Raw genomic sequence first — 42,912 nt, 5'->3', positions numbered from 1 at the left:
ACTATCCCCGCGGACCAAGATATCAGCGTTCGGTTTGACTTGATGATAGTGCTGTAGTAGTGGTGTGATAAAGGGGGCAATATCCGTACTGGTATAAACATTACCTGGGCGCAATTGAGCCTTTAAACAGTGGCCCGTTTGCCCGTCAAAAGCGACCAGCGGATGGTAACCCGTGGTACCGTAATGCGCATTAAAGGCCGTTTTTTCCTGATGACCATGAGTATCGGCGTGAGTCGAGTCAATATCGAGGATCAGCTGTTGTTGCTTGGCGCCAGTCCACGCTTGGTCAAGCAATGCTTGATTCAACGTTTGTAATGAGGTGATGGTCTGCTCGTCACAGCGTTGCCAAAAACGGGATAATGACGGTTGTGAGGCCAATTGCGGTTGTGCCAATAGTAATTTAAATGTGGGGTCATTGCGCAAACTGGTGGCAGCTAGATCGGCCGGGTAACCGGCGATCAACTGCAGCACGACCTGTTCTAGTAGACTAACGTTGCTGTAACGAGCGTAATGGCGCTGGTCATCAAAATGGACTAATTGATACGCTAAGGTCGTGAAATTGAGTTGCGCCATTAATTCTTTGACCAACACTAGCCCAGCATCAGTGGAAAGTTCACCACCAGTGTGCGAAATATGTAATTTAGGATTGAAATTAACTCGTTTTTCCGGTAAAGTTGCCATGAGAAGGACCTCTTTCTTTTGGTGGATAGCTGACTTGTGGTGAATCAACTATACCAAATCGGAGGTTCTTTTTCTGCACTAAAAAGGTGAAAAATAAAAAACACAGTACCGCCCATGATAACGGGGTGACACTGTACTTGGAGAACTTATGGTGAGTAATTCAGGGTTGATGTAATAATTTTAAATCCAACATTAATCCCTCAATCTTCTTGTCTACTCTTACTACTTTATTTTATATTTTAGCACCAAACAGTACGTTCGGCTACACATTGTAGTCGAACAAGACCGATATATTCTTATTTTATATTTATCTGAAAAATAAAGGGTTTACAATCCAGTATTGCGTTAAACTATTTAATGAAATTAAGTACACAAGGGGAGTATCCGTAAATAGTTATGTAAATTATTCGACCATAAAATAAAGGAAAAAGCCGGGACAAAAGTCCTAGCCTCTTATTGTTTCCGAACGTTATTCTAGAACGTGCGCCAAAAGTCTGAGTTCACATGCCTAACTACTACCGCCAATCCAATAACCATAGTACGGGTATTGGATTGGCTTGCGTTACACAGTGAACCCCAAAACAGACTTTTGTCCACTCCCTTCTTCCTTTATTCTTTCCCAAATATTTCCTAGTTAAATTCGTTAACTAACAACGATTGGGTATGATTAATGTTGTTTAGTAGTTGAATAGTTGATGTTTGCCATTCTTGAGCGGTGGGGATGTCCTGCGTAAATAAAAACCGCAGCGGCATAACGAGCTGATTGGCAAAAATATAGGCAGTAACGTGGTCAGTTAAGTGTTTGGCCAAAATAGTATCAGCGATAGTTTGTTCATAAGCTGACCACATTTTAAGTAGGCGTCCTTGCAAGGTTTCATTGGTTACCACTAATTTAATTAGTTGGTTCATATCACGCCAAAGATCACCTTGAGATGCTAGATGGATCAGCGTCGTTTGGTAGGCCGGCCAAATATTACCAATTGAGGTTTGCTGCTGAATAAGGTGTCTGATTAGTGAAAGCAATTCGTCCTCATTATAAAAAACGATGTCGTCCTTGGTCTTAAAATAGGTAAAAAGTGTTTTTGGTGCAATACTAGCCGTTGCAGCAATTTGCGCCACTGTAACGTTGGCAAAGCCGTTTTCTTTAAATAATTTTAGGCCATTCTCTGCGATTTCTTGTCGCTTTTCTGCCTTTTTCCGTTCACGTAAACCCATTTGTTTCCCCCATAATTATTTTTATTCGAAACCCAACTGCTAAAATAGTAAGCTGATGACATTTTTAAGTCAAATTTAAATGAGAGTTGTTTCATTTAGTGTTCATACGGACCTTGTTCTGCAGGCCAGATTGCCAGGAGCACGAACAAACTATTTAAGGTTATATCGCTTATTTGTTGTTGAGAAATAACCAGCGGGTCAGGCCGGTATCGTTTTTATTTATCCTGAAGTAAAATTATAATGTCGGCTTGGCACAATAATTAGGGCCACTTTCAAAATAAGTTATTTAATGAAAAATTAAAAACAAACTTACCGAAATCTATTGCTTTTTAGTAAGTAAATGTTATACTTACATATAGTAAGCAGGCTAAAACAGGCTTTATCTAATTCATAAAGTAGTTTTAGTTTGTTAATCTAAACTGACAAAGGGGCGTTTAAAATGACTGTTCAACTTTATACGTCATCAAGCAATGCATCTAGCCGTAAAGCGCGTGCATGGTTTACTGATCACAAGATTCCTTTTACGGAACGTAATATTATTGCGCAACCGTTAACTCAGGATGAAGTGAAACGTCTGCTGCGTCTGACCGAAAATGGGTCGGAAGATATTGTATCAACACGTGCTAAGATCTTCAAGAAACTTAACGTTGATCTAGATGAGATCTCAACTAGTAAGTTGATTGAGCTCATTTCGCAGCACCCGGATTTACTCAAACGGCCGATTATGTTTGATGAGAAACGATTGCAAGTTGGCTATAATGATGAAGAAATTCGTCGGTTCTTACCGCGGGAAACCCGAAAAATGGAAATGTTAAAAGTACGTTCACGCTTGGCGATTTAAAACAAACCAAAAGCGGGCTAAAAGGTAGACTTTATGAATGACACACTGACCAGATCGTTGATTGATTTGGTGAGCGGAGTGCTTCTGACAAGTTGCTACCTTTTAGCCCACTTTTTTTATTGGAATATTAAGTCGTTAACGTGCCGAGATTCGTTGGGTAAGTGCTTAATGTTAGTTACTTAATTTTTTTGCAATTTCCGTATAATATTTTGCAAAATAGCTCTCTTTTAAAAAGATTAAATTAATTGGATGAGTAATTTTAAAACCGTCTAGGGGTAATTCCACCAGTGTGCTTTTATCTAATTCTGACTTGATAAGCGATTTGTACATAAAACTAATCCCAACGTCACTTTTTAGTAACTCAATGATTGTTGTTGGATTGGCAATCTCAATCTGTTGATTAAACTCATTAATTTGATAATTTTGGGTTGCCAGCCAATTAGCAAAAATGGCTCTTGTGCCGGAACCACTTTCTCTAATTAAAAGTACTTCAGGTAATAAGTCGGCGATTGTGATTGTCGTTTTATCCAAGAGTGGATTCTTTTGACTGGTAACACCGATAAATTCTTCGTTTTGAATAGTAATTGCATCAAACTCGTTTTTATCAAAATTACCCTCAACAAGACCCAACTCAACCTCACCTTGGCGCAAGGCAGTTAGAATTTCAGCAGTATTATCAATCAGTGTGTGAATTTTTGTCGTTGTGGGCAGTAAATTTTTAATCAGTCGTGGCAACAAGAACGTGCTGAGGGAATACGTCGCGCCAATTTTGATTATTGGTTCTTCAGAGTTAGTCCTAATCTGCTGCAAGACGTGTTCATTTTCCAGCAAAATTCTATCAACATATTGAACTAATTGTTCACCGGCGCTGGTTAAATGAATATGGACGCCATTTTTGGCAACCAATTTAACTTCTAATTCTTGTTCTAAATTGCTGATTTGCTGTGAGACGGCCGGTTGGGTAATAAATAGGTGTTGTGCTGTTTTAGTATAGGAAAGCGTTTTGGCCAAAACGGCCAGTGTTTTATAACGGCGATCAAGCATATTAAAATTCCCCCTGCGTTTATTATAAGTAAAATTTATCTAACAACAATAAATACTAATTTTTACTTATCTGATTAGCATGATACGCTAATAACGCACAAACGACGACATCAGGGGGAGAGAAAAATGACTATATTGAAAACACGTAGTTTTTATTTAGCGGCGTTATTAACGTTGATCTGTTCAATTTTGGGAACGCTATTAGGTGGATTGCCTTACTTAAATGTGATTGGTGCGTTAGTGATCGCATTAATTTTGGGAATGTTAATGCAGCTTCATCAACCGACGATCATCCGGGCCAAGTCGGGAATTGGTTTTATTTCAAATAAATTTTTACGACTTGGTATTATTTTGTTAGGGTTTAAATTAAACCTAATTGACTTGGCACATGCAGGAGTCAAAACTATTTTATTAGCAGCCATTATTGTGACTTGTACCATCACCATCGGTTATAATATTGCTCGTAAGATGGGCGTTGAACCGCAACTTGCAATCTTAGCGGCCAGTGGGACTGGCATCTGTGGAGCGGCCGCAATAATGGGAATCTCACCACAAATTCAAGTTCCGGCCGGTCAAGAAGAAAAGAAACGAGAAGATGAAGTTTTAGCAGTAGCGATCGTTGCTATCTTGGGAACAGTCTTCACTTTAATTGAAATCGGTATTCGACCATTGCTCCAGATGACGCCAACTCAATTTGGTGTGTTGACAGGCGGTTCACTACATGAGATTGCCCATGCAGTTGCAGCGGGTGGGTCTAATGGTCCAGTTAGTTTGGACACGGCAATTATTACCAAGTTATCACGGGTGCTAATGTTAGCTCCAGCGGCATTAATTATCGGAATTTGGTATCAAAAAAAGATTAATCGGCGCCAAAATTCGGGCTCTCAAAAATTACCTATTCCGTGGTTTATGCTTGGTTTTATTATCGCTAGTGTGCTTGGAACTTTCGTACCACTTGGTGCAACTGCATTGGCCTGGTTGGTTAAACTGGCCTATCTAGTTTTAGGAATGGCAATGGCTGCTCTGGGAATGAGTGTTAATTTCAACGTCATCTTACATCGTGGTCGCAACGCACTAATTTCGGCTACGTGCACTTCCGTTATTTTGTTAACCCTCATGATTGTTGTCAGTAAGTCACTATTTTAAATAATATTATTTAAAGCCGTAACGTAGGTAATTTATGTTGCGGCCTTTATTTGTCTTTCGAATACTGTTGCTATGCCCAGGGCCGAGTAGCTTATTTTTTATACCTATTTTTCGGCTACGCTACCTATGACTATCTGTCGCGGCCAATAGTTGGTATGATAAGGGTGATCGTGATTTGTTCGTTAATAGTTAGGTTGACTGGTAAAAGTGAGAAAGGATCTGAGCAAGATCGAACAAGAATCATTATTTAATCAAAATGAAAAAAATCAACCGCTAGCTAATCGTGTCCGACCGACTAATTTAGATAACTTTGTTGGTCAGCAGCAATTGCTTGGCCCAGGGAAGGTTCTTCGCCAGTTGATTGACCATGATCAAGTGACCTCAATGATTTTTTGGGGACCACCAGGTGTTGGAAAAACGACGTTGGCACGAATTATTGCGCGGCGGACCAAAGCCACTTTTATTACTTTTAGTGCAGTGACAACCGGCATTAAGGATATAAAAAAAGTGATGAAACAGGCAGACGAAAACCAGCAATACGGCGAAAAGACAATCTTATTCTTAGATGAAATTCACCGTTTTAATAAGGCGCAGCAGGACGCTTTTTTACCTTACGTTGAAAAGGGGAGCATCACTTTAATTGGTGCCACAACAGAAAATCCGTCATTTGAAATTAATTCGGCCTTGCTGTCGCGCACGAAAGTTTTTGTGCTAAAAGCTTTGACGACAGCCGATATTAAGCAGCTATTGCAAAATGCACTTAATGATCCTCGTGGTTTTGGCAAACAGCAGATTGAACTTAGTGATGAAGTGCTGACAATGATTGCGGATTTTGCTAACGGCGATGCCCGAATGGCACTGAATACTTTGGAAATGGCCGTTCTAAACGGTGAGCAAACTGATGATAAAATTGTACTGACTAAAGAGGCCGTTGTGCAGATTACTGCCAAAAAATCGTTACTTTACGATAAACATGGCGAGGAACACTATAATTTAATTTCAGCCTTGCATAAGTCAATGCGCAATAGTGATGTTGACGCAGCAATTTACTGGCTGGCTCGAATGTTGGAAGCCGGTGAAGATCCATTATACGTTGCAAGACGGCTAGTTCGGTTTGCTAGTGAAGATGTAGGGATGGCTGATAGTCGGGCCTTAGAGATCACTGTTGCGGCCTTTCAGGCGTGCCAGTTTATTGGAATGCCTGAATGTACAGTTCATTTAACCCATGCTGTTACTTATTTAGCACTAGCGCCGAAATCGAATGCACTGTACACGGCGTATGAGGCCGCAAAGGACGATGCTTTACATCATTTAAGTGAGCCGGTGCCGCTACAAATTCGGAATGCACCAACGAAGCTCATGAAAGACCTGGATTATGGCGCCGGTTATCAGTACGCCCATGATGCCAAGGATAAATTAACCACTATGCGTACAATGCCTGATTCATTGCGTGATCGCCATTATTATCAGCCGACGACCGAGGGTTCTGAGGCAAAAGTAAAACAGCGCCTAGAACAAATTAAGGCTTGGCACGCCGAACATGATGAATAAAGCGTAATTTAATATTGAATGGCAGTGGCTAGGCGCGTTTACATTAAATTAGTAATACTACTAAAAGTATTTCCCAAACACGGCCTAGTTATGTCATTCATTGTTACTAAATATCTATTTAGAATAGGCCAACTACTGGAGACAGAATTTTTTGTTTCCAGTTTTTTGTGTTTTAAAGTGGACTCATTTTAGTGATCTAGTTTAATGGCCTACATAATTTACCCTTTAGTGATCAGTTAAGAACACTGTTATAACAGGAAACGCAACTAATAATTGCGCAATTTCCAGTTTCTAGTTGCCCTAAAGCACGGAATATTTTCTTGTTATTGGTGAATTCTGTTGGCATACTAAATGTAATTCAAAGAAGGCAGGGAGGATCTTATGACAACAGTCGTATTTGCGCAACAGCTTAGAAAGTTACGGAAAGAAAAGGGACTATCACAGGATAATATTGCGGCAAAGCTCTATATTTCTCGGCAAGCAGTTTCACGCTGGGAGAGTAAGGATGCCACACCTGATTTAACCAATTTAGTTTTGTTGGCCGATATCTTAGATGTTGGATTAGATGAATTAATTTTGGGACAAGAACAATCCAAAAAGAACGTGAATTCAGAGAAAGTTGAGGCCAGTAATAATGATTACGTTGTTAATCCGACTACTGGTGTTTATAAACATAAGCGACCAACTAATTTTTGGGAATTTATGGCCAGTTATTGGTGGGTGATTTTTGCGATTGGTGGTTGGTTAACTTGGTTTCTCCCGATAATTGTGCGCGAAGTTTTCAAGGCCATGCGGTAAGTTGAGCGAGATTCGATGGGTATTCAACACCTTTCGAAATAATTACGCTGGTGAATCCAATTATTTTGAAGATAAATAATCCTTCAGCACGTTAGTTTAATTGGTCTTTCAGTACCAGAAAAAATAAAAGTTTTTGGCCACTCTTTATAGGTGGTGGAATTTATCGCTATATAAAAAGTTAAATTAACAATGTTTTGAAAAATATTAGAACAAAAAAAGGCTGGGACAAAAATCCTAGCCTCTTTTGTTTCCGAACATTACTCTAGAACGTGCGTCAAAAGTCTGGGCTTACATTACGCACGTGAACCCAAAACTGACTTTTGTCCCACTCCCACTAGATGTGTTTAAAGATAGGTTAATTATCGTTGCGGTTACCGCCAAACAATAGAACCAAACGTAATAATTGGAGGAAGGTCGATAGTGCAGCCGCCACATAAGTCAATGCTGCAGCTGTAAGGACCTTCCGAACCATTGGGACTTCCTCACTGGATAGAACGCCACCTTCAGAAAGAATGGTCAAAGCACGATGGGAAGCGTTAAATTCAACTGGTAACGTCACTAATTGAAAGAGCAATGCTAAAGAAAAAGCTGCAATACCTAGATTAATCAGTGTTTGGTTCCAACTCAGTAAAACGCCAATTAAAATAATTGGGAATGCAGCCGTTGAACCAATATTGGCCAACGGGACAATTGCAGTTCTAATGCGCATTGGCCAATAATTTTTCTTATCTTGGACAGCATGACCACATTCATGGGCCGCAACGCCAATCGCGGCGACTGAGGTTGAATCGGCGGTTGCTTCGGAAAGGCTGAGTACCTTAGTTTTACCATTATAATTATCGGTTAAATTACCACTGATTTTTTGGACACCGACGTCACTAATACCTGATTGTTGTAGGATATAGTTAGCGGCATCAGTACCGGTAACGCCACTTTGACTGCGATATTGATCATAATGTTTAAAGGTTCGGTTAACGTAGCTCGAAGCGACCATTGAAATGATAAGGCCAATAATTACTAAAAAGTAGGTTGGGTCCCAAAAAAAGGAAACATCTAATCAGCTCCATTCGTTAATCAGTTATTAGGGTGTGTTTGAAAAAGCGTTCAGCCTCTACTTTGCAATTGCGGATAATTACTAGCTTCGCTGCCGCTGTCGATTGAACTAGGATAATCCGAAGTAATTGCAACCTAGACCGCTAAGTATCCTGATGCACCATCCGGTTTCCATTTGACTACGGCAAAATTAGCAAGGGAGCACAGGGACAAGTTTCATAACTGCCCGTGACTAAGTCCGTCTTGGTCACCGCAGAAAACTGCTTTTTCAAGCACGTTTACACTAAATTACTCAAGAAAATACTAGTAAAAGTATTTTCTAAATATAATCTAGTTTACGTTCGCGCGCGAAACTGGTTGCGACACTTGGGACAAGTTATCTTAATTTTACCTTTGCCCCGGGGAACGCGAATTCTCTGGTGGCAATTTTTACAAGTGAAAAAGCGGTATTGCTTGCGTTGTTGCCATTCGTGGTAGCGCCGGCGAGTTGGTTTGGTTAACCAAGCCGTTCGTTGTTGAAATTTAGTGTTTTCATGAGCGCGCTTATAAATATTGCGTGAGAAAATCCGCCAATAGGCGACAATCAGCACTAAAAGGCCAAGCAAGTTCAGCCAAATTGTGTGAACAAACATGGTCAATAGAATTAATATCAGACCACAAGCAATTAAAAATTTATTCAAACTATCCATAATACCGTAACGACCGCGCATAAATTGAGCGACTTTGTAGAGCCATTTTGGTGGTTGTTTCAATATAATCAGCCTCCCCTTTTTGCTTAATAGTGACACTATGCCAAATAAAAATTGAAAAGTCATCGGGCGAAAGAAGGAGAGTGGGAAAAATGGTAACTGGGATTATTTTGTAACAACCTTAAAAGCTGATGAAGATAGTGATCAGTTTTCGCACCGTTAGCATAGATAGTTAACTCAATGTTTCATTGAACACTATTATTCAGTCATTGTTACTTGTGTTCTTGCTTGATAATTCTGAATAATCATTTTAGCGATTGCGTCAGCAACATTGATATTTTTTAAAATTGGGCCGTGAGAGTAACTGCCAATCGTATTTTTATACCGCATTCCCTCAACGTGATCTTCTGGATTGTTACCAAAGCCTTCGATCATTTTACCAAGTGGCTTTAACTTATTTTTATCGTCAAAGTAAGTTCGGCCGCTGTGATTTTCAAAGGCCGCAACGGTTCCCCACTCAGTCTCGTATTTAGTGTCACCAATCATGCGTGCATCGGCCTTGAAAACAGTATGCAGCGGTAGGATACCTAACCCCTTGATGGTCGTTCCATCACTGGTTTTATAGTAGTCACCGAGTAGCTGGTAGCCGCCACAAATAGCCAACATTGGTTTGCCGGCTTCAATGTAATTACGAATTGTTTCACCGTGGCGAGGTAAGTCCTTAGCAACAACGGTTTGTTCAAAGTCCTGACCGCCGCCAAAAAACAGAAAATCATAATTTTTGGCGTCAAAGGTCTTGGTATCGATACTAACATTATCTACTTGGACATTAAAACCTTGTTGATTGAGTAAGTAACGTAAGACCTTAACATCACCAGAATCACCATACGTATTCATGAGATCTTCATAAAGATAGGCAATTTTAATTGCTTCTTTATTAATATTTTCAGTCATTTTTTCACCTTATTCCAATTATCTAACCTGCTAAAATCATAGCACATAGGGCCGCTCCTAGTCACGTGATTAGTGAAGTGATGACCATAATCTGAACGTGCTTTTTATCAGTGGCACAGTCTTAACGTGTTTTAAATGGTGGATTTTTGAATGTCACTTTGAGGGTGTTTGCAAATTACTTCTTTCTAGAAGCGTTATAGTGCACCTCACGTTGTTAATTGAACTATTATTTTATGTTAGTTGTGAATTATTTGTAAGACGCACAAATAACCTTTCTAGTTGCACCACGAGCCTACAAATTTTGGTCTAGTACGTAGCTGGCAATAACTCTCAATCGCAGAGTAGAAGCTAAGTGCTTTTTCAGGCACTAATTAATTTGTCCGAAAGCTTTTTCCTGTTTAACTGCTAAGTGGGGTAAAATGAATCTAAATAAGCGAGTTAGTTTGGAGAAAATTAATGTATTATTTTATCAACACAAGCTTTAATCAAAAAAATCAGGAATTGAACACGCACAAATGAAGCGATTGGCCTTGTTTAAGAATCATGGTGCCGCCGCGCAAATTGTTACGCGTTTTTTTTCGTTGACCCTCCACAAAACACTGCAAGATGCTGGATTAGTAGATACAGACATGGTTAACTTGTTTGATTTTTTTCAGGATAGCTTAACTTTTAAAAAGCGTTCGTTTAAGCTTGCCGACCTTGCACTTAATGCTAATTTACAGGTTATACCTAATGATGATGGTCATAGTTACCTCGTCAAGGATGGCGCCCGGCTTGTGCAGCGTATTCGGCTGCGGGCCCCAGAGTACACGGACGTTGAAACCATTTGGACCTTTGACCGCTACAATAAATTGGTTAAATCACAGTGGTGGGATTGGCGTGGTTTTATGGCGTTAGAACAATGGTATGACGTTGATGGTCAAGTTACGGTTGAGCTGGTATTTGCGCCTAGTGGTAAGCAAATTTACCAAACATTTCACACTAAGGATCAGCACGGTAAACTGGTAAATTCGTTATACCGGATTAATGATTGGCACGGTCATGAGTATTCCTTCACTGGAGAACAGGCGCTAATGCGTTTTTTCTTGGACGAGTTGAATAAAGCCAACCGGCAGAAAAACGTTTTTGTGGCCGACCGTGCCTTTGAGCTATCTTGGTCACTGCTAAATATGAAAACGCGGGCCTTTAAACTATTACATTTACACGCTAATCACTTAAATAACCCCAATAATCCCGTGACTGCTAATCTAAATTATAATTACGAGTACGCGATTAAAAATCGACATAGTTGGCAGGGAATCATTGTGCCCACGCAACAGCAACGGGAGGATCTCATCACACGTTGGGGTGACCAAGTGCCAATTTACACTTTGCCGGTTGGCGTTGTTAGTCGGCAAACGTTAGCGGCACCACCAGTACCTTGGAACACACGCCACGTTGGCCAAATTATTATGGTAGCGCGACTATCACCGGAAAAACAGCAAGAAAAGGTTATTGCGGCCTTTGAACAGATTCACCAGCGCGCACCTCAAGCGCGCTTAGCATTTTGGGGATACGCCAACGGCCAAGAAGGAACACGTTTAAAAAAATTAGTGACGAAAAAAAAGCTTCGTAATTTAGTAACCTTCCACGATTATACGCGTGATATTGCTGCGGTTTATAATCAAGCGCAGATTTTAGTTTTAGCATCCCGTTCGGAAGGCTTTTCATTGGCAATATTAGAGGCACAGTCCCACGGCTTACCTTGCGTTTCTTTTGCTGCAAAGTATGGACCGCAGGATTTAATTAGCGATGGGGTTGATGGCTATTTAGTGCCAGTTAATGACATTAGCGCGCTGGCGAATACCGTGGTTAGATTACTTAATGACGATGATAAAATGCAACAATTTAGTCATAACGCCTATTTGGCAGCAAAACGTTTTTCTGAAGATACCGTTTGGACAAAATGGCAGGTTGTTTTTCAAGCGGTTCAACGATTCTACAAGGAGGCGTGAGTGTGCTTTATTTTGTTAATGATTATTTTGTTGCTCTAAATTCAGGAATTGAGCACGCAGAAATCAAGCGCGCTCAATTATTTAAACACCAAGGGATCGCGGCCAAAATTGTTACCCAAAGTTATAATTCAATGCAGTACGCCAATAAAATGCGCTTTGGACTAAGTCAAGATCAAGTCATTAATATGTATGATTATTTTCAAGGAATAGTTGATTTAATACCTAAGGCCAATAAACGACCAACGATTGCAACGCTGAATTTGGCCGCCGATTACAATGTTCTACCAGGCAATAATGTGAGCCGTGTTTATGATGGTGATCGCTTGGTGATGGACGTTCACTTTATAGACGGAACGGTTGGTCAATTGGGGTACGTGGATCATTTTGATCAGTTTGGGAAAAAAGTATTGCGGGTACTTTGGGATTATCGCGGTTTTAAATCACGGGAAGAATTCTATAGTGGAAATGGTGATCTAGTTGGCCGAATTACGTATAATCCGGCTGGAAAACGAATAGTTGAAGAGTATTTTGCGCTTAATAAAGATAATCAACTTTATCTAAGTTCACTTCAGTTAGTGAATTATCGGCAGCAGACGCTTTATTTTACTAGCCATACTTCGTTATTTAGTTTCTTTTTGGACGAGCTTAATCGTCAAGGTGGTGATCAGGCAGCATTTATTGCGGATCGGCCAGGGATTGCTTACGATGCTGTTTTGGCGATGCAAACTAAGGCGCCCAAGTACGTTAGTATTCCAACCACCCACACGGTCAATCCAAAGGACCAAGTCAGTGCTGATTTGGCCGGAATTTATGCCAATGCACTAGTTAAACAGGTTAATCAGCTAACTGGGATAATTGTAGCCACGGAGGCGCAAAAACAAGATTTACTCAGTTGGTTTGGGGGCAAACATTCACCGGTGTCGGTGTTTGTTATTTCGCAAATTGTGGTGCCGGATCAGATTGCGCAGGCAGCACCGGTACTACTGGCTAAGCGGCACTACCATGAGGTTATTGTTGTTGGCCATTTAACTAAAGAACGGCAAACTGATCAGGTTATAACGGCATTTCAACAAATTTATGAGCTAGTACCTGACGCACGATTATTGATTTACGGTTATGGTGATCAGCAAAAAGCACTAACTGAACAAATTAAACAGGCTGGTCTGGAAGATGTTGTTTTTTTAAAGGGCTATCAACCAGATTTACGGCAAGTTTATGACCAGGCCTGGCTTTATATCAATACTTCTAGTGGTGACTCGCAACCACTAGCATTGGGTGAGGCTTTAAGTCACGGCGTACCGGCAATTGCTTATCGATTTAATTATGGGCCCGCGGATTTAATTCAAAATGGTGTTAATGGTTATTTAATCGAAAATGATGATATTTCTAAGTTGGCCCAGCAGATGTTACATGTATTAACGGATGATTCACGTTGGCAAACACTGAGTCATAATGCTTATATTAGCATGGCTGCCTATACTGAAACTAACGTCATGGCCAAGTGGCAATTTATTTCTAAATAATAAGTAAAAATTGTTGCATTTTTTGTGTTTTGAAAGCATGATAACTGTGAAATTAGGATTAACCAATCAACTGGAGGTGCTTGTTATGCAGATTAAGTTTGACGAAGCTTCATTGACTAAACTTCAACCACATTTGGGAACAGGGAAGAAGTTATTATTAACTTTTGAAGATGGTGTCGGGCCCTATTCACAGCACGCGATGATTCATATGCAGGTTCAGTTCACGTTAAACGTTATTAGTGAGGGTATGGCGACAGAGGGCTATGACCAAACGATTAGTAGCAATTTAGGCGACATTTTAGTTAAAGGCTATTCAATGGATAGTTTGGATGAAAATATGGCGGTACATTTGAATCAAACGCTGGATACCATGTTATTGTCTGGCGATATTGGTTCAATCGATGATAATATGGGCTTTATTGATTTTACAACTGCTGATGGGGTAAAAAAGAATCCAGCACGTTAATTACTATAATTTAAACAGTGAAAGCCAGTTTGTCGTTGAAAGCTTTAATTATGAAGCCAACGGTAAACTGTTTTTTTATTAACTGCTGGTGTATTCACCTTTTAAAATACTATAATAGAGTCACTAAAAAAATTTGAAAAGGTGACAAAATGAAGCGAATGCCAGCAAACGTAACCGTTAATGAAACCGATGCACAATTGAATCAGATAGAACCAGAAGAGGCCTTCAGTCAAAATCAATGCTTTGATACGCAGCAATTAGAGCAAGAAGAATTTGTAGGAAGTTACTTTAAGGAAGTTATTTTTAAAAATTGTGTTTTTAACGAAATCAATTTTGTTCGCTTGAGTTTGCACAACGTTATCTTTGATCACTGTGAGCTACTGAATAGTGAATTGATTGGTGCAGGAATGCAGCGGGTTGAGTTTCAAAACTGTAAATTAACGGGCAGTAATTTTGCCGACAGTGTTTTGCAGGATTGCCTTTTCGATAACTGTAAGGCCGACTACACAAGCTTTTCTGGTGCAAAGTTTAAACGACTAAACTTCCTGAGCAGTAATTTGATGAGTGCTGATTTTAGTTTTCTAAATTGGCAGCAGCTAGAATTTACTGACTGTCAGTTAATGGCGGCTAATTTTTTATCAACGCGACTTACTAAACTGAAGCTCAAATCGAATCAAATTGATAGCGTTAAGGTAACGGCGCAGTCGTTGGCGGGTCTGATTGTGGCGCCAGAACAAGCAGTTGATTTGTTGCTGGCGATTGGAGTTAAAGTGGATTGAATTCCGCAGGCAACTAGTTTTTAACTAGGAGTTAATGATGAGCTTACGTTGGTCCGAATAGCAAAGAATAGCTTTTTTGAAAACATAGCAAAAAACGATCAATTAAAGAATATATTAATATAACGATCCGGATAATCCGAACTTAAATTAAGTAACATTCACTTTTGTTTATGAAAATTCGCTAAAAAGCAATTGACGGATCAACTTTTATCTGTTAAGTTAGTCGGTAATAAAATTATAAGGAGTGGATAACCATTATGTCTAATTGGGACACAAAGTTTGCTAAACAGGGCTACACATTTGATGATGTACTATTAATTCCAGCTGAAAGTCACGTTTTACCACACGATGTCGATGTGAGCGTTCAATTAGCAAAGAATTTGAAGCTTAATGTACCAATTATGAGTGCCAGTATGGATACTGTTACAGAATCTAAAATGGCAATTGCCATGGCACGTCAAGGTGGACTTGGGGTTATTCATAAAAATATGACAATTGAGCGTCAGGCGGATGAGGTTCGGAAGGTTAAGCGATCCGAGAGTGGGGTTATTGTTGATCCGTTCTTCTTAACGCCTGATCGGCCCATTCAAGATGCCGAAAACCTGATGCAACGTTATCATATTAGTGGGGTGCCGATTGTTGATTCGATGGAAGCGCGGCATTTAGTTGGTATTATTACTTTCCGGGATATTCGTTTTGTGACGGATTATACTGGACGGATTGACAGTGTTATGACCAAGCAACAGTTAGTGACTGCACCAGAAGGAACGCCACTAGCTGCAGCGGAACAAATTTTACAAGAACATAAAGTTGAAAAATTACCATTAGTTGACGAAGATGGTCGTCTAAGTGGTTTGATTACGATTAAAGATATTGAAAAAGTAGTGGAGTTTCCTAACGCAGCAAAGGATAAACAAGGTCGTTTGCTAGTCGCTGCAGCAGTAGGTGTAACTAGTGATACCTTTGACCGTGCTCAGGCCTTATTAGATGCAGGGGTTGATGCGATTATCATTGATACAGCCCACGGTCATTCTGCTGGTGTTATTCGTAAGATTAAAGAGATTCGTGAACAATTTCCTGATGTAACTTTGATTGCTGGAAATGTCGCCACTGCAGAAGCTACACGAGCACTTTATGACGTTGGTGTCGATGTCGTTAAAGTAGGAATTGGCCCAGGATCGATTTGTACAACGCGAATCGTTGCTGGCGTCGGTGTTCCACAATTAACTGCCATTTATGATGCTGCAAGTGTTGCTCGTGAGTATGGAAAGACAATCATCGCGGATGGTGGAATTAAATATTCCGGTGACATCGTTAAGGCCTTGGCGGCAGGCGGTAATGCGGTTATGTTAGGTTCAATGTTAGCCGGCACTGATGAAGCACCCGGCGAATTTGAAATTTATCAGGGTCGCCGCTTTAAAACTTATCGTGGCATGGGTAGTATGGCCGCAATGGACAGTACTCATGGGTCATCTGACCGCTATTTCCAAGGGGACGTTAATGAGGCCAATAAGTTAGTCCCTGAGGGTATTGAGGGTCGGGTTGCCTATAAAGGTAGTTTGGCCGATATTGTTTACCAAATGGTTGGTGGCTTACGTGCTGGGATGGGCTACGTTGGTGCGTCCAATTTACAGCATTTGGCTGATGACGCCCAATTTGTTCGAATCTCTGGTGCTGGTTTACGGGAATCACACCCCCATGATGTTCAAATTACTAAAGAGGCGCCGAATTATTCAGTCCAATAATTGAAATGATAATTAAGCGTGGGACAAAAGTCGGTTTTTGGCGTACGTTCTAGAGTAATGATCAGAAATAGTAAGAGGCTGGGACTTTTGTCCCGGCCTTTTTTGAATTAAATGGCATAGAAATTCAGTGATTAAAAAAACTATAATTGATCAGGAATGTACATTTTTGAAGCAAAAATGTACACTTTAGATGACAATTCTTATTAGAGAGAAAAATAAATGCCACTAGGGTGTTTTTCAGGTATGTAAAAAATAAATAAATAGAAGAAGGTGAGCCTATTGGCAAAACGACCTAATCGACAAAAATTGTTAAAAAATAAATTAAAACATTTGCAGCAGGTTAGTGAACACAAGCAACAGGCCAAAGCTAAAGCACAGATTGAAGAGCAACAACAGGCGATGGCAAAGAATCTTGCATTGCTGTCAGATGAGGATGAGCCTAGCCAGCCAATAGACTCACACACCACAACAAACACTAGTTTAGCTGCCGATAGAGTAAACTCAAATTCAAAGGTACCTATAGCGGATACAGAAACCTCCACCCATGTGACTCAAGAATCTGAGAAAGAGGTTTCGCAATCAGTTAAAACAGTACCAAAAGTAATCAAAGAAGAGCAAAAAGTGATTACGCCAATAGTTGCTGCGAAACCAACTGCTACAGCAACGTTATTAAAATCGGCAGGGCAAGCGGCGGATTTAGTTAAAAGTCCTCAAGTGGCTTCCACCGCAGATCCAGCAACATCTAATCTAGTGGCTGAAAGGACAGTAAATGAACCGGCCAATCAGGTATCAAACACTGAATCTGAGCCAGTTGATTTAACGGCCCAGGCTAAAACTAGCGAGAAAATTATGGACAAAAAGGGAAATAGAAGGGGTATTTCCTGGGAAATGATCACTCAGCAGTTACAACAATGGCTTGTACAGGGAGAAATTACACGCTTACCTCAGTTGCCAATTACCCCTGCTTTATTAGTAGATTTGAACCAAAATTTACCCCATAGGTTACCTAAAAGTTATCAGCAATTTTTGACTGAATTTGGCGCAGTTGACGCATTTGGCTATTTCTTTGCCGGAAAAAGTACAAACCCAGCGGCCGATCTTACTTATTTAAACAAGGCGGTGGCAAATAGTTTGTTACCAGAAGCAACGGCTCCGCGCTTATTGGTTTTTGCAGCCAGTGAACAAGGATTTTTAGCGTATGATTATCGTGAGGAGATTGCCGGTGAACCCATTATTGTTGCCGGTTCTGGCCCGGAGCTACGGCAAGTGGCGATTGATTTCAATGATCTATTAACACAAATGTTGGAAAAATGATTTTTAAGATAGAAGCAGTAGCAATAAAAGTCTGATTAATTTTTATTGAGGCTGCTTTTTATGTGTTTTTCAAACACGACCTAGTTTTAAAACTAAAATGGGCCAATTATCTGACTAGTGTGTGCTAATTAGGATTGGCCAAAGGTTATAGCTACCTCCGTTAACTGCCGCTTGGTATACTGAAATAGATGGGAGGCGAGTGCTATTAATAAGAAAAAAATAAAACGTTGGCAAACTAAGTTACAACCCATAATTGAACAATATCAAGCAGCTAACATTAGTCGTAATGCTGTTGTTGTTGCGTATTATGCCTTACTATCTATTTTTCCCTTGATGATTTTTTTGGGTAATTTATTGCCCTTACTTGATCTCAAAGTTGATGATGTCCTGAAGTACATCAAAGTGTTGGTGCCAGCTAGCATCTACCATAATTTATTACCCCTAATTAAATCTTTTTTGACGAACGGTAATGGTGGCTTGTTGTCGATTGGTGCACTGGTGACATTATGGTCTGCCAGTAAGGGAATCGTTAATTTACGGAAAAGTGTTAATGATGTTTACGGAATTAAAACACCACAAAATGCTTTAATTAGTCGAATAATTTCTGTTTTATTAACGTTAGTTTTTATTTTGATCATGATGGCAATTGTTTTGGCCTTTGGTTTTGGTCAGGATATTTTAAATTATGTAGTCCCACGTTTGCAGTTACCGCCATTGATTTTGCAACTTTTTGCACAGTTAAGGTTACCTGTAGCAGGAATAATGTTATTAATTCTGTTGATGTTACTTTTATACATGATACCAAACGCTAAATTACATTTTCGCTGTATTTTGCCAGGGGCAATCTTGACTGCTGCCGGCTGGTTAATTTTGGCGCAGGTTTTCGCCATTTATGTGCGCTACTTTGCAAGTTCAGTTACTAGTTATGGTGCAATTGGGGCCTTTATTATTCTGATGTTTTGGTTAGATTTTATTGCAGAGATTTTACTACTTAGTTCGTTTGTTAACCGTTTAACGGAAGAACATTTCTATGGCGAAATTAAACCTAGTAAAGGAAAAGTACGTGATTTTATTGAAAATAGGCAACAAAAAAAAGATTCTAAGCCATCAGCTAATGATTAATGGCAGAATCTTTTATTTTTAATCTAAAATTAGAGTGTGTTTCAAAACTTTTTCAAATATATGCAGACTAGTTAGTGGTAGAATACTTAAAAAAATGATTTCGAATCACACTCTAGTTTCATTAATAAGCTATCGTCAATCTATTTTTAGTAACGTTTTTGTGTTTCTTGCAGAACTTCTAGGCGTTGAAAATATTCTTGTTGGGAAATATGGCCAGCAGCAAATTCCTGCTCAAGAATTTCACGGGCCGTTGTTGGCCGTTCTTGGTGAATTTCTTGGCGAACAGTTTCACGTTTACGATTGAAGGCGATGACAGTGATGATGGCGCCAAGCACTACCAAAAGTGTGAGCCAGCCGAAAGCACCCGTACCATTACTCATCATATGCCCAAAACCGCCAGTCACCAAACTTGTACATTGCGTCATCATTATCAAGACCTCGCTTTCTTTAACTCTATTGTAACCCTTATCAATCACTTTAGACGAGCATTTTACTTAAAATTTAAGAATTAATTTAAAAGTCAAATCTTATTAACAAAATTAGATTAAAAACGAATTTCCTAATCCTGTTAGTGATCAATTTTGTTCCAGCATTAAATTATGTTAAGGTAACGATATTATTAACGAATTGGAAAAGGGGATTACTATGTTTGAACCAACAAAAAAGCATCGAACAGCAAAGGAAGTAGCGGAATTATTACCTAAAGAGGTTATTAATTTAATTTGGAATACGTTAAGTGATTTTCGTAAACAAAAGAAGTTAGTACAATCTCCCTTGGCCGTTGCCTTTAGCGATGATTTTGATGCAACAACCATCTACATCCTTATTTTACAAAATAATGCTGGGTTGGCCGAAGAAGTAAAACTAGATTATTCGGGTAATAAAGATTTTCTGGGTAAGGGAACAATCTTAATCGTCAGCGATAAAGCTAAAACAATTTCGATGACGATTAGTGAAGCAAATAAGCAGAATAAAAAAACAAAATAGATACCATTTACTCGTCAATGGCGAGTGACTACCTGATATTAATGTTTAAATTGTTGAATAAGTTGTACTCAAAAAACCAATTTTTGTGTTTGATTATGATCAAAAGGCCCTCTGCTATGCAAACAGTAGGTCGATGCTAGAAGTCTGGGGACTTTTCCAGAATTATTGTTCAAAATTCGAATTATTCTTTAAAACGGTCCTTAAGATGGTTTAAAATCAACTCACTAATTGGTATTTTTTAACGATCCAATCTTTCAGTTCAACTGGGTTCACAGGAACGTTTAAGAAGAGATTGACTTGTTCTACAAAAGCGCTATATTGATGACAAATAGTTCATTTTGATTAGATTGTATTTCAAACTATTTTGAACCTTTTTTTACTAGTAAGTTAGTAAAAATGTGTTTCAGTAGTTGGTGTCTTGAGAATACTTTCTGTTTCGATATGGCTTTTTTGGTGTTTAATTAAGAGCGTGTGCGAATAAAATTTTAAAGGCGTTCGTAATAGAGGGATCTGGGAAATATGGCAAAAGAGATTAAAACGACAGCGCCAGACACGATGAATCAATTGGCGGCCGTTGAGCCAAGCGCTGTTTATAAGAAACTGGGTGTTGATCAAACTGGTTTAACTAGTGCGGCGGCGACCAAGCGACAACAAAAATACGGTAAAAATTTAATTGAAAAATCCGCGAAGGAACCATTGATAAAAATCTTTTTGAGTAATTTTACTAGCGTAATGGCCATTTTACTGTGGGTGGGTGGTTTCATTGCAATTATTGCCCATATGCTTGAGCTTGGAATTGCTATTTGGTTAGTTAATGTAATCAATGGTGTTTTTAGCTTTTGGCAAGAATTTCAGGCCGGCAAAGCAACGGAGGCCTTAAGCCAAATGCTACCGGCGCACGCTCGTGTTTTGCGTGATGGCAAACAAAGTGAAATTTTGGCGGAAGATTTGGTCCCGGGCGATACGATCTACGTTGAAGAGGGCGATAATATCTCCGCTGATGCGCGCTTAATTCAAACAACCAATATGAAAGTTGACCAATCAACCTTAACGGGCGAATCAGCAGCAGTTTCCAAGCGCGCTGATTCCGTTAGTAAATTAAATGTTGGTCACGCAGAATTAAGTAATATGATTTTTGCCGGGACTTCAGTCTCTAGCGGCAGCGCTACAGCCGTTGTCCTTTCCACGGGAATGAAAACCGATTTTGGTAAAATTGCTCGTTTAACTCAGTCAGTGGGTAATGTTGAAAGCCCATTGGAAAAGGAACTAGATCGTTTAACGCGGCAAATCTCACTCATTGCAATTTCGTTAGGGGTCTTTTTCTTCATTGCGGCCGTCTTTTTTGTTCATTATCCGTGGGCGCAAGCATTTATATTTGCACTTGGAATGATTGTTGCCTTTATTCCTGAGGGGCTGCTGCCTACTGTTACCTTGTCGTTAGCGATGGCGGTTAACCGAATGGCTAAGAAGCACGCATTGGTTAAACAATTGTCTAGTGTTGAAACATTGGGTGAGACTTCGGTAATTTGTTCAGATAAAACTGGTACGCTAACGCAAAATCAGATGACGGTTAGCCATTTGTGGTTGCCTAAAGAAGAACTGGAAGTTACTGGGCTTGGGTACGCGCCAAAAGGTAAGATTATTTCTAAGTCAGATGCACAATTTGATGCAACAAAAGATCCAGATGCACAGCAACTTTTACGTGGTGCGGCTCTAGCAAGTAATGCACGTGTAGTGCCGCCGTCACCAAAAAACGATAATTATACGGTTTTAGGGGACCCTACAGAAGCTTGTTTGACGGTTGTTGCTGAAAAGGCAGGGCTGGATCTGACCATGGAAGCAAAAAAGACGCCCCGAATAAAGGAATTACCCTTTGATTCAGTTCGAAAACGAATGACGACCATTCATAGTAATGGGGCCCAAGATTTAACTTACACAAAGGGTGCACCTAATGAAGTTGTTGCCTTGTGTCAGAAAATGCAAGTTAACGGCAAGGTTGTTCCGTTAACGGCAGAAGATCGTGAAAGGATTATGCAGGCAAATGACAATTATGCTAAAGAAGGGTTACGTGTTCTAGCAATTGCTTATAGTGATTTACCTGCCGATCAAGATTTAGATGCTGCCACGATTGAAACTGTTGAAAAGGATTTAACTTTTGTTGGCTTGACCGTGATGCTTGATCCGCCACGACCAGAGGTTAAGGCGGCCGTTGAAGAATGTCACCGGGCAAATATTCAAATTATCATGGTCACAGGTGACTATGGATTAACTGCCAAAAGCATTGCTCAGAAAATTGGCATTGTCCAGGGGGATGATGTTCGTGTTGTGACTGGCCAAGAGTTAAAAACGATGACCGACCAAGAGTTGAAAAAGGCCTTAAGTGGCCAAATCATTTTTGCCCGAATGGCGCCTGAACAAAAATTCCGGGTAGTTTCAATGTTACAAACAATGAACAAAATTGTTGCCGTAACCGGTGATGGCGTTAACGATGCACCGGCTTTGAAGAAGGCTGATATCGGGATTGCAATGGGTGTGACTGGTACTGACGTTGCTAAAGAAGCAGCGGATATGATTTTAACCGATGATAATTTTGCATCAATTGTTCGTGCAATTGAAGAAGGACGGACAGTCTTCAATAATATCAAGAAGTTTTTATTGTATATTTTAAACAGCAATATGCCAGAAGCAACGCCATCCGCTGTCTTTCTATTTTCTCGTGGTGGAATTCCGCTGCCGTTAACGGTTATGCAGATTTTGTCCGTCGATTTAGGCACGGATATGTTACCGGCGTTGGGTCTTGGGACTGAACAAGCTGAATCCGGTATAATGGATCAGCCGCCACGCTCGCAGAACGAGAAGCTACTTAACAAGGGAATTATTTTTAAGGCATTCTTCTGGTACGGCTTAGTTGCCGCAATTATTTCTTTTGGGGCCTACCTATACGTTAATTTTGCTTATGGTTATAGTCTGACCAATTTGGCAACTCACGGTGTTGTTTATCAAGAAGCGACTACCATGACGTTAGCGGCAATTGTTTTCTGCCAGATTGCGGCGGCAATTAATTGTCGAACAATCAACGAATCAGTCTTTAAGGTTGGAATCTTTAGTAATCACCGGGTGCTTTTTGGGATTGTTTTTGAGATTGTCCTATTAGCTTGCTTAATTTACGTACCATTTTTACAAGGTATTTTTAATACAGCGCCATTACAAGTACATGAATGGATTTTCTTGGTTATCATTCCAATACCGTTAATTTTAGTTGAGGAAATTCGTAAATGGGTGGTACGTCGTCGAAGGGCTAGAGCATGATTTAGGAAGGTAAAAGGAGCCTATTTACTGCTAGTTAGCACATTTTAATGCGCTTAAGGCTGTGGCTTGTGCTGTATCAATTAACGATTAAACGTACATGATTTTTTACCATTTTACAGAAAATAATTGACGGTTACCTTAATCTATGCTATTCTCATCATAATTTAATAATATCTGATGTGAACGTGATTAGGTTAGTAGCAATTTATCTCGGTGTTTAGAGAATTGACGAATGGTGCAAGTCAAGCAGGGTAACTTTGTGAATTATACGTTCAGAATCAATTGGCTTTTAGTCATTAATAGTTTGAGTGCAGCAAGTTATTTTGTTGAAATTGGGTGGTACCACGCAAAAGCGTCCCTGTTATCGTAATTGATAATGGGGACGCTTTTTAGTTTAACTAGTGGTTTAGAAAGTATTGCGGATTTTTTTCAAAACTATTTAAGTGGGCAACTTAGCTAAATTTTAGAAAGGGGTGACAGTTGTGGTAACGATCGTTATTAGCGGTTTAGGACTTATCGGCGGTTCGCTTGCGTTAAATATTAAAGAAGGGGTGGCGGGGGCCTATCTAATTGGTTTGGATAAAAATCAGACAAGTCTAACCTACGCCAAAAATACTGGCGTGATTGATGAAATTGGAACGGATTTGGCCACGGACGCGCCACGTGCTGATGTTATTATTTTGGCCACGCCAGTAACTGCAATTGAAGCCGCGTTTAAAATCTTGGCCAAGTGTCAATTAAAATCAGGGGTCATTGTTACTGATACAGGTAGTACTAAGCTGCAGGTTATCCAGGCGGCGGAGGTCCTTTGCGAGCAGGGAGTAACTGTGATTGGTGGACATCCGATGGCTGGTTCACATAAATCTGGTGTTAGAGCGGCCGACCGGGATTTATTCCGTAGCGCCTATTATTTTTTAGTTCCGGCACGTGCAAATCTTGAAGTGCCACTGCAATACTTAAAAAAAATATTGGCGCCGACACACGCTAAATTTCTTCAAATTACCCCGGCCGAGCACGATCATGTTGTTGGAGTGCTAAGTCATTTACCGCATATGCTGGCGGCAACCTTGGTTAACGAAACAACTAGTCAGTTTAAGGATTCACCGACCGCCTTACGCTTAGCAGCTGGTGGCTTTAAGGACATGACGCGAATTGCCTCGTCGGATCCTGAAATGTGGTCTGATATCTTGCTGACGAACGATCAAACGGTGCGTGATTTATTGGCCGATTACGTAATGCGGCTAAAACAATTGGATCAGGCAATTGCAGTTCAGGACAAAGCGGCCTTATTAACTTATTTTCAAGCGGCAAAAGTGACGCGTGATTCAATAACACCACAAAGGGCAGGAGCAATTCCAGGTTTTTACGACTTATTTGTTAATATTCCTGATCGCGCCGGTGCCATTGCACAAGTAACTGGGCAGCTAGCGGCAGGTGGACTGCAATTAGTTAACTTACAAATTTTAGAAACGCGTGAAGAGATTAATGGTATTTTACAATTAACCTTTGCAAGTGAAGCGGCAAAAGAAAAAGCGACAATAATTTTGGCAGCAATTTCGATTGCGGAAGTCCGAGCGTAAAGGGGAGCGAAAATAATGTTAACAGCAATTTTAATTGGTTTCATGGGTACGGGGAAAACAACAGTGGGGAATGTTTTAGCAATTAACACGCAACAACAACAGATTGATTTAGATGACGAGATTGTTTCGGCCGCGGGAAAATCAATTAAGCAAGTTTTTGCCGAAGATGGCGAAGCTGCTTTTCGTCAATTAGAAACAACGGTTTTAAAAACAGCGTTCAAGCGTAACGGAATTTTATCAACAGGTGGCGGTGTGATTGAATCGGAGACTAATCGGGCCGTTCTCGAGGCAACTGAAATTCCAATTATTTTTCTTAAAACTTTACCAACTGTAATTCTTGAACGATTAACCGGTGAAGATGCGGCCGTTCGCCCACTTGTAGGGCAATTAGGGCCAGCCGGATTGACTAGGCTATGGAAAAAACGTGAACCATTATATGAACGTATTTCTGATTTAACAATATTAACCGATGAGCTTACACCTGAAGAAGTTAGTGAAAGAATTGAAACTTTCCTTGTACAGAAGTCGGCAGTGAACTAAGTGATTTTATCGACACCATAAAAAGGAGGAGGAGTGGGACAAAAGTCGCTTTTGGGTTTACTGCGTAACGTAAGCCAATTCAATAACCGTACTATGGTTATTGAATTGGCTGTAGTCGTGTTTGAAAAAACAGATTCCTGCGGTTGCCATGTTTCAACTTGGCGGTTTTTGCCGTAGTTGAATGGACAACGGATGAAGCATCTAGATTATTAGCGTTTTGTGCTAATAATCCTCAATTGCGGAATAGTAGCTACAACGGCCAAATCACCTTTTTCAAAGGTAATTCGTCTGTTTAGGCTAATCCTCAGAATCTAATCGTTTTTTCAAACACTTCCGTTAGGCACGTGAACCCAGACTTTTGGCGCACGTTCTAGAGTAACGTTCAGAAACAATGAGAGGCTAGGACAAAAGTCGAATTTGAAGCACGTTCTAGAGTAACGCCCAGAGAAAAGCAAGCGGCTAGGATTTTTGTCCTAGCCGCTTGCTTTTTGAATTTTTTAAATATAGTAGTACTAGTCGGTAATTTCAAACTGTGATAGGCGTTCATGATCAATTGGTAGAACATTGGCCTTAATTTTTGTACCTGTTTCAGTGTAGGTTTGTTCAACGATACTAGTATTCTCATTAAGGTAGTCGACCCATTTACCGGCAGCAAATGGAATTAAAAACGTGACTTGCTGCATATCAGCAAAGAGGGTGGCAGTGATCATCTTAGTCAATAATTTTAAGGAAGCTGGATCATTTGCCGCGTAAACTAGGTTATGTTCACCATTTTGCAGTGGGTAGCGCGTATCCTTTCGTAAATCGGCCTTATTGTAGGCGTAGATCATTGGAATATCAGTGACACCCATTTCATTCAGGGTTTTTTCAGTTACTTTGATCATTTCTTCATAGTGAGGATCAGAAAAATCGATGACCTGAATGAGCAAATCAGCCTGAGCGGCCTCAGCCAACGTTGAACGAAAGGCCTTGATTAACTGAGTTGGTAATTTATTAATGAAACCAACTGTATCGCTCAAGAGAAACTTCTTTTTGTCTGGCAGATTGATTTCACGAACACTAGTGTCCAGAGTAGCAAAAAGCATGTCCTTTTCAAAAACTTGTTTGGTTTCTTGTTCGTCAAACAAGCGAAGTAAACCATTTAAGGTAGTCGACTTACCAGCGTTAGTGTAGCCAACAAGCGCAACCGTTGGAATCGTTGTTTTATCCCGTTGTTTGCGCATTGTTTGTTGCGCGGTTTCCATCGTTTTTAATTCGTGATTGAGGTGCGTAATTTGATTCTTAATTGTTCGTTGGTTTAATTCCAGTTTAGTTTCACCACTACCACGGTTAGCGAAGCCTGGGCCACCACCTTGCTGCATGAGGTTAGCTTGTTCACCAGCTCGTAAGCGCGGCAACTCATAGCGTAGACGAGCGATCTGCACCTGCATTTTGGCTTCTTTGGATTTTGCCCGATTGGCGAAAATAGCCAAAATTAGCCGCGTCCGATCCATAAGGATTAATTTACCTAATCCCTTTTCTAAATTACGAATCTGAGAGGGGGTCAATTCATCATTTAATACGAGAACGGTTGCCTCATTTTCTTCAGCAAGTTGACGGATTTCATCAATTTTACCAATACCAAAATACGTTGCAGCGATTGGCTTATCAAGATTTTGGTTCACTGTGGCAACAACGGTCATGTTGTTGGCCTTAGCCAATTCCGTGAGTTCCGCCATGTCGTAATCAAAACTATCCTGTTGTTGGCTAACACCACCAACAATGACTTTAGTCAAATTCATTTCTTGCATAAAATTCCTTCCTGAAATTTCTCATTGTTCGAAATCTCATTGCCCACAAATTAAAGTGTGACTTTATTAAAAATGATTGAACTTAATAACAAGTCATAGGTAATTTGCTGCTTAATTATCTAAGCAAAATTTACGTTTAGGGGTGTTTGAAAAGGTGGTTAGATTCTGAGGATTACTAACGATGTCGATCGGACTAAGATGAACCAAAGTCCGAATCGCAGCCTAAACAGACGAATTACCTTTGAAAAAGGTGATTTGGCCGTTGTAGCTGCTATTCCGCAATTGAGGATTATTAGCACAAAACGCTAATAATCTAGATGCTTCATCCGTTGTCCATTCAACTACGGCAAAAACCGCCAAGTTGAAACATGGCAACCGCAGGAATCTGCCTTTTCAAACACGTTTACACCAAATAAGTTAGGTAAATACTAGTAAAGGTATTTGCCAAAAGCGATCTAGGGAGTGTTTGGAAAAGCACAGAAGGCCGCCTTTAAGCAAAATTAGGCCAAAGTGGTCAGAAAAAATTAGTAGAAGTAATTATTTTCAAACACACACTAGGGAGATTACTTAATATAAAATGCACTATATTTCATGGTTGGGATACTCCTTTAAAAAAATAACTGGCACGATTGCTGCCGTTATTTTAAGCCGATTTACTAACAACTGAATTGTACCATGTTGCCGATTGTTTGCCAATTAAGCGTTTGGCAATGATCGAGCGCAACATTAAGCGCGCTTAAAGCAGACTTCTGAAATCGATTAGTTAGTGTTGGCCAAACTTATCGGTATCAAAGCTCCATTATGGATATATTCTATCCTTGACATTCTAAAAAATGCGAGTAGGATATACTTTTGTAAATAACGGAATGAACGTTCATTCCTAAACGGATTTCGATCGATAAATTTGCTACTTACATAAGTGGTTTTCCAATTACGTTATGTTGTTTTGGTTGGAAAAAACAGTTAAGCAAAAAACAGAAACTATGAAGAAGGTGAAGTTGTGACGGCAAAACCGCTTGAAAAACGCCGTTTGATTTTGAAAAGAGCATTAACATTATTTGCCAAAAAAGGATATGAAGTCACAACTGTTCCTGAAATTGCGACGGCGGCGGATGTTGGTGTAGGAACGATTTATCGCTATTTTAAAAGTAAGAATGCAATTTTTAATGAATTATATCAAAACATTATTACAACTTTAACGTTGGCCTTGCGAAAATATTATCCAGTTGATGGTACGGCCAAAATGCGCTTTGACGCTATTTATACGACTGGCATTCGCCTTATTCGCCACCACGTGCAAGAAGTTTACTTCATTAACAATCACGTTTTTAATGACGCCCTTGATCAAACGAGTGTTACTGCTAGGGAGGACCTAGCCCATTTTATTCGTCAATTTATTTTAGATGGGCAGGCCGATGGGACATTTAAAAAAAGTGATCCTGACGTTCTAATATCAATTTTGTATGGTTCGCTAATCTTCACAATTGAGTTTTTACTAAGTACCCGCCAACTCAAAAATGTAGATCTAGAAAAAATTTTTGCTGAACTGCAGGAAAGCTGCTGGGATGCATTTGCAAAGAAATAAATTTGGGTAGAAAGAGATGACTTGTAAAATGAAACGATTTGTTGATCGGCATATTGGCGCACTGATTGCTTGGATAGTTATTGTCATTATTGCAATTGTGGCTTTGCCGAACACTTCACAGTTAGTACGGGATAAGGGGCAAACCAAAATTCCGGCTTCTGCACAGAGTCAAGTTGCCAATGTAATTCAGAATCATTGGGGACGGGGACAAGGAAATACGCGACAAGTAGTTGTTGTTTTTAATAATGGTAATAAGAAGTTAACGGCCAATCAGAAAGATAATATTGACCAAACCATTAAAAATTTTCGTGATAATAAAAAACATTACGGTATTAAGGCAGTAACTGCTGCCAGTGATAATGCCGAAGCAAAAAAACAGTTGATTTCAAAAGATAAATCTACTGAGTTGGTTCAGTTTATGGTTTCTAAGAAGGCAACCGTTCGTGATATGAACGCAAAAATCACTAAAGGTGCCAAAACGCCAGGAGTTAAGAGCTATGTTACTGGTAGTGATATTTTAAACGATGACTTTACGCAGGCTACTGAAGAAGGCCTCAAGAAAACTGAAGTGATTGCGGCAATCTTCATTTTCATTGTTTTAGTCATTGTCTTCCGCTCACCGATCGTTCCGTTGATTTCATTACTAACGGTTGGCGTGTCGTTCATTACGTCTTTAAGTATCGTTATGAACTTGGTTTCTCGTTTCAACTTTCCGCTATCTAACTTCACTGAAGTTTTCATGGTGGTTGTGCTCTTTGGGATTGGGACGGATTATAATATTCTACTGTTCGATCAGTTTAAGGAAGAACTCAGTCGTGGTGTTTCCAATGAAAAAGCGACGATGGCTGCCCGAAAAGTGGCTGGACGGACGATTTTATTTAGTGGGACTTCCGTTTTAATTGGATTTACAGCGTTAGGCTTAGCTAAATTTTCAATCTATCAGTCGGCAGTGGGTGTTGCCATTGGGGTTGCGGTCTTACTCGCAGTTTTATTGACGTTAAATCCATTCTTTATGTCGGTTCTCGGCAAGCGGATGTTTTGGCCAACCAAAAACTTTGATGGTCATAGTACCAGTAAGCTTTGGCACGGTTTATCCAGCCGTTCCGTTTTACACCCATTTATTGCGTTGGGAATTGTTTTAGTCGTTACGTTACCGTTTTTGTTTACGTACAATAATCATTTAGATTACGATAACTTAGATGAATTAAGCGATAGTTTACCGGCAAAAGAGGGCTTCCACGTCGTTCAGGATCATTTTTCAAAGGGAACCGCGGAGCCTTCAACACTGTACATTAAATCAGACAAAAAATTAAACAATGAACAGTCACTTAAATTAATCGATCAAGTAACCAAAAAGTTGCAGAAGGCTAAAGGCGTTAAAACCGTAGCCTCCGTCACGCAACCAGGTGGTTCAGCGATTAATGAATTATACGTTGATAATCAGGTTGGAACAGTTACTAAGGGTATGAAATCCGCCGGTAAGGGTCTAACTAAGATCAACAAAGGACTTACTTCGGCTAGTGATCAGCTCGGTTCTAGCAACATGACTAGCGGATTATCTAGCGTTCAGCAATTAATTGATGGCACCGGTAAGCTAACCGATGGCAGTCAACAATTGGCTAGCGGTGCGGGCCAACTTGCTACAGGGGCCAATACCTTGAGTGGCGGTATCGGTCAGTATACAACTGGTGTCGCAGCACTAGGCAGTGGTATTTCGCAGCTAAATAGCAGTACAGGTACCCTAGCAGGTGGTGTTAGTCAATTAACTAGTGGTGCTTATACGCTTGATGGTGGCTTAGGTCAGTATACGAATGGTGTTGGCACATTGAGTAATGGCCTGAACCAATTATCCGCTTCATCGGGTACGGTTAATTCCGGTGTTAGTCAGTTAGTTAGTCAAACGCAGCAATTACCACAGGCTGTCGCTGGATTAACTGCGTACAACAATGGTGTTTATTCAGGTATTACAAAAATAAATAACACACTTGGGCAACAACAGGGTCAATTACAGCAATTATCAACGGCTGCCAACAGCCTTGGCACGATTAAGAGTCAAGCGGCCACTGTTCAAACTGAATTAAATCAGTTAAAGCAGTTGGAAGGAACCCTAAATCAGTTACAGCCAATGATTAAATCAATGCAAAGCGCCCAACAACAAATTACGGCGTTGCAACAAAGTGCTAATCAATTAGGTAGTCTACAAACGCAAGTTAGTGGCCAATTAAATACGGTTGGTCAAAACGACGGTACGATTGCCAGCCTAGCCGGTTCAATTGATAAAACAAAGTTGTCTAGTGATGACCAGGCTAAATTAGGCCAAATTGAATCATCAGCCGGTAAAAACGTAACAACAGTCCAATCTGTTGGCAAAGAAATGACAACGTTAAGCCAACTTAATTCCAGTCTGGATTCGTTATCTAATTTGACTAAATCAATGCCTGATGCAGACACCTTGAATCAATTAAATAACTCACTTTCAGGGTTAACTAAGATGACCACTGATGCACAAAACTTATTAAATGAAACTAATAAAATTCCTTCAGCGGCAAGCTTACAAGGTTTATCGAGTCAGATGACGAAATTAACTAATGGACTTGGCCAATTAGAAACCACGGCCCAGAGTTCGAAGCAAATTGCTGATCAACTCAACACAGGAGTTAACGGTGCTGGTGTGGATACAACTGATGCCAATACTATCGCGGCAACGATTGGTAATTCTACGATGTTAAGTCAAGTGAGTCAGTTATCTTCTGGTTTGCAGCAATACACTGGCGCCGTTAACCAGGCAGCAACAGGTGCTAATCAGTTAACTGCTAATTCGACAGCTTTGACTAGCGGTGCTAATCAGTTAGCTGGTGGCCTAGGTCAATTAAATGGCCAAGTACCACAGTTGACTAGTGGTATCAGTCAACTAAATAGTGGTGCTCAGCAATTAACGGGTAACTCAAGTACACTGCAGTCTGGTGCTAATCAGTTGGCCAGCGGGGCAAATCAATTAGGTCAAAATGCACCGCAATTAACGGCTGGCTTAATCCAGGTAAATAATGGACAAAAGACGATGTACACGACGTTGCAAGGCTTAGTTGGACAGATGCAAACCTTACATGACGGCCTAGTTACTGCTGGTAATGGAATCCACACCATTAATAAGGGTGTTGGTTCGGCGGATAGTTACTTGACTGGTTTGCAGAAGTCAGAAGCTGCTAAGACGTTCTATATTCCGAAGAGTGCTTTGAAGGGGAAGACGTTTAAACAATCAATTAATACTTATATGTCTGCGGATAATAAGGCAACTAAGTTTACAATTGTTTTGAACACTAATCCAAGCTCAGCAACTTCAATGGCACGGATTGATCATTTACAAACAGAGGTTCAAAATGAATTGAAAGGGACACCTTTAGCAAACGCCAAAGTTGCAATTGGCGGGCAAACTGCCGTAACTTCAGATACGCATAAGATTGCTAGTCAGGACTTTGTTCGGACGGCAGCAATTATGTTAGGTGGTATTCTGATAGCCTTGATGTTCATTACGCGCTCTGTTTTACAACCATTCTACATCTTGGGCACGTTACTGTTAGCCTATGTTACCTCCTTAGGCCTAACACGGTGGGTTAGTAATGTATTCTTAGGTCAGAGTATGTTGACTTGGAACACACCATTCTTCTCCTTCGTTATGTTAATCGCTTTAGGTGTTGACTACAGTATCTTCTTAATGATGAAGTACCGTGAATTTGGACTTGAAGGTGGTACACCAAGTACGCGAATTGTTTCGGCTTCCGGAATTATTGGAGCAGTTGTCTTATCGGCTGCAATTATCTTGAGTGGTACGTTTGCGGCCTTAATGCCGTCTGGTGTCTTAACCTTAATTCAGGTTGCGTTAGCCGTTATCATTGGACTCGTAATCTTGGTATTCATGATTCCAGTCGTTATTTCAAGTTTAATTCGTTTGACTTACCCAATTTCGGATAAGTTGAATGAAAATGAAAAGAAGCGTAAGTAGTGTAAAAAAGGTACTAGACCATGTTTTTTATGGTGTAGTACCTTTTTTGTGTATTCAGTAGAATTTGGGTTGTTTTAATTGAGTGCTAAAAATTTGTTTTCGTGCTACGCTTAGTTGGAAAATTACCCGAAAGTTTAAACAGTAGTAAGAGACAGGTTAGGTGAATAAAAATGGCTAACGAAATGCAAGAATACCTTAGAACACATTTGTTTGGAACACCACAGTTAAAGCCAGATGAAAAGCGGGCCTTTCTAGGCAACTTTCGCGAACGAGTGGCAATGGCGGTAACTGTTGGTCAACTACGTACGCCCAAGGCCGAGTCCGTTATTAAAACGGTACTCACGCGTTATCCGCAGTACCGAATATATCTCAACGGCCGAATGGGGAAAACGTTGATTAACCGCTATATGCGGCTAGCAGTCGCGTTGGATTATCCGTTCACGATCTTAGCGCAAATGGGTGTCCGCGTTCAGCGTGACGTAACGGATCGTGATTTTGGTCTAGTGATTGCCTCTCCAGATGGCAAGATTAAGCGGCCAGTGGTGTTGTAGCCAGCGGAGTGAGACAAAGGTCGGTTTTGGTGCACGTTCTAGAATAATGATCGGAAACAATAAGAGGCCAGGACTTTTGTCCCGGCCTTTTACTGTTTGAAGCTATTACTAAATCTCTGATTATTTAGTAGTTGGGTGGTCCGTTTTGCCGATGGTTAGCTGATAAGTCATGAGGGCTGCAACTTCACACATTAGAATTAAGGCCGCCATTGGTAAATAAGTATCTCTTCCCATGATACCGACAAAGGGCGATAGTAGGCCACCAATTAAATTCTGACTAAGCCCCAATACGGCCGAGGCGCTACCGGAATTCTTTTTCTCATGTTGCATAGCTAGTGATGACGCAACTGTACTGACAATGCCAACCATTGAGACGATTAAGAATAATGGTGCAACGACATAACTTAAGTGATGGGGCAAAAATAGCGTTATAAATAATAAAATTGCGCCTAATAACGCGACCAAAACGCCACCTTTTAGTACGTGACGTTCATCATAACGAGTTGCTAAGCTGCCAGCAAGCTGGGACATTACGACGATACCGAGGCCGTTTACTGCGTAGAGTAGGCTAAAGCCTTGTGATGAAAGGCCAAAAATATTTTGTAACATAAAACTAGAGCCAGATATATAAGCAAATAGGCCACCAGAAACAAGACCATTAACTAACGTGTAACCCATGAATATTTTATCGTGCAGAAGCTGTTTTAAGACGAGACCAGTTTTAGTCCGTTCGTTAGTGGTTGGTGCGGGTAATGTTTCTTGCAAGCCAAATAATACGAGAAAAAAAAGGCCAATCCCAATGGCCGTTAAGATGTAAAAAATACCACGCCAATTGGTGAACGTTAAAACAAAACCGCCAATAATCGGGGCAATCACCGGGAAAATACCGTTAACTGCCATAAGCAGTGCGTAAAATTTGGTCAGCTTTTTTCCGGAAAAAAGATCGCTGGCAATTGCCCGTGAGGTTACTAAACCCGCAGAACCGGCCAAACCTTGAATAAAACGTAGAATGATTAGCCACCAAATATTAGTTGCAAGACTGGCCAAGAGTGAGGCCAACGTGAAAAAAATGAGGCCCATTAAAGTTGGTTTTTTACGGCCAACCTTGTCACTGTAAGGACCGATAAAAATCTGCCCAATGGCTAAACCGATTAAACAAGTAGTGATTGATAACTGGGTTAATGACGTTGTAGTGTGCAATTTTTGCTGTAATTCGGGTAACGATGGCAAGTACATATCCATGGACAAGGGTCCAAAAGCGCTCAAAGTTCCCAATAAAACGATTAACCAAATTTCCCGCCGTTTCGACATCTTATTGCCTCCAAGTTAAAGTGGACTGACTAGCGCTTAAATTCTGAGGTAAGGAGCCTGGGCGCTTTTCCAAACATCTCTGGCCTTGCCAACCATTTACTGGCGCAAACGATTATAACTCAGAGCCGCAAAATAAAACAAGCATTCAATCGAAGCAATGAAGAAACTTACTGGCCAGTTGGTAATGTAACCGAGGCAAAGACCGCCCCAAACGCCGACCAGAGCCATTAGGATAGCGACAACCATCATTCCACTAACCGTGTGCACAAAGTATTTTGCACTGGCAGCTGGTAAGGTTAATAAAACAAAGATTAGAAGTGAGCCGACGATTTGGGCAGCAACACTGACAGAAAGTGCTAGTAGGACTAGGAAAATAATTGATAAAGCGTTGGTCCAAAGTCCCTTAACCTGAGCGCCAATTGCGTCAAAAGAATCAAACTTTAAATCGCGGTAAACAAAGGCAATAATAATTAAGACTAAGGCTGACAACTCGATTACTTGAATCACGTTTGTGTGATTGATACCAATGATACTGCCGAATAAAATATTGGTGGCATAGCTAGCATTTTTATTGGATAAGGAAAGAAATAAAATACCAAGACCTAAGAAAAGACTCGAAATCGCGCTAATTGATGCTTCACGGCGGGCTTGTTTAACACTTAGTTGGCCTACAATGACCGAACTAACCATGGTAAATAAAAGCATACCATTTAGCGGTGGCCAGCTCATGAAGACACCAAATGCTGCACCGGAAAAACCAATTTCGGATAAAGTATGGGTTAAAAAAGACATATTTCGTGCACTGACGAAGACGCCAATAATGCCGCTAATGATTGCGATAAAGGTGCTGGCGACAAAGGCATTGCGCATAAACTCTAAACTAAACATCACTGACCTCCTTGACATCAGCCTCACTTAATTCACCAATCGGACCGTACTTAAAACTAGTCGGCCGTAAAAGTAAAAAATTATCCGCGTATTTTTGTGCTAATGGTAAATCATGGGTAACAAAGATAACACTTAGTTGCGTTACTTGGTTGAAATGTTTAACCAGGTCCAACAATTCATATTTCATAACGTTATCTAAACTAGCCGTTGATTCATCCAAGATTAACAGATTAGGTTGTTCAACTAAGGCTTGAGCAAGATAGGCCTTTTGCTTTTCACCGCCAGAGGCCATTCCTAATGGCCGATTCTGGATTCTTTGGAGATTAGTTTGTGCAATAATCTGGTCAACTTGCTGCCGTTCCTTACGGGATAACCACGGCAACTTAATGCCACTTAAATTAAGGCTGATGAAATCGCGAATTGATAAGGGGTATTCCTCATCAATGTTGCGAAACTGCGGAACATAACCAAACGTGACTGCTTTGCGATTAGGAAAGAACTGCACGTTACCTGCGGCAGGCTTTAGTTGTTGTAGAATTGTTCGAATTAAAGTCGTTTTACCAACACCATTTTCACCAACAACACTTAGAAATTCACCTTTATGAAGACTAAAGTTTAAATTTTCAAAAACACGGTGATTGGGAAAAGCTACTTTTAAGTTATTTACGCGTAGAATTGGATCGGTCATTGTTTAGCCCCTTTTGAATAGTTTCAAGTTGATTGTACTGCTTTAGCATCCATTCTTTATAGGTCAGTCCCTTAGGCAAAGTCTCAGTGACTTTTAAAACGGGGACGTTATTATCTTTAGCTAACTTAATAAGATTATTAATAATTTTGTCGTTGGCTTGCGTGTTTTCAACAAAAAATGCAATCTTATGGCCTTTAATGTCTGCCTGCATGGCCTTTATATCCGCTGGTGAAGGATCCGTGCCATCCTCTACTGATTTGGCAAAATGAGTATTATTAACCTTGTAGCCAGTTTCGGCTAATGCATAATCAAACACTGGCTCGCTAACATCTACTTTTTCACCGTTACTGTGTTGGCGGATTGTCGTGATTTTATTATCAAGCGTTGCTAATGATTTTATGTAACGTTGGGCATTCTTATGGTAAGCCGCTTTATGCTTTGGATCACGTTTGGCGTATAAAGCGGCTAGACGATTAGCCAATTTGGGCACCGTTTTTTTATTATACCAGAGATGTTCATTATCGCCGTCTTGTTTTTTCATGATATCCTCGCCAACACGGAGATCGGTCACTCCTTTCTGATTGTTGGCCTCAACGAGCTTTTGCATCCAGCTATCATAGCCAAGACCATTTGATAGAATGATTTGGCCCTTAGCAACGTCTTTAGCTGTTTGTGTTGTCGGTTCAAAGTCATGGGGATCAAATTGCTGGGTTTGTAATGATTGATTGTACGTGACCATGGTTGCCAAGGACTGCCTTTGCAATTTCACCATAAAAATCAAGCGAGCTAATCACAGTGATCCCCTTTTGTTTAACTGGCTGCGTTGCCTGACAGCCGGCTAAGAAAAGTACCGTTATTAAAAATAATAAGCCTAAATTTCGTTTCTTCATTTGAATAAGAGCCTCCGGAAAATCAAGTGTTAGTATAGGAAGTATTAAAAAATTTGAATTCTAAGTATTACTGACTGTACTGGCGTAAACTTAGCCAGAGATTCAATTTTCAAACATGTTTTAGCGTAAAATAGCAAGCATACTTTAAATAATGTTATTTGGATTTAGTAATATTGCGGCTTCACTCAAAATTATTTCAAGTGTACACTAAGATTGTTATACTGAAAATTAGATGTTGTCAGTAAAGTGATCTAAAAAGTAGCTATTACTATTTAGATCACTTCACCCAGTTTACCGGTGTATTTTATTTTGTCAAGAAAATTTCTGAAAATTGGTTACTTGATGCGCTCCTTTTGAGTTAATGGGCGCTAATACAGGCGTGTTTAAAAGATGCTTGGCTACCAAACACGTTTCCACTAAATTAGTTAGGGAGTGGAACAAAGGCCGATTTTGGATTAGCTGAAGTTGTGCTTGAAAAAGCAGTTTCCTGTGGTGATCGAGGTGAACTTAGTCCGATCGACAGCGTCAGCGAGGCCAGTAATAATCCCCAATTGTAGAGTAAAATCTGACCACTTTTTCAAACACTCGTGGCACGTGGACCAGATTTTTGGCGCGCTAACTTTTACCAGATTAAGGGAAGTTAATCATAAAAATCATAAAACGTTTAGTAGGATGTGAACTAAATTGACTGTCAGTAAACAAATACAGGCGCAAATTCAAAAATACGCGAAAGTGTGCACCAAATTACCATTAACCGCTGATGAGCCTACCTATTTTGAGCGAATGGGCGAGCGGGCTAACGTTGAAATTAACCGACACCATCACCAAATTGGCGGTTTGCGGATTGCACCACAAGCGCACTTGGAAGAGGCGGAGGAGCTGGCTGGCTACATGACTGATTATGTTCAGGATTGTGTGGAAAAGAAACAGATGACCGAGCAGGCTGCGCTGGAGCAGGCAAAAAAGGTTTTTACCCGACATAGTCCAGATAATCCATTAGTTGTCGACGAGCGCTACAATCAGTGGCAGGCTTATTATCGCGAAATTGATAATCAAACCAAGCAGGCAATCTGGTTACTTTATTTAAGTCGAATGCTGTTTGGCCTTGTTATTGGTGGAATTTTAGGAATCTTTGGTGAAATTTGGTATGAGGATCAAGTTGTAGGGATGATTTTTTGGATTATGCTGTTACTTGGACTAATATTAGGTTTTGCAATGGGTTTGGCAACGAATGCTTGGATAGCGTTACGCAGTAATTCAACTAATAAAAAGCGTTGAGGTAGTTGTGTTTAAAGGAGATCTGGTGGGTAAAAATGCGTAAGATTAGTAAGGCTATTGTCAGCGTTTTGGCGGTTATTTTTGTTGGTGTGTTAAGCTGGAACGTTTATTTCAACCAACGGGCACAGGTCTTAAAGGGTGTTTCAGTTAAACAAGAACAAACGGCCACTATTTTTGTGCCGGGTTTACATGGGCGTTATTCTTTTACGGGAATGATCCACCGTTTAAATCATTACGACATTGCACAGCACGCGCTAACGGTAAATGTCAGTAAAAAGGGAAAGATCAAGGTTCATAAGCTGGCACCGCTAAAGGATAATCCAACGATTAAAATTCTCTTTAGTGCTGACGCCGAACCCAAAAAAGAGGCCAAACAGTTAGTGGCTGTTATGCAAACACTAAAACGTGATTACCATATTCAAAAAATTAATTTAGTTGGTCATTCTAGTGGTGGTAATATCATTTTTGATTATCTAACCGCTACCAACGGGCGGCCAGATTTACCAACACCGGAAAAATTTGTTAGTATCGCGACAACCTATCCTAATCGGAAACAACAGGCTAAACAGTTGCCCGCCAATTTAAAGATTTTGAATATTGCTGGTGAAATTGATCATTACCACTCAGATGGTGCCGTTTCGGTGGCCGATGATTTAGCGATGGGTAAGTTAGTTGAGCCATACGTGGCTAGTTATCAGGCACGGACCATTCACGGTAATATTTTGCATACTTTTCATAGTATGCTGCACGAAAATCCAGATGTTGATAAATTAATTGCAAACTATTTATACCAATAAAAAAGCACAATTTAGGTCCAACACGACTGATTTGTTCAGTGAGCGGGCTTAGATTGTGTTTTTTAGTTTATTTATTGCTACAAAAGTAAGTTAATTGTTTTAAGCGATACTATTTTCCTCAGTGGCCATCTGCTTAGCAGGTGCCTGTTTATATTTACGCATCATTTCGGCCAAATGTACTTCGTGGGTGATAAATTCATGTGTTCGGCAAATATAATCATGTTCACGGCCTATTTTGGCAATATAACCATTGATGTAATCCACTTCTGTTGGCCGTCCTTTAGAAAAGTCCTGGTACATAGACGGGTAATGCAGTGGGTTACTAACACGACTAACGTAATCTACGGATTCAATTTCTTGTTGCCGGGTTTCAATCATTTGAATTCCAGCGCGCTCACAAGCATCATAAGATTCGTTCATCAATTGGGTGGACATTTCCTTAGCACCAGGATATTCGATGAATTGGCCCATTGTAAGTTCAAACATCGTGCAAAGTGTGTTGACGACAGCGTTGAAAACCACTTTCGACATTAATGTTCCCATAAAGTTTGTTGTAATGATCGGATTTAGATTGGCCGCTTTGAAATCCTTTTCGACGGCTTTGATGTTATCGTTGATTTCTTCAGTGTAGTTAGCCATATGCATTTCACCGGCGCCAGACTCACCCATGAAGTCAACATCAGCTGGCCCGTTAAGGACAGTCGCAATCATAGCGGTACCACCAATGATTTGATCATCATTAAAGTAGTTGCGTAATTTATCGATATGGCCCATACCGTTCATCGCGGAAAAGACGATTTGGTGATCGTTAAATAGAGGGGCACAACGTTTTAACATGTCAGCAAGCTGCATTTGTTTCATGAAAACGATCCAAACATCAGGTTTGCCTTGATATTCTTCAGGGTAATAAATGTTAATTGGGACAATATGTCGATTTTGATGATTCCGGGAAACTGTTACGCCGCCTTGCTCGCGAACTTTTTCAACATTCGGTTGCCAAGTATCGATAAAATCAACATCAACCCCAGCGTTTTCTTGTAATAAAACACCATAACGATACCCCATAGCGCCTGCACCAATAATTGTATATTTCATAAAAAATCATCCTTTCAGTTTTAATTAAAAATAAATGTGATATTAATGATAAAAATAAAAAACGCCCTGCAGAGCAAATACTCTGTAGGACGTTTTCACGTGTTACCACCTAAATTTCGCTACTGTTTCACAACAATAGCCTCAGTTCGTTTATTGATTCCGGACGCAGCAGACGCTACACCAATAAACGTAGCCGTTAAGGCGGACCACACCTACTTCTTGAAGCCAAGAAGTAACACCAATCTATCCTTTTTGCAAGTGGCCTAATACCTTCTCAGCGGTGGTATTTTCTGTTGATAAACACGCTTGCTAATTCCGATTAAATTGTTATGTGCTTTTATCATTTATATTTAATGTTTCTCACTTTACACGTAAATTTGGACAACGTCAATACCTTTTCTGAAATAATTTAGTCATATTTTAGCAAGCTATGTTTAAACATACTAATCTGTAGTGTATGGCGTTTTAGTTGCTCAATTGATAACGAAAGACAAGTTAGTATTTGTTTAAAATAGACGATTAAATGTGACGTAAAATTAAATTAAGCGCGTTATTTGGCGCGCTTGAAATGAAACTGTCGCATTTTACAGCAACATTTTCGGAAAACACCAAAAGTTTAACCACTTTATCTTCACATTTCCCGTTTAGGCTTAAAAGTAGAAGTCAAACGGTGAAGGAGATGGATTATGCGGCGAAGGATTGATTGGATTGATATCGCAAAGGCATTAGGAATCATCGCAGTAGTCATCGGTCACGCTGCGCCAGTTCACGGTACTTTCTTTAAGGTTTTGTACTGGTGGCACATGCCGTTATTTTTCGTTATGGCTGGCTTCTTTTTAAAACCAGTTGCTAAAAAAGATTATTTAAACTTCTTGAAAGAGAAGTTATTGCCCTTATACCTGCAATACCTATTCGTGGGTTTTGTATTAACACTTATTAATGCTGTAATGGAACAAATGTCAGTCAATAATTTCTTACAAGCAATTGGTGATCTATTTTATGGTGGTACGTTACTGAATGGGACGCTGAGTGCTTTTTGGTACATGACAGTTTACTTACTAGCAGTTGCAGCCGCGGTGGCGATTATTTCGTTTATTAAAACTGGTTGGCAGCAATGGTTGCTTGTAATAATCATTTTTGTAATTGGTGTAACCTATAAAAATGCGCAGGCAGTTTTTGGCTTTCCTTTACCAGGTGATGCCGACGTTGCGTTATGCGCCTTGCTTTACACTTACGTTGGTTATCGTGGTTTTCGACTGCTTAAGCGAAGGATTAGCAATCGGCCCTTGTTAATTGGGGTTGCAACTCTTGCCAGCGGGCTTATCATTGCCCAGCAACAAGGAATTTTTGATTTTAAATTCTATTTAAAGTCACACACAATTACTGAAAAATGGTTAACGATTGCTGTGCCGTTAGTCTTTTGTTTATTGATCTTCATGTTTGCTTACTGGCTGCAATATACACCAGCATTGCATCTGTTTCTTTTAATTGGCCGCCATACGCTAACTATTATGTACGCCCACAAATTGGTTTTCGCAATTTTAGAACAAATTCATATTAATGGGTGGTTGATCCTAAGTTTTGCTGGTATCATAATACCAATTGCTTTGATGTTTGTTGGTCGAAGAGTTAAGGCACTTGGACGACGGTTATTTTTGGTGCCACATTCTATTTAAGGAATTGATGGAGGATAATGAAACAAAAATGGCTTTGGGGTATTTCGTTAATTGGGAGTTTATTGGTTATTTTAGGGGTTTTCGGCTACGTACAGCAGCGCCAACAAACACGTTCTATTTATAATTACACAACGACACCAACCGTTTTTGTTCACGGTTGGCGTGGTAGTGCCTATTCCAGTAACCAAATGATTGCCGCGATTGAAAGCGCCCACGTCGGTCGTAAGCGTCTGACCGTTACGGTAAGTCCTAGTGGGCAGTTTAGCTACAGTGGCTATTGGTCAAATCGGCGGAAAAATCCTCTGATTCAGGTTATTTTTACGGGGAATCGTGCTGGGGAAGTACAATACGAAAAATGGTTGACCATTTTAATGCAGCAACTAAAAAAACGTTACGGGATTAAGACGGTTAATATTGTTGGGCATTCGATGGGCGCTTACGCCGCAACTTATTACGCCATGAATCATGGTAATCAGGCGGATGTGCCGCGGTTAAAAAAGTTGGTGACGATTGCTGGACCCTTCGATGGGATTGTTGGGCATACTGAAAAATTTCACCCACGTGATGGCACGACTTGGACTGATCGCCCAAACGTTAATCATTTTCTAGAAGGTGGCCAGCCATTAATTATCCACCCGGAGTACCTACGTTTAGAGCGCTTGGCTAATCATTTTCCTAAACAAACTAAAGTACTTAATATCTATGGCGATCTAAAAGATGGTAGTCACTCGGACAAAGTAGTGACCGTGGTCTCTGCAACGTCGCTAGCACACCTCATTAAAGCACGTGCGGCCAGCTACCAAACAAAACGAGTTACGGGGCCACAGGCGGAACACAGTCGATTACACGAAGATAATCCGGTAGTTGATCAAGCACTATTAAAATTTTTGTGGGGTAAATCCAATTGATAAAATAATTAACTAGTTCAACGGTGATTAGGTCGCATTAATTAATGTGGGTCTCTGTCAAATCGTATTGGTGGAGATTTTGAACGGCACATTCACTTCGGTGAATGTGCTTTTTGTTTACTCA

33 protein-coding genes and 2 pseudogenes are annotated in these 42,912 nt (G+C 40.2%); 22 read left to right on the top strand and 13 right to left on the bottom strand.

Annotation, left to right across the window (positions count from 1 at the left end):
- A partial coding sequence (locus EKM61_RS04505; RefSeq protein ID WP_125636161.1) for an IS1380 family transposase occupies nt 1–681 on the bottom strand: 681 nt, incomplete at its 3' end.
- A 630-nt stretch (nt 682–1,311) separates the two neighbouring features.
- Nucleotides 1,312–1,896 carry a TetR/AcrR family transcriptional regulator gene (locus EKM61_RS04500; protein WP_068226022.1) on the bottom strand — a complete coding sequence of 195 codons (585 nt, stop codon included), beginning with the start codon at nt 1,894–1,896 and terminating at the stop codon, nt 1,312–1,314.
- Between the two features lie 439 nt (nt 1,897–2,335).
- On the opposite strand from EKM61_RS04500, the gene spx reads away from it, so the two are divergent.
- Entirely contained in the window at nt 2,336–2,737 is a 402-nt protein-coding gene (gene spx, locus EKM61_RS04495; protein WP_068226023.1) for a transcriptional regulator Spx, read from the top strand.
- Nucleotides 2,738–2,908: 171 nt separating this feature from the next.
- Here spx and EKM61_RS04490 read toward each other — a convergent pair whose 3' ends face one another.
- A complete protein-coding gene (locus EKM61_RS04490) occupies nt 2,909–3,781 on the bottom strand; it encodes a LysR family transcriptional regulator (RefSeq protein ID WP_068226024.1) in 873 nt (290 codons plus the stop codon).
- Between the two features lie 126 nt (nt 3,782–3,907).
- On the opposite strand from EKM61_RS04490, the gene EKM61_RS04485 reads away from it, so the two are divergent.
- The 3 genes from EKM61_RS04485 (at nt 3,908) to EKM61_RS04475 (ending at nt 7,276) form a co-directional block, all read left to right on the top strand.
- Entirely contained in the window at nt 3,908–4,927 is a 1,020-nt protein-coding gene (locus tag EKM61_RS04485) for a YeiH family protein (RefSeq protein WP_068226025.1), read from the top strand.
- A 228-nt stretch (nt 4,928–5,155) separates the two neighbouring features.
- Complete coding sequence (locus tag EKM61_RS04480) at nt 5,156–6,478, top strand: replication-associated recombination protein A (protein ID WP_068226290.1); 1,323 nt, start codon at nt 5,156–5,158, stop codon at nt 6,476–6,478.
- A 381-nt stretch (nt 6,479–6,859) separates the two neighbouring features.
- Entirely contained in the window at nt 6,860–7,276 is a 417-nt protein-coding gene (locus tag EKM61_RS04475; protein ID WP_068226026.1) for a helix-turn-helix domain-containing protein, read from the top strand.
- A gap of 355 nt (nt 7,277–7,631) precedes the next feature.
- Here the strand turns inward: EKM61_RS04475 and EKM61_RS04470 are convergent.
- From EKM61_RS04470 to EKM61_RS04460, 3 genes and pseudogenes are all read right to left on the bottom strand, one after another.
- Nucleotides 7,632–8,312: pseudogene (locus EKM61_RS04470) on the bottom strand (zinc metallopeptidase); the annotation flags it as partial.
- A 352-nt stretch (nt 8,313–8,664) separates the two neighbouring features.
- Nucleotides 8,665–9,081, bottom strand: coding sequence for a zinc ribbon domain-containing protein (locus EKM61_RS04465; RefSeq protein WP_068226028.1), 417 nt, complete (start codon nt 9,079–9,081; stop codon nt 8,665–8,667).
- A gap of 195 nt (nt 9,082–9,276) precedes the next feature.
- Nucleotides 9,277–9,972 (bottom strand): type 1 glutamine amidotransferase, encoded by a 696-nt coding sequence (locus tag EKM61_RS04460; protein WP_068226029.1) that lies wholly within the window; start codon nt 9,970–9,972, stop codon nt 9,277–9,279.
- 515 nt (nt 9,973–10,487) lie between these two features.
- On the opposite strand from EKM61_RS04460, the gene EKM61_RS04455 reads away from it, so the two are divergent.
- The 7 genes from EKM61_RS04455 to EKM61_RS04425 all read left to right on the top strand — a co-directional run bounded on the left by EKM61_RS04455 (nt 10,488) and on the right by EKM61_RS04425 (nt 18,915).
- On the top strand, nt 10,488–11,966 hold the full coding sequence (locus tag EKM61_RS04455) for a glycosyltransferase (RefSeq protein ID WP_068226030.1): 1,479 nt from the start codon (nt 10,488–10,490) through the stop codon (nt 11,964–11,966).
- 2 nt (nt 11,967–11,968) lie between these two features.
- On the top strand, nt 11,969–13,489 hold the full coding sequence (locus EKM61_RS04450) for a glycosyltransferase (protein WP_068226031.1): 1,521 nt from the start codon (nt 11,969–11,971) through the stop codon (nt 13,487–13,489).
- A gap of 85 nt (nt 13,490–13,574) precedes the next feature.
- Nucleotides 13,575–13,955: an iron-sulfur cluster biosynthesis family protein gene (locus tag EKM61_RS04445; RefSeq protein ID WP_068226032.1), complete on the top strand. Its 381-nt coding sequence runs from the start codon at nt 13,575–13,577 to the stop codon at nt 13,953–13,955.
- A gap of 149 nt (nt 13,956–14,104) precedes the next feature.
- Nucleotides 14,105–14,734 carry a pentapeptide repeat-containing protein gene (locus tag EKM61_RS04440; protein WP_068226033.1) on the top strand — a complete coding sequence of 210 codons (630 nt, stop codon included), beginning with the start codon at nt 14,105–14,107 and terminating at the stop codon, nt 14,732–14,734.
- 257 nt (nt 14,735–14,991) lie between these two features.
- Nucleotides 14,992–16,479 (top strand): IMP dehydrogenase, encoded by a 1,488-nt coding sequence (guaB, locus tag EKM61_RS04435; RefSeq protein WP_068226034.1) that lies wholly within the window; start codon nt 14,992–14,994, stop codon nt 16,477–16,479.
- A gap of 279 nt (nt 16,480–16,758) precedes the next feature.
- Nucleotides 16,759–17,793 (top strand): SMI1/KNR4 family protein, encoded by a 1,035-nt coding sequence (locus EKM61_RS04430; RefSeq protein ID WP_068226035.1) that lies wholly within the window; start codon nt 16,759–16,761, stop codon nt 17,791–17,793.
- Nucleotides 17,794–17,997: 204 nt separating this feature from the next.
- A complete protein-coding gene (locus EKM61_RS04425) occupies nt 17,998–18,915 on the top strand; it encodes a YihY/virulence factor BrkB family protein (RefSeq protein ID WP_075168914.1) in 918 nt (305 codons plus the stop codon).
- A 146-nt stretch (nt 18,916–19,061) separates the two neighbouring features.
- On the opposite strand, the gene EKM61_RS04420 is transcribed toward EKM61_RS04425, so the two are convergent.
- Entirely contained in the window at nt 19,062–19,343 is a 282-nt protein-coding gene (locus EKM61_RS04420) for a hypothetical protein (protein WP_068226037.1), read from the bottom strand.
- Between the two features lie 217 nt (nt 19,344–19,560).
- Between EKM61_RS04420 and EKM61_RS04415 the strand changes: the two genes are divergently transcribed.
- The 4 genes from EKM61_RS04415 (at nt 19,561) to EKM61_RS04400 (ending at nt 25,331) form a co-directional block, all read left to right on the top strand.
- Entirely contained in the window at nt 19,561–19,902 is a 342-nt protein-coding gene (locus EKM61_RS04415) for a hypothetical protein (RefSeq protein WP_068226038.1), read from the top strand.
- Nucleotides 19,903–20,433: 531 nt separating this feature from the next.
- The gene (locus EKM61_RS04410) at nt 20,434–23,211 is read left to right on the top strand and encodes a cation-translocating P-type ATPase (protein ID WP_404802799.1); all 2,778 of its coding nucleotides are present in this window, start codon (nt 20,434–20,436) and stop codon (nt 23,209–23,211) included.
- Nucleotides 23,212–23,693: 482 nt separating this feature from the next.
- Nucleotides 23,694–24,791 (top strand): prephenate dehydrogenase, encoded by a 1,098-nt coding sequence (locus tag EKM61_RS04405; protein ID WP_068226040.1) that lies wholly within the window; start codon nt 23,694–23,696, stop codon nt 24,789–24,791.
- 15 nt (nt 24,792–24,806) lie between these two features.
- On the top strand, nt 24,807–25,331 hold the full coding sequence (locus EKM61_RS04400; protein WP_068226041.1) for a shikimate kinase: 525 nt from the start codon (nt 24,807–24,809) through the stop codon (nt 25,329–25,331).
- A gap of 512 nt (nt 25,332–25,843) precedes the next feature.
- Here the strand turns inward: EKM61_RS04400 and hflX are convergent.
- Nucleotides 25,844–27,121 (bottom strand): GTPase HflX, encoded by a 1,278-nt coding sequence (hflX, locus tag EKM61_RS04395; protein WP_068226042.1) that lies wholly within the window; start codon nt 27,119–27,121, stop codon nt 25,844–25,846.
- Between the two features lie 1,000 nt (nt 27,122–28,121).
- On the opposite strand from hflX, the gene EKM61_RS04390 reads away from it, so the two are divergent.
- The 3 genes from EKM61_RS04390 (at nt 28,122) to EKM61_RS04380 (ending at nt 33,257) form a co-directional block, all read left to right on the top strand.
- Nucleotides 28,122–28,706: a TetR/AcrR family transcriptional regulator gene (locus EKM61_RS04390; protein ID WP_068226043.1), complete on the top strand. Its 585-nt coding sequence runs from the start codon at nt 28,122–28,124 to the stop codon at nt 28,704–28,706.
- A 28-nt stretch (nt 28,707–28,734) separates the two neighbouring features.
- Nucleotides 28,735–32,706 carry an MMPL family transporter gene (locus EKM61_RS04385; protein ID WP_068226044.1) on the top strand — a complete coding sequence of 1,324 codons (3,972 nt, stop codon included), beginning with the start codon at nt 28,735–28,737 and terminating at the stop codon, nt 32,704–32,706.
- 170 nt (nt 32,707–32,876) lie between these two features.
- Nucleotides 32,877–33,257 (top strand): DUF1694 domain-containing protein, encoded by a 381-nt coding sequence (locus EKM61_RS04380; protein ID WP_068226045.1) that lies wholly within the window; start codon nt 32,877–32,879, stop codon nt 33,255–33,257.
- Nucleotides 33,258–33,377: 120 nt separating this feature from the next.
- On the opposite strand, the gene EKM61_RS04375 is transcribed toward EKM61_RS04380, so the two are convergent.
- The 4 genes and pseudogenes from EKM61_RS04375 to EKM61_RS04360 all read right to left on the bottom strand — a co-directional run bounded on the left by EKM61_RS04375 (nt 33,378) and on the right by EKM61_RS04360 (nt 37,034).
- Nucleotides 33,378–34,568 carry a multidrug effflux MFS transporter gene (locus EKM61_RS04375; RefSeq protein ID WP_068226046.1) on the bottom strand — a complete coding sequence of 397 codons (1,191 nt, stop codon included), beginning with the start codon at nt 34,566–34,568 and terminating at the stop codon, nt 33,378–33,380.
- Nucleotides 34,569–34,664: 96 nt separating this feature from the next.
- Nucleotides 34,665–35,456: a metal ABC transporter permease gene (locus EKM61_RS04370; protein WP_068226047.1), complete on the bottom strand. Its 792-nt coding sequence runs from the start codon at nt 35,454–35,456 to the stop codon at nt 34,665–34,667.
- Nucleotides 35,449–36,144, bottom strand: coding sequence for a metal ABC transporter ATP-binding protein (locus tag EKM61_RS04365; RefSeq protein ID WP_068226048.1), 696 nt, complete (start codon nt 36,142–36,144; stop codon nt 35,449–35,451). Before EKM61_RS04365 ends, EKM61_RS04370 begins: the two co-directional genes overlap by 8 nt.
- Nucleotides 36,116–37,034 (bottom strand): annotated as a pseudogene (locus EKM61_RS04360) (metal ABC transporter solute-binding protein, Zn/Mn family). Before EKM61_RS04360 ends, EKM61_RS04365 begins: the two are co-directional and overlap by 29 nt.
- 684 nt (nt 37,035–37,718) lie before the next feature.
- Here EKM61_RS04360 and EKM61_RS04355 point away from each other — a divergent pair.
- The gene (locus EKM61_RS04355) at nt 37,719–38,312 is read left to right on the top strand and encodes a hypothetical protein (RefSeq protein ID WP_068226049.1); all 594 of its coding nucleotides are present in this window, start codon (nt 37,719–37,721) and stop codon (nt 38,310–38,312) included.
- Between the two features lie 35 nt (nt 38,313–38,347).
- The gene (locus EKM61_RS04350) at nt 38,348–39,109 is read left to right on the top strand and encodes an alpha/beta hydrolase (RefSeq protein ID WP_068226050.1); all 762 of its coding nucleotides are present in this window, start codon (nt 38,348–38,350) and stop codon (nt 39,107–39,109) included.
- Between the two features lie 99 nt (nt 39,110–39,208).
- Here the strand turns inward: EKM61_RS04350 and EKM61_RS04345 are convergent, their stop codons facing one another.
- A complete protein-coding gene (locus EKM61_RS04345) occupies nt 39,209–40,204 on the bottom strand; it encodes a ketopantoate reductase family protein (protein WP_068226051.1) in 996 nt (331 codons plus the stop codon).
- Nucleotides 40,205–40,890: 686 nt separating this feature from the next.
- Between EKM61_RS04345 and EKM61_RS04340 the strand changes: the two genes are divergently transcribed.
- Together EKM61_RS04340 and EKM61_RS04335 are read left to right on the top strand one after the other, a co-directional pair.
- Nucleotides 40,891–41,880, top strand: a complete 990-nt coding sequence (locus EKM61_RS04340) for an acyltransferase family protein (protein ID WP_068226052.1) — start codon at nt 40,891–40,893, stop codon at nt 41,878–41,880.
- Between the two features lie 17 nt (nt 41,881–41,897).
- The gene (locus tag EKM61_RS04335; protein WP_068226053.1) at nt 41,898–42,788 is read left to right on the top strand and encodes an alpha/beta fold hydrolase; all 891 of its coding nucleotides are present in this window, start codon (nt 41,898–41,900) and stop codon (nt 42,786–42,788) included.
- Nucleotides 42,789–42,912: the final 124 nt, after the last annotated feature.

The sequence above is a fragment of the Loigolactobacillus backii genome (assembly GCF_003946275.1).
Taxonomy (GTDB): domain Bacteria; phylum Bacillota; class Bacilli; order Lactobacillales; family Lactobacillaceae; genus Loigolactobacillus; species Loigolactobacillus backii.
Note: the sequence above shows the minus strand (reverse complement) of the source record. Positions and strands in the feature narration are given on the sequence as shown.

Excerpts from the sequence above, each read along its gene's own strand:
- EKM61_RS04420 (WP_068226037.1), bottom strand. The coding sequence starts at position 19,343 with ATGATGACGCAATGTACAAGTTTGGTGACTGGCGGTTTTGGGCATATG.
- EKM61_RS04490 (WP_068226024.1), bottom strand. The coding sequence starts at position 3,781 with ATGCTTGATCGCCGTTATAAAACACTGGCCGTTTTGGCCAAAACGCTT.
- EKM61_RS04475 (WP_068226026.1), top strand. The coding sequence starts at position 6,860 with ATGACAACAGTCGTATTTGCGCAACAGCTTAGAAAGTTACGGAAAGAA.
- EKM61_RS04365 (WP_068226048.1), bottom strand. The coding sequence starts at position 36,144 with ATGACCGATCCAATTCTACGCGTAAATAACTTAAAAGTAGCTTTTCCC.
- guaB (WP_068226034.1), top strand. The coding sequence starts at position 14,992 with ATGTCTAATTGGGACACAAAGTTTGCTAAACAGGGCTACACATTTGAT.
- EKM61_RS04440 (WP_068226033.1), top strand. The coding sequence starts at position 14,105 with ATGAAGCGAATGCCAGCAAACGTAACCGTTAATGAAACCGATGCACAA.
- EKM61_RS04415 (WP_068226038.1), top strand. The coding sequence starts at position 19,561 with ATGTTTGAACCAACAAAAAAGCATCGAACAGCAAAGGAAGTAGCGGAA.
- EKM61_RS04370 (WP_068226047.1), bottom strand. The coding sequence starts at position 35,456 with ATGTTTAGTTTAGAGTTTATGCGCAATGCCTTTGTCGCCAGCACCTTT.
- EKM61_RS04485 (WP_068226025.1), top strand. The coding sequence starts at position 3,908 with ATGACTATATTGAAAACACGTAGTTTTTATTTAGCGGCGTTATTAACG.
- EKM61_RS04455 (WP_068226030.1), top strand. The coding sequence starts at position 10,488 with ATGAAGCGATTGGCCTTGTTTAAGAATCATGGTGCCGCCGCGCAAATT.
- EKM61_RS04385 (WP_068226044.1), top strand. The coding sequence starts at position 28,735 with ATGAAACGATTTGTTGATCGGCATATTGGCGCACTGATTGCTTGGATA.
- EKM61_RS04445 (WP_068226032.1), top strand. The coding sequence starts at position 13,575 with ATGCAGATTAAGTTTGACGAAGCTTCATTGACTAAACTTCAACCACAT.
- EKM61_RS04380 (WP_068226045.1), top strand. The coding sequence starts at position 32,877 with ATGGCTAACGAAATGCAAGAATACCTTAGAACACATTTGTTTGGAACA.
- EKM61_RS04375 (WP_068226046.1), bottom strand. The coding sequence starts at position 34,568 with ATGTCGAAACGGCGGGAAATTTGGTTAATCGTTTTATTGGGAACTTTG.
- EKM61_RS04335 (WP_068226053.1), top strand. The coding sequence starts at position 41,898 with ATGAAACAAAAATGGCTTTGGGGTATTTCGTTAATTGGGAGTTTATTG.
- hflX (WP_068226042.1), bottom strand. The coding sequence starts at position 27,121 with ATGCAAGAAATGAATTTGACTAAAGTCATTGTTGGTGGTGTTAGCCAA.
- EKM61_RS04500 (WP_068226022.1), bottom strand. The coding sequence starts at position 1,896 with ATGGGTTTACGTGAACGGAAAAAGGCAGAAAAGCGACAAGAAATCGCA.
- EKM61_RS04340 (WP_068226052.1), top strand. The coding sequence starts at position 40,891 with ATGCGGCGAAGGATTGATTGGATTGATATCGCAAAGGCATTAGGAATC.
- EKM61_RS04400 (WP_068226041.1), top strand. The coding sequence starts at position 24,807 with ATGTTAACAGCAATTTTAATTGGTTTCATGGGTACGGGGAAAACAACA.
- EKM61_RS04350 (WP_068226050.1), top strand. The coding sequence starts at position 38,348 with ATGCGTAAGATTAGTAAGGCTATTGTCAGCGTTTTGGCGGTTATTTTT.
- spx (WP_068226023.1), top strand. The coding sequence starts at position 2,336 with ATGACTGTTCAACTTTATACGTCATCAAGCAATGCATCTAGCCGTAAA.
- EKM61_RS04345 (WP_068226051.1), bottom strand. The coding sequence starts at position 40,204 with ATGAAATATACAATTATTGGTGCAGGCGCTATGGGGTATCGTTATGGT.
- EKM61_RS04460 (WP_068226029.1), bottom strand. The coding sequence starts at position 9,972 with ATGACTGAAAATATTAATAAAGAAGCAATTAAAATTGCCTATCTTTAT.